We start from the raw sequence: 55,876 nt of genomic DNA, 5'->3' as shown, positions 1-55,876 counted from the left end.
ATCAGGGCGTTCAGGATGGCGAACTGCACGGGCGTCGCGTCAAATCCGGCTGTTTCCTCCATGAAAATCGCGACCGCGAGTTGTTGCGCCCGACGGATCAGGTGCCCGGGAGCCTCGCTGAAGTTAAAGCTTTTTGCCATTTATCGAGTTTACCGTTCAGGCTTGCGCTCAGGGTATGTACTAGCAACAAATATAGTAAGCATACTTATTATTGTGAATGAACTGATTCAAGCTCGCAAATATGGCACACACATCCCCCCTCCTTATTTCGGGCGGCGGCATCGGCGGGCTGGCCGCAGCCCTGGTGCTCGCGCAGGACGGGCATCCCGTGACGCTCATGGAGCAGGCATCCAGTTTTGGCGAAATTGGCGCCGGCATCCAGCTCGGCCCCAACATTTTCCGCATGTTTGACTACCTGGGCCTGACCGAAGCCGTCAACCGCGTGGCCTTCTTTCCTGCCGGTCTTGGCATGAACGATGTGCGCACGGGTGAGAAGATCGTCCGCGTTCCATTGGGCGACGTGGCGCGGGCCACCTACGGTTTTCCTTATGGCGTGATTTACCGCGCCGACCTGCACCAGGTGTTCCTCAACGCCTGCCGCGCGCAGCCCAATATCACCCTGCGCACCGGGAGCAAGGTGGAGTCGTTTGAGCAATCGGCGAGCGGCGTGACCGTGCAACTCGAAGGCGGCGCAACCGTGGAGGGCAGCGCGCTGATAGGCGCCGACGGCATGTGGAGCCGCATCCGCGAGGCGGTCGTGGGCGACGGAAAGCCCCGCGTGTCCGGCCATATCGCTTACCGGGCGGTGCTCAAACGCGAGGAAGTTCCCACCCACCTGTGGAGCGACGACGTCACTCTTTGGGGCGGTGAAAAAACCCATCTGGTGCACTACCCGCTGCGCCGCGGCGAGCTGTTCAACCTGGTGGCTGTTTTCCACAGCAACAAATACGACGAAGGCTGGAACACCTTTGGTGACACGGCTGAACTGACCGAGCGCTTCGCCGACGCCTGCCCGCAAGTCAAAGAGCTGCTGGGCAAGATCGAGACCTGGAAGATGTGGGTGCTGTGTGACCGCGAACCCGTGAAGAACTGGACCGACAGGCGCGTCACCCTGCTGGGTGACGCTGCCCACCCGATGCTGCAATACCTCGCCCAGGGCGCGGGCCAGGCGATCGAAGACGCCGTCGTGCTGCGCGAAGCACTGCGCTTTACCCGCGGTGACGTGCCAAAGGCGTTCCAGAAATACCAGCAAAAGCGCTACCTGCGCACCGGCCGCGTACAACTGACCGCACGTTTTTACGGTGATATTTACCACGCAGCCGGCGTTCAGCGCGAACTGCGCAACCAGATGTTCCAGAGCGGCACAGAGAGCGCGGGTTTCGCTGGCCTGAAGTGGATGTATGACGGAATTGAGCCGTCAAAACTGTTCCAATGACGGTTTTAAAGCTTCCGGAGCTCTCATGAAATTTTCGTCCTTTTTACGATTCACTGCTACATTTTTGATAGCATCATACGCTTGCAACACCTGGGCTGAAGGCCCAAGTAACTGGCCCACCAAGCCTGTGCGCATTATGGTGGGCTTCCCCGGCGGATCCACGCCCGACATGGCCGCACGCACACTGGCCGAACCGCTGAGCCGCGCACTGGGCCAGCCGGTGATCATCGAGAACAAGCCTGGTGCCTCCGGCAATATCGCGGCCGACCAGGTTGCCAAGGCCACCGACGACCACACGCTGGGCGTCGTCATCAACGGCAACCTCACATCCGCCAAGCTGCTCTACCCCAAGCTGCCCTACGACCCGGCCAAAGACTTTGCATTGATCTCACTGTTGACCACCGCACCGCTGGTGTTGGTTGCACCCGCCAATGAACCGGGCGGCGCCGACTTCTTCGCCGCCGCGCGCCAGGGCGCCAGCCAGTGGAACTACGGCTCCGTCGGCAATGGTTCGGTGGCCCACCTGGGCATGGAACTTCTCAAAAGCCGCGTGCCCGGCCTCACGCCTGTGCACGTGCCTTTTGCAGGCAACCCGCAGGTGGTCACCGCCATGCTGGGCGGCCAGATCCAGATGGCGCTGATCCCTCCCGGCGTGGCCATGCCGCAGGTTCGCTCGGGCAAGCTCAAGGCGATTGGCCTGGCGGGCGGGCGCTCACCGCTCGTGCCCGAGGTGCCGCCGCTGGCCGATGCCGGGGTGACCAACGTCAACCTCGAAGTATGGACGGCGCTGATCGGCCCAGCGGGCCTTTCCAAAGCCGCCCAGGCGCGGCTGGCGCAAGAGGTACCTCGCATCATCCGCGACGCGGACACGCGGCAAAAGCTGTTCAACCAAGGCTGGCAGGCTGTGGGCACCTCACCTGACGGACTGAAGAGCCGCGTCAAAGACGAAGCCGCGATCCTTGGCGGCATCATCCAGTCGCGCGGCATCAAAATTGAATAAATGATGCCCCCACAGTCGTTCACTGCGTGTAACTCCCGAGGCCTTGCAGGCCGCGGCTCGCGAGACGCTTCGCCTCTGTCGCCCGTCCAAGCCTGCGCAGGCAGACTCGGAGCCGCGGGCTCCAGCCCCTCGGGGGCCGCCCGCCTGCGGCCCGGCAAAGCCGGTTCCGCGGCTCATGCTGGGCTGAAGAGTTCAGTGGACGGGGGTTAACTTGATTACAGAACCCGCACGCACCCTGCCTGTCTATGGCGAGTTTGACGTCGTCGTGGTCGGCGGCGGGCCCGCGGGCTTGGCCGCCAGCGTCAGCGCCGCGAGGCATGGCGCACGTACCTTGCTGGTAGAGCGCTACGGTTTCCTCGGCGGCATGGGAACGGCCGGCGGGGTCACCAATTTCGCAGGCCTTTACGGCCGCAAAAACGGCCAGATGCAGCAGGTGGTGCGCGGCGTGGCCGACGACCTGCTGCAGCGCATTGACGCGCTGGGCGGCCTGAATGCACCGCAAGACGGCATGCAGGGCCGCATCCGTGTGCGCTCTTATGACGTGTCGGCCTACAAATGCGCGGCTGACCAGTTGCTGGTGGCAGCGGGTGTGCAAATCCTCTTCCACGCGTGGGCTTCGGCCGTGGTGATGGACGGCGATCGCATCAGCGCGCTGGTAGTCGAAACCAAATCCGGCCGGCAGGCGATACGCGCTACCCGCTTTATAGACTGCTCGGGCGACGCCGATGTGGCGAACTTCGCGGGTGTGCCGTTTGAGCTGGGCGACGGGCACGGCAGCGCGCTGTTTCCCTCGACGATGTTTCGCGTCGGCCATGTGGATGCGCCGCGCGCACTCGCGGCCGTGGGCGAGTTCAAGGCGATCAACACGCTGATGGCCGAAAGCCAGGCACGCGAGCCGGGTCGCTACAAATTCCCACGCGAAGGCGCGATCTTGCGCCCCCAGAAGAACCCCACCGAATGGCGCGCCAACGTCACACAGATCCGCAACACGCAAGGCACGGCCATGGATGCCACCGATGCGCGACAGCTCAGCGAAGGCGAGCTCGAAGGTCGGCGCCAGATCACCGAATACTTCCGCTTCCTGAAGCGCGAAGTGCCGGGCTTTGAGAACTCCGCCATCGTTGACATTGCGCCACAGGTCGGCATCCGCGAGACGCGCCGCATCAAAGGGCGGTATGCGCTGAGCGGCGAAGACATTCTTTCCTCTGCCCGTTTCGATGACACCATCGGTATCAACGCCTGGCCGATGGAGCTGCACGCCGATGGCCGCATCGACTGGCAGTTTCCGCGCAATGTGGATGCAGCTGAAGGCCGCGCCTACAACGACCTGCCCTGGCGCATGCTGGTGCCGCAAGGTGCCTGCAACCTGCTGGTGGCCGGCCGCTGCGCTTCGATGACGCATGAAGGCCAGTCGGCCGCGCGCGCCAGCGGCGGCTGCTTTGTCATGGGCCAGGCGGCAGGTACGGCCGCGGCTATGGCGGGCGCTGGACAGCCTTTTACCAGTACCGATGTGAAGCAGCTGCAACAGTTGCTCACGCAGGACGGCGTGTATTTCGATTGCGGCCTTTAAGCAGCGATCTTTTAATCCCAGAGACTGGACACCCATCATGGACATGACGCCCCCACCCACCTCTGGGCAACCCACAGTGCCCAACGGCGTTGCGCGCAAGGCGTTTTACGATGCCATCTCCGCCCACAGCATGACGCCGCTCTGGGAAGTGCTGCACGCATTGGTGCCGCAGTCGCCCAGCACCCCTTGCCAGCCGGCGCTGTGGAAGTACGCCGACGTGCATCCTTTCCTGATGAAGTCAGGCGAGCTGATCACTGCCGAAGAGGCCGTTCGCCGCGTGCTGATCCTGGAAAACCCCGGCCTGCGCGGGCACTCATGCATCACGCAGTCGCTGTACGCGGGCCTGCAGGTCATCATGCCGGGCGAAATTGCGCCCAGCCATCGCCATACACAAAGCGCGCTACGCTTCGTGGTGGAAGGCCGCGGCGCCTTCACCGCGGTGGACGGTGAACGTACCCAAATGAAGCCCGGCGACTTCATCATCACCCCGAGCTGGACCTGGCACGACCACGGCCATGAAGGCCGCGTGGAATCCGATACGCCGGTGGTCTGGCTGGACGGCCTGGACATCCCCATGCTGCGCTTTTTCGATGCCGGTTTCGCCGAAAACGGCACGGCGAAACAGCAGGAGATCACCAAGCCCCAAGGCATCAGCACCCACCGCTACGGCGCCAACATGCTGCCGATGCATTACGACGCGCCGTTCGGCCAGACCTCACCCATCTTCAGCTATCCCTACGACCGCACACGCGAGACCCTGCACCAACTGGAGATGCATGCCGACGTCGACGCCTGGGACGGTGTCAAGCTGCGTTATGTAAATCCGGCCACCGGCGGCTCACCCATGCCCACCATGGCCACCTTCATGCAACGCCTTCCGGCGGGCTTTGCGGGCAAGCCCTGGCGCCAGACCGACGGGGCCGTGTTCAGCGTGGTCGAGGGCACGGGCTCCGTTGACATCGAACGCAACGGCGAAACCCGGACGTTCGAGTTCGGCCCGCGCGACCATTTTGTGATTCCATCGTGGCACACTGCGCAATTGCGATCAGCGCAAGGCTGTGTGCTGTTCAGTTTTTCAGACCGCCCGGTGCATCAGGCGCTGGGCATACACAGAGAAGAAAGGTTGTCATGAGTTTTGTCATCACCCCACCGGCCGCAGTGTCCGTCCCCGTCGTCGGCACCAAAGACCGCTTTCCGGTCAACCGCATTTACTGCGTAGGCCGCAACTATGAAGAGCACGCCAAAGAGATGGGCTTCACCGGCCGCGAGCCGCCCTTCTTCTTTCTCAAACCCGCGAATGCCGCCGTGGTGGTGGAAGCCGGCACCACGGGCACCATTCCCTACCCCAGCCTCACAAAAAACCTGCACCATGAAATCGAGCTGGTTGTGGCCATCGGTACAGGCGGCAAAAACATCAAGGCAGCCGACGTGCAAAAGCACATTTATGGTTATGCCGTGGGCCTGGACATGACGCGCCGCGACCTGCAGGGGGAGATGAAGAAGCAGGGCCGCCCCTGGTGCATCGGAAAGGCTTATGACCATTCCGCGCCCATCGGTCCGATCACGCCCGCAGCCCAGGCCGGTGATGTAGCCAACGCCGAGCTCTACATTCAGGTAAACGGCAAGGACCGCCAGCGCAGCAATGTTTCCAAGCTGATCTGGAACATCGCCGAGACCATTGAGCACTTGTCAACCGCCTGGGAGCTGCAGCCCGGTGACCTGATTTACACCGGAACTCCTGAAGGCGTGAACGCCGTGGTGTCGGGCGACACCATGGTGGGTGGTGTGGCGGGGCTGGAAACGCTGACCGTCAAGGTGGCATAAGCACTTTTGTAGTGCACAGCCATGCAGACGCATGTCATGAGCCAAACGGCCGCCATGCGCGGTCGTTTTTCATGGGCCGGCAGATTGCGCGATGAACGCACACTGGTTTTAATCACCGCGCAATTACCCAGACCGCCCCGGGGTAACCCACCTGCCGCTTGTGAGTGGGTTTCTTCATAATTTGCCTGGCTACGGGATTGACAGGGCTTCACAAAGCCGGCCTTCCGGATGCCTTGTTCCACTCCTGTACCAAACCACCGGAGACGCGTTTGAAGATTCTTGAAAAACTCGCCAAGCTGTGCGCCATCCTGGCTGGCGTGCTGCTAACCTGTATCACGCTGATGACCTGCGCCAGCCTGATAGGCCGCAACACCACGGGCGACTCCATCGTTGGCGCCTTTGAGCTGACGGGTGTCGCCGCCGGTGCCGCGATTGCGCTGTTCATGCCGCTGTGCCAGCTGCGCCGCGGCAACATCATTGTGGATTTCTTCACCGCACGCATGAGCGATGCGGTCAATGACAAGCTGGACCGTTTCGGCACCCTGCTGCTGGTGGTGATCTTCGGTCTGCTGGCCTGGCGCACCACCTTGGGCGGGATCAATGTCTGGTCTGCCAATTCCGAAACCCAGATCATGGGCTTTCCGGAGTGGATTGTTTACGCGACGATGGTGCCCGCCTTTGTATTGACGGGCCTGATCGCACTGCACCAGACCGTCTTCGGTTTTGGCAAAACCGAAGCCGTGGAGGCCCCGATATGAGTTCCCTCAGTTTGACGCTGCTGATCTTCGGCAGCATGCTGGCCCTGATGGCCGTTCGCGTGCCGATCGCCGTCAGCATGTTTGCGGCAGGCTCCATCGGCTATGTCACGCAGACCGGCTGGCCGCCTTTTGCCAGTTTCCTCAACACCCAGGCTTTTGCGCGCTTTGCCGGCTATGACCTGTCGGTTATCCCCCTCTTCATCCTGATGGGCCACTTCGCCACCAAGGGCGGCATCAGCAAATCGCTGTTTGAATTTGCGGCGGGTGTCATGGGCCGCTTCAGGGGCGGGCTGGCCATGGCCTCATTGCTGGCCTGCGCGGCTTTCGGCGCCATCAGCGGCTCTTCAGTCGCCACCGCTGCCACCATCACCGGCGTGGCCTTGCCGGAGATGCAGCGCCACGGTTATTCCGGGCGCCTGGCCACGGGCACGCTGGCAGCCGGCGGCACGCTGGGCATCCAGCTGCCGCCATCCATCGTGCTGGTGATCTACGCGATCCTGACCGAGCAGAACATCAGCAAGCTGTTCGCGGCCGCCATCATCCCCGGCATCATCGCCATGTGCGGCTACATGATTGCCGTGGCGATTTACGTGCGCGTCGTGCCCGGGCACGCACCTGAAGTCGACTCCGATCATCCCGGCCTCACCTTGCACTCTTTTATCGGTGTGGCGCCCATCGTGGTGATCTTCCTGCTGGTCTTCGGTGGCATCTACGGCGGCTTCTTCACGCCGACGGAAGGCGCGGCTGTGGGCGCGGCCTCGACATTCCTCACCGCGCTGCTCAAGGGCGAGATGTCCTTGCAAAAATTGAAGGAATGCTTCTACGGCACGGCCGTGAGCGCGGCGATGATCTTCCTGATTTTTATCGGGGCCGACCTGATGAACTCCGCACTGGCGCTGACGCAGGTGCCCAACCAGCTGGCGGCACTTGTCGGCGGCTGGGGCCTGTCGCCGCTGGTGGTAGTGGTAGCCATCCTGCTGTTCTACGTGCTGCTGGGCGCGGTGATGGACGAGCTGTCGATGCTGCTGCTGACGATCCCGATCTTCTTTCCCATGGTGATGGGACTGGACTTCGGCATGAGCAAGGAATACACAGCGATCTGGTTCGGCATCATGGTGCTGATGACGGTCGGTTTCGGGCTGATCGCGCCGCCTGTGGGTCTGAACGTCTATATCGTCAACGGGCTGGCCAAGAATGTGCCCATGGGCGAAACCTACCGCGGTGTGATGCCCTTCCTCATCAGCGACGTCATCCGCACCACCGTGTTCCTGTTCTTTCCCATCATTCCGCTGTGGCTGGTGGGGTTCATCAAGTAACCCGTTTTTTCATTGGCAGGACTGGGGTAAGCCCCAGACGCCACCGGCCGCTTTTAACGTTACCTTCAGACCTCCAGGAGACCCATCATGATTCAACGTCGCACCCTTTTGAAATCCAGCGCCGCCGTCGCACTGGGCACACCGGCCCTGAGCGGCCTGGCGCAACAAGCCGTCACGCTCAAGTTCCACACCTTCATGTCGCCGCAATCCAACGTGTGGCTGGCCATGCACAAGCCCTGGATGGAAAAAGTCGAAAAGGAATCCGGCGGCCGCATCAAGTTCGAGGGCTACCCGGCCATGCAATTGGGCGGTACGCCCGTGCAGTTATATGACCAGGTCAAGGACGGCGTGGTCGACGTGGTGTGGACGCTGCCCGGCAACACGGCCGGCCGCTTCCCACGCATCGAGGTATTTGAATTGCCCTTCATGATGTCTAACGCTGAAGCGACCTCCAAGGCATTTTGGGAATACGTGCAAACCGTTGCGCCCGATGAGTTCAAGGACACCCAGGTGCTGGCGCTGCAGGTGCACGGCCCCGGCGTGATCCACACGGTCGACAAGCCCGTCAAGTCGATTGCCGACATGCGTGGTCTCAAGCTGCGCGCGCCGACGCGCCAGGTGACCAAGCTGATGGGCGTGCTGGGCGCCACGCCGGTGGGCATGCCGCTGCCGCAGATCCCTGACGCGCTGAGCAAGGGCACCATCACCGGCTGCGTGATTCCGTGGGAAGTCGTGCCTTCGGTCAAGGTCAATGAGCTCACGAAATTCCATGCCGAGTTCGATCCCGCCGGCGGCAGCCTCTACACCACCACCTTTGTGATGGCCATGAACAAGGCCAAGTACAACTCGCTCGCACCCGACCTCAAAAAGGTCATCGACAACAACTCCGGCATGGCCACCTCGGCCTGGCTGGGCAAGGTGCAGCAGGGCAATGACGTTCCCGGCCGCAAGACCGCCAGCGACCGCGGCAACACGATCTACACCGTGAGCGCCGCCGAAGCCCAGGAATTCCGCCGCAAATCACGCACGGTGGAAGTCGAATGGGTGGAAGACATGAACAAGAAGGGCTTTGACGGCAAGAAGCTGCTGGACACGGCACGCAGCCTGATCGAAAAGCACACCAAGACGACGAAGGCCTGATCAAGAGGCCCAATAGTCCGCACCAGGTGCGCATTCACGAAACCGGGCTCAGGCCCGGTTTTTTTATGTCAAAGCGACCTCTAGCCCAATAGTCTTATAGGAAACTCGCTATCAACTTCATAGCAATGCATCTGCCGGAAAACCTGTACCGCGAGCCGGGTTACTGCCGCTGCGCCGTCATCCATGGCCCACCTGCATAAGAATCCACCCCGCGCCACCCCATCAATTCATTCAGTCAACCCAAGGGAGTCATTTCATGTCACGCTCTTTGAAAAACCTGGCCGCCGCCATCGCCGTCTCAAGCCTGGCCGCTTCTTTCACCCTTGCCACCCTGCCGGTTTTTGCCGCCGGTCCCATGGTCAAGACCCAAGCGCCCGGCTACTACCGCCTGGCGCTGGGAGATTTTGAAGTCACCGCTCTGTCGGACGGCACCGTCAAGCTGCCCGTGAAAGACCTGCTCACCAACACGACGCCGGCCAAGGTCAGCGCAGCATTGAAGCGCGCCTTCCTGCCTGACGCAGTCGAAACCTCAGTCAATGCCTACCTCATCAACACCGGCAGCAAGCTGGTGCTGGTCGACACCGGTGCCTCGGGCCTGTTCGGCCCGACGCTGGGCAGCCTTCAGGCCAACCTCAAAGCCGCCGGCTACCAGCCCGAGCAGGTTGACGAAATCTACATCACCCACATGCACCCCGACCATGTGGGCGGCCTGGTAGTGAACGGCGCCATGGCCTTCCCCAATGCCGTGGTGCGGGTCGATAAGGCGGATGCTGACTTCTGGCTCGATGAAACGAAGATGAACGCGGCGCCCAAGGAGTCGCAAGGCTTCTTCCAGGGCGCCATGGCGTCGATCAAGCCCTATGCCGCGGCCGGCAAGCTCAAAACCTTTGAGGGTGCCACCGAACTCGTGCCTGGCGTCAAGGCACAGCCCACCCATGGCCACACGGCCGGCCACAGCGTTTATGTGGTGGAAAGCAAAGGGGAGAAGCTCGTGCTGTGGGGCGACCTGATGCATGTGGCGGCTGTCCAGTTCGACAACCCGGAAGTCACCATCAAGTTTGACTCCGAGGCTCCTCCGGCCGCCAAAGAGCGCACCAAGGCCTACGCCGATGCTGCCAAAAACGGCTACCTGGTCGGCGCGGCGCATATCGCTTTCCCCGGCTTGGGCCATGTGCGCAAGAGCGCGGGCAAGGCTTACACCTGGGTACCGTTGAATTACTCATCACTCAAATAGGACGGTTATCAAAATAGGCTCCAAGCCCAATAAACACGGGCGCAAGCAGCTACGATTTTTATAGCGAATCAGGGAGCCTGCCGTGCGCCCCCGGCAGGGCTCGGCTGGCGCAAAGCCGCTACACTCATCCGATGCTTCGCCTGCCCCTGAACCACTGCCGCGTCTGTGGCACCGCCGTGGCTTACCGCTTGCCGGATGACGGCGACACCAAGGAGCGGGCCGTTTGCCCGGCCTGCAACACGGTCCACTACGAAAACCCGCTCAATGTCGTCGGCACGGTGCCCAGCTGGGGCGAAGACGGCGCGCAGGTGCTGCTGTGCAAACGCAATATCGAGCCGCGCCGGGGCAAGTGGACGCTGCCTGCTGGCTTCATGGAGCTCGGCGAAACCACGTCCCAAGGCGCAGCCCGCGAAACCGACGAGGAAGCCGGCGCCCAGTACGAAATGCTGGGGCTTTTCACAGTCATGAATGTGGTGCGTGTCGGGCAGGTACACATGTATTACCGGGCGCGACTTTTGAGCGCTGAATTCAATCCAGGCTATGAGACCATGGAGGCCAGGCTGTTCACCGAGGCTGAAATCCCCTGGGACGAAATTGCCTTCAAAACCGTGAAACAAACACTGGAACAGTACTTCGAAGACCGCCGCAAGGGTGCTTACGGCATCCACACGTTTGATATTGAATGAAGGCCTTTGAGTCAACGCCGGCTGTTACGTCCAGCAATAAAAGCAATAAAGGCACCCGGTAGAATTTCCTTGCGCGCCCGGCCTGTTTCGCGGCGGCTCGCCCGTTACCTTCACCGCACCCCTGGGCCTCAGCCAGCTTCTTTTCTCCCAACCCACTCCCCGGATTTCATGTTCAACACCGCAATCTTTTTCCGCATTGCCGACGATTTTGTGCTTCCTCCGCTGGACGCGCTTGAAGAAATTTTCCAGTCCCACCGCTTTGTCCCCTGCGGCGCCACAGAGCCTGAATCCAGCGGCTGGGTGCCTCCGCGTGGCAACAAAAGCACCGTCCTGCTCGAAAGCGTGGGCCGCCAGTTGATCGCGCGCCTCTGCACCGAGCGCCGGCCTGTGCCTTCGTCCGCCATCAAGGCCGCCGTAGAGGAACGTATCGAAAAATACAAGGAAGAAACGGGTCGTGAACGCGTGGGCGCCAAGATCAAGAAGGAGTTCAAGCAAGAGGTCATGCTGGATCTGCTGCCACGTGCCTTCACCAAGCGGTCGACCACCACGCTCTGGATCGACGTAGCCAACAAATTCCTGGTGGTTGACTCCGGCAATCTGACGGGTGCCGACAAGATCGTGAGCTATCTCGTAGAGGCGCTGAGCGAGGTGCCAGGCGCCCTGCCCGGCCTGAAGGCCAGCCCAATCCAGACGCAGATGTCGGCGGCCGCCGCGATGTCGCACTGGCTGTCGACCCGCGAAGCGCCGTACAACTTCACGGTAGACCGCGACTGCGAGCTCAAGACGCCCGACGACCAGAAATCGACGGTGCGCTATTCGCGCCACACACTGGAGATCGATGAGGTGGCCCAACACATCGCCGCCGGGAAAATGCCCACGCAACTGGCGATGACGTGGAACGAGCGTGTGTCCTTTGTGCTGACGGAAACCGCGCAGCTGAAAAAACTCAAGCTACTTGATGTGGTGCTGGACGGCGTGCAGGAAAGCGGCAAGGACGACGACGGCTTTGACAGCGATGCAGCCATCATCACCGGGGAACTGTCCTCGTTGATTCCGGACATGCTGGAGGCGCTGGGCGGGGAACTCGCCGAGGGAGAAGTCACGCCACACCCGGCAAGCTCGCATGCTGCTGATCCGGTACCTGAACCCGCGTAGCGACCATGACGGAGCGGGAATCCCGGCAACTGCAGGCCCGCGCCGTAGCTGCAGCGCTGCAGAACTTGAAAATTTCCGCTGGCGGCGCTATCTAAAAACAATAGCGGTTGATGATTTACGCAACCCGATCGCATGGATTCATCCACTACGGAGGCAGCTCATGTCCCAACACATCGGTATCGTCGGCTGCTCTGCCGAAGGCGCTGCGCTTTGTTATCAGACCATCTGCGTGGAAGGCGCCAAGGCCCTGGGGCCTCATGCCCACCCTGAGGTGTCGATGCATACGCCCTCGCTTTCCGACTACATGGCATGCATTTACCGCAATAACTGGGACGGTGTCGGCGACATCATGCTCGCCTCTGCGCACAAGCTTGCAAAGGCCGGAGCCGACTTCCTGGTCTGTCCGGACAACACCATCCACCAGGCGTTTGCTTACGTGCAGGAGCGGTCCCCCTTACCCTGGCTTCATATCGCAGAAGTCGTTGCCGAAGAGGCAGCCAGACGGGGGTACCGACGCATCGGCATCACCGGTACCCGCTGGCTCGTCGACAGCGATGTCTACCCCGACAAGCTGACCGCGCGAGGACTGGAGTACTTGCGCCCCGACAACACGGAGCTGGGCGAGATCAATCGCATCATCATGGACGAGCTGGTGTACGGTGTCTTCAAGCTCGAGGCGATCACCTATTTCCAGACCGTCATCGAACGGATGAAGGGCCGCGGCTGCGATGCAGTCGTCCTGGGCTGCACGGAAATCCCGCTCATCATGAGCGATTCAAACTCACCCCTCCCTACACTGGACTCCACACGCCTGCTGGCGCGAGCGGCGCTTGCCAAGGCGACGCGAGGCCACGCTGCGGTGCACTGATTACACCCACGGATTCGGTGCGGGCTCTATACACCGAGGTAGGCCCGGCGCACCTCTTCATTGATGGCCAGGTCCGCCATGGATCCTTCAAACCGGATTTGCCCTTTTTCAAGGACGTAGGCACGGTCGGATACCAGTTCGGCGAAATGCATGTTCTGTTCGGACAGCAAAATGCTGACGCCGTGTCCCTTCAGCTCCAGGATCATGTTGGCCATTTGTTCCACAATGACGGGCGCCACGCCCTCGGAAGGTTCATCCAGCAGTACCAGAAAAGGATTGCCCATCAAGGTCCTCGCCACTGCCAGCATTTGCTGCTCGCCGCCACTCATGCGGCCGCCGGGACGCGTAGGCATCTCCCCCAGGTTGGGAAACAAGCCGAAAAGGCGTTCCGGTGTCCACAACGGCGCATCACTGCCGTCAGGCCAGCGGCGCGGTGCCTGCCGGCCTACCTCAAGGTTTTCGGTCACGCTCAGGTCAGTGAAGATCCGCCGGTCTTCAGGCACAAAGCCCAGGCCCATGCGAGCCGCATGGTGAGGCTCACGGGTTGAAATATCCTCGCCGAGGAAGGTTACGCTGCCACGCCGCTTGTCGAGCATCCCGATCAATGTTTTCAGCGTGGTCGATTTGCCAGCGCCGTTGCGCCCCAACAAGGAGACGACCTCTCCCCGCCCGACAACGAGGTTGACGCCGAACAGTATCTGCGCCGCGCCGTACCAGGCCGACAAGCTTTTCGCCTCCAGCAGGATTTCCTTGCCGTTGCCCATCACGCGTTTTCCTTTGCAATGGCTTTTTTTTCGAAGGTCTTGCCACTGCCGAAGTAGACTTCCTGGACTCTCGGGTGGTCGCGGATTTCCAGCGGCTTGCCCTCCGCAATCAACCGGCCGCGCGCCAGCACGATCACGCGGTCGGCATAGGCAAACACCACATCCATGCTGTGCTCTGTAAACAGCACCGCCATGCCCCGGTCAATGACCAGTTGTTTGGTCAGCGCCATCAGGTCGTTACGCTCCCCGGGAGCCATACCGGCTGTTGGCTCATCCATGAGCAGCAATTTGGGGTTGTTGGCCATGGCAATGGCCAGTTCCACGCGTTTGACGTCTCCGTACGCCAGCACGTTGCAAGGGCGGTCGGCCTGCGCTTTCATATTGACCTGCTCGAGCAGTGCCATGGCTTCGTCGCGCTTGTAATCTGCGGCGCGGCGCCACATGGAAAACAACTTCCTGTCCGCAGACAGCAAGGTCATCTGGACGTTTTCCACGACCGTCAGAGAAGAGAAAGTTTCGGCAATCTGGAATGTCCGGCTGACACCGCGGCGCCAGATTTCCCGGGGTGCCAGCCCGATCAGCTCCCGTGACTCCAGCTGGATGGAGCCGGCATCTGCACGCAACTGCCCATTGACCATATTGAACATGGTTGATTTACCGGCGCCATTGGGCCCAATCAAGGCCAACAACTCGCCTGCCGCCAGCTCGAAGTTCACGCTATCGACAGCCCTGACACCACCAAACGATTTACCCAGCCCTGACACTTTCAGCAAGCTCATGACGTCTCTCCCCCGCTGCTGCGCCTGGCGAGCAGTTGTTTGGCAAAGCCGGCAATTCCCTGGGGAAACAGCAACACCAGAATCAGGATGATGGCCCCGAGCATGGCGCGCCAGTAGTCGTTGTTCCGCGCGACGGTGTCGTGCAGCCATGTGAAAGTGGCCGCACCCACCACAGGTCCCAAAAGCGTCTGGATGCCTCCCAGCAAAACCATGACCAGCCCATCGATCGATTTGCTCACGTGCAGGCTTTCGGGGGATATGCTGCCTTTGGAAAAGGCATAAAGCGCACCGGCCAGCCCCGCAAATGAACCCGCAATCACAAAAGCGGCCCATTGCATGCGTTTGACATTCATGCCGATGGCGTCGGAGCGCAGCACCGAGTCGCGTGCCGCACGCATGCCGTAGCCGAACGGTGAATACAGCATGCGATGCATCAGCAAGACGCCTCCAGCCACCAACACCAGGGCCAGGTAGTAATAGATGCGCTTATCCGACAGCCATTCGGAAGGCCACACGCCGGTCAATCCATTACTGCCACCGGTGAAGACGTCCCACTGATAACAAATCGCCCAGGTAATTTGTGCAAAGGCCAGTGTCAGCATCGCGAGATAAACACCGGACAACCTGACGCAAAACCAACCGTAGACAACGGCTCCCGCCGCCGCAACAAGGGGCGCTACGACCAGCGCCAGCTCCATGGGCATGTTCAGGCTGCGTACCAGCAGGGCCGCACCATAGGCGCCAAGGCCGAAGTAGGCGGCATGCCCGAACGAGTGCACCCCCGCGGGTCCCATGATGAAATGCAGACTGCAGGCGAACAGGACGGCCACCAGCAGATCAATCAGCAGCACTGTCACGTAGGGTGACTGCGCCGCCAGCACCGGCATCAAAGCCAGCACCGCCAGCAGGCCCGCACAACCCCAGGCGTACAACCGGTGCGGTCGGCGCAGCGGTTCTTCGGCCATACCTGCATGCCGGCTGGGCGCCTGGGGCTTGCCAAATAATCCCCAGGGCCGGGCTACAAGGACAACAGCCATCACAACAAATTCCACCACGAGGGTCAGCTTGGAGAATGAAATGCTGATGCCCGCTATTTCAACCAGCCCCAGCCAGATGCAAATGGCCTTGAGTTCCGCAATTAGCAGTGCCGCCACGTACGCACCTGGGATAGAGCCCATGCCTCCTACCACCACCACGACAAATGCAGCACCGATGATGTTGAGGTCCATTTCCAGGTTAGCCGGCTCGCGCGGCAACTGAAGCGCGCCGCCAAGGCCCGCCAGAAGCGCACCCAATGCAAAAACTGCCGTGAACAGCCATGCCTGGTTCACACCCAGCGCGCTGACCATTTCGCGATCCTGAGTGGCCGCCCGGACCAGCGTACCCCAGCGGGTTTTGGTAAGCAAAAGCCAAAGCATGCCGAGGACGGCTGGTCCCGCAACGATCAGGAAAAGATCGTACGAAGGAAATTGGCGCCCAAGAATAGACACGGAGCCCGTCAAGCCTGGCGCCCGGGGTCCCAGCAACTCCTCGGCCCCCCAGAACCACAGCACGCCATCCTTGATCACCAGGCCCAGCGCAAACGTTGCCAACAGCTGGAATAGTTCTGGCGCACGGTATATACGGCGAAGCAGCAAAATTTCGACCAGACCGCCGAGAACGCCAACAGCCAAAGCAGCGATCAGCAATGCAGGCCAGAAACCCAGGGTGTTGCCAAGCGTTGCGACCAAGGAATAGGCAACATAGATGCCGACCATGAAAAAGGATCCATGGGCAAAATTGACAATGCGCGTGACCCCGAAAATCAGAGACAAGCCAGCAGCCACAAGAAACAGCGACGATGCACCGGCCAGGCCGTTAAGCAACTGCACGATAAAGCCTGAAAAGCTCATGGACAACCTTTTTTCTGCGGGATGGCAGGGCCTGCAGGTGATGCACAACAAGCACATCGCTGGCACAGCGGCGGCATCGGCAATGGCATAGAGACGCCTCCATGGACACGTGCAAGATGCGGCATTTGCCGCCCGTCAGCAATCGCCAGGCCTAGTCGGCAGCACGCATTTTTTTCACTTCGGCGTTGCTCGGCTGGACTTTTGAACCGTCGATATACCGGTAGTCCACCATCACGCCCTTGCCACCTTCATTTTTTGTGCGTCCCACATAAGCACCCATGGTGGACTGATGGTCTTCCGGGCGGAAAACCACAGGGCCGAAGGGTGTCGTCACGTTCAGGCCGCGGAAAGCGGCAATCAATTTTTCGGTGTCGGTTGACTTAGCCTTCTTCATGCCTTCAGCAAGGGACTTGATGGCGCTGTAGCCAACCACAGAACCCAGGCGCGGATAGTCTTTGTACTTACCGTGATAAGCGAGGAAGAAGGCCTTGTGTTCGGGCGTCTGGATGCCGTACCACGGATAACCGGTAACCACCCAGCCGTTGGGTGTTTCTTCCTTGAGCGGGTCGAGGTACTCGGGCTCACCCGTCAGCAGGCTGACGACCTCACGCCCTTGAAAAAGGCCGCGCGTATTGCCTTCACGCACAAACTTCGAAAGATCAGCGCCAAAGAGGACATTGAAGATGGCATCCGGCTTGGCGTCCGCCATGGCCTGCACCACGCTGCCCGAATCAACCTTGCCCAGCGGAGGCGCCTGCTCGGCTACGAACTCCACGCCGGGTTGCGCAGCCTTCAGAAGCGTCTTGAATGTCGCGGCTGCAGACTGTCCGTACTCGTAATTGGGATACACCACCGCCCAGCGCTTTTTCTTCATCGCAGCAGCTTCCGGAACCAGCATGGCAACCTGCATATAGGTGGAGGTTCGCAAGCGAAACGTGTAACGGTTGCCGTTCTGCCAAACAATTTTGTCCGTCAAGGGCTCGGCCGCAAGAAAGAAAAACTTCTTCTGCTTGGCGAAATCGGTTAATGCCAGGCCGATATTAGAAAGGAAGGAGCCTGTCAGTACATCGACTTTCTCGCGCGAGACAAGTTCTTCGGCGGCACGGACCGCGTCGCCAGGGTTTGCGTTGTCGTCACGGATAAACAACTGGACTTTCTTGCCGTTGATACCACCACTGGCATTGATTTCCTCAACGGCCAGCTCCATCCCTTTCTTGTACGGCTCCAGAAAGGCCGGCTGAGCCTTGTAGCTGTTTATTTCCCCTATCTTGATGACGCCCTGCGCATGCGCGTCCACGAATGAGGTCGTCAGCCCAAGGATAGCGACGGCGCTCAGCATTTTTCGGTACAGCTTCATAAGTAGTCCTGGATATCGTGGGTCAGATGGGCGGTGATGATAGTGGCATTGTCGACTGGCGGCAGGGGTGCAGCACGGCTACCTTAACCCATCTGCAGCCTTGGTTTCATGGGCATGAAGCCCAACCGCGTGCAGCAGGAGGCGGCCGCTGTCGGTGACGAAAAGTGCGAGGGGGTGGATCCGGAACAGCCCTGCCATGGACCTTCTCGACGAAGGCAGACAAGCGCATCAGCGCATGCGATCGAACATCAGTCATTCTCCGGCTCAATGAAAAAGGGCGTCCAGTCATTAAACTGGACGCCCTTGGACATTCATATGGTCGGTGTGAAAGGATTCGAACCTTCGACCCCTTGCACCCCATGCAAGTGCGCTACCAGGCTGCGCCACACACCGACAAGCCTTTTATTATAGCGTGCGGATAAGGTCTCTCAGTGACCAGCGTTCAGCAGATCCCGAATTTCAAACAACTCTCGCCGTACCAGTTGCAACCGCTGTTGGGCAGCGCTGCCGGTGGGTAAGTCAGCGCCCTCCGCCTCACTATCTTCAAAGTCCGAGTGATCACTCGAATCCTCAAAATCTTCCAACAGGGATTCACCGCCTTCCAGCACCTCAACGCCGTCAAGCATGACTTCGCCATTACGGCGCTTGTCACGTTCGGTCTGCACAATCTCCTGAAGCTTGTTGCGCGCCCCGCTGATAGTGAAGCCCTGGTCATAGAGCAAATCACGGATCCGGCGGATCATCAGCACTTCATGATGCTGGTAGTAGCGGCGGTTGCCGCGCCTTTTCATCGGGCGCAGCTGCGTGAACTCTTGCTCCCAATAACGGAGCACGTGAGGTTTGACACCGCACAAATCACTCACTTCACCGATGGTGAAATAGCGTTTCGCGGGAATGGGTGGGAGCGTTTTCTCCAATTAAATCAATGCGCTAAGGAGGAAACCTCTAAATCTACTCTAAGTCGAAACTTAGAGCAAAGAGTTGCGGTGGTTTTTTGGCATCTGTTGTTCCGTCACACAAGTGACATCTAGTTACAAATACCTACTTGAACACAAAAACCAGCGATTGCGGCCTTGTGTTTTAGTACTTATTCGGCAACAGTTTCGCCCTGAATCTGATCTTTGAGCTTGTGGCTGGCGTGAAATGTCACCACTCTTCGCGCTTCGATGGGGATAGCCTCCCCGGTTCGGGGATTGCGGCCGGGACGGGGGGCCTTGGTACGAATCTGGAAATTTCCAAATCCGGAAATTTTCACGTCATTTCCATCCACCAGGCTATCTGAGATCAGATCGAAAAACGCGTCGATCATGTCCTTCGATTCGCGTTTATTGAGTCCTATTTGCTCAAACAGCAACTCGGCCAGGTGCGCCTTTGTCAGCGCAGGGGTTTCCAGGCTTTCAACAGAAAATTCCATATGGCGCAACTCCTGCAATTTTTATTTTAGAGGCTTGTCTGAAAGCTCAGGCACGCAAACGTGCCCCCAACTGGCCCTGCAGATTTGCGAGAATCGCCTGAACGGCCGCCTCAATTCCCTCGTCGGTCAGTGTAGCGGTGTCACTCGAAAGTACCAAGCGCACGGCCAGGCTTTTTTCACCCACCTGCATGCTGGCGCTGGTTTGTTGAGGGCGATAGACATCAAACAGCGCCGCTCCCTTGAGCAAGCCCTGCGTATTGGCACCGTGGATGGCCGACATCAGCGCGGCATGGCTGACACTCTCTGCCACGATGACGGCGATATCGCGCTCTACCGGCTGAAGCTTGCTGACCGGCTTGAACTCCGGCACAGGCCGCTGCAGAACGGCGTCCAGTTCCAGCTCAAACAAGAGCGGTGCGAGGGCGAGGTCGTAGTCTTGGCGCCATTGCGGATGCAGTTCTCCCACAAAGCCGACCGGCCTTCCATTCACAGACACACTCGCGCAACGGCCGGGGTGCATGGCGGGGTGCGTAGCCGGCGCGAAGACAGCCTGAAGCGGTGCAAGCAAAGCCTCCACGTCGCCCTTGACGTCAAAGAAGTCCACGGCCTTGTCAGACTGGCTCCAGTTCAGCGCAGCCCGGGGGCCATACGCCAAGCCGGCCATACGCATGGGCTGGTTGAAGCCTGCAACGGTTGTGTCGGTGTTCTGGACATCGGCATCACGCAAGAAAACGCGGCCCAGCTCAAACACATTCACACGGGGCGCTTTGCGGTCCAGATTGAACTTGAGCACCTGGAGCAGCGAACCCAGCAGCGAGCTACGCATGACGCTCATCTGGCTGGCGATCGGATTCAGCAGCTTGATTGGGTTGGGGTTGCCGGCGAGCTCGTGCTCCCAGCGCTCTTCCACAAAACTGAAGTTGATGGTTTCCTGGTAACCCAGTGATGCCAGGGCACGGCGCACAGCAAAGGGGCTGCGCTCCACCTCAAGACGGAGCCTTGCCGTGATGGGTGCCAACGGCGGTGTTTCGGGGAGCTGGTTATAGCCCACCATGCGCACCACTTCCTCAATCAGGTCTTCCTCGATCTGCAGGTCAAAGCGGTAGCTGGGCGGTGTCACGGTCAGCGTGCCCTCACCTTGCACCACCGGCAAACCGAGGCGCTGGAGGGCGTCCAGGCATTGCGCCTGCGTGAGCGGCATGCCGATAATCTTGGCCGCGCGCGCCACGCGCAGGGTAACGGGCGCCGCCTTGGGCACATTGACCTGCTGGTCATCCATGGGGCCGCACACGGTTTCCGGTGTGCCGCAGATGTCGATGATCAACTGCGTGATGCGCTCGATGTGTTCGACAGTCAGCCCAGGATCGACGCCGCGCTCGAAACGATGACCCGCGTCGGTCGAGAAGTTGTAGCGGCGTGAGCGGCCGGCAATGGCTTTAGGCCACCAGAAGGCGGCTTCAACGTAGACGTGTTTTGTATCGTCAGAGACAGAAGTTGCATCGCCACCCATGATGCCGGCCAGTGATTCGACTTGTGCGTCGTCGGCGATGACACCGACCTTTTCATCAACCGTCACGGTGTTGCCGTTCAGCAGCTTGAGTGTCTCGCCGGGCTTGCCCCAGCGGACGTCCAGGCCGCCATGAATTTTGTCGAGATCAAAAATGTGCGAGGGCCGGCCCAGTTCGAACATCACGTAGTTGGAGATGTCCACGAGCGCGGTCACGCTGCGCTGGCCGCAGCGGGCCAGGCGGTCCACCATCCATTGCGGCGTAGAGGCCTTCGTGTTGACGTTGCGCACCACGCGGCCGGAAAAGCGGCCGCACAGGTCGGGAGCGCTGATCTTGACCGGTACCTTAGTCGCATCGGCGGTGGGCACTGCAGGAAAAGACGGCGTGCTCAGCGGAGCACCCGTGAGTGCGGCGACTTCGCGTGCGACGCCGTAGACGCTCAGGCAATGCGCGAGGTTGGGCGTGAGCTTGAGCGTGAACAAGGTGTCGTCGAGCCGCAAGTGCTCGCGGATATCCTGGCCCAGCGGCGCATCGGCCGCCAGCTCAAGCAGGCCGCCGTGGTCTTCAGAGAGCTTGAGTTCGCGCGCGGAACACAGCATGCCCTGGCTTTCAACCCCGCGCAGCTTGCCGACTTTAATCAGGAAAGGCTTGCCGTCCTCGCCGGGAGGTAGTTCGGCGCCTACCAGGGCGCAAGGCACCTTGATGCCGACGCGGGCGTTGGGCGCGCCGCAGACGATGTTGAGCAGGCTGCCCTGCCCCACGTCGACCTGGCAGACACGCAAGCGATCGGCGTCCGGATGCTGGACGGCCTCCTTGATTTCGCCGACGACGATCTTGGTGAACGGTGGCGCCACCGGCTTGAGTTCTTCCACCTCCAGGCCGGCCATGGTCAGGATGTCGGCGAGTTGTTGGGTATCGAGCGGCGGGTTGCAGAATTCGCGCAACCAGGATTCTGGGAATTGCATGGTCTAACCTTGTTTTTCTTGTTCTTGTATTTCAGGACTGGAATTGAGACAGGAAACGGATGTCGCCGTCAAAGAACAGGCGCAGGTCGTTCACGCCATAGCGCAACATGGTCAGGCGATCCGGACCCATGCCGAAGGCAAAGCCGATGTACTTCTCAGGGTCCAGGCCCATGTTGCGCACCACGTTCGGGTGCACCTGGCCGGAACCAGCCACTTCCAGCCAGCGGCCAGCGAGCGGACCGGTCTGGAACTGAATATCGATTTCGGCGCTGGGCTCGGTGAAAGGGAAAAAGCTGGGTCGAAAACGCAGCACCAGGTCATCGCTTTCGAAAAAGGTGCGGCAGAAGTCGGTGAAGACGAATTTGAGATCCTTGAAGCTCACGTTCTCGCCTATCCATAGCCCTTCGCACTGGTGGAACATGGGCGAGTGGGTGGCATCGCTGTCGACACGGTAGGTACGGCCCGGCGCGATGACGCGAATCTCGGGCATGCGGCCACCGGCATCGATAAGCGCGCGGTGCTTTTTGACATGCTGGACCGCGTAGCGAATCTGCATGGGGCTGGTGTGGGTACGCAGCAAATTGGGCGCGGCCTCGGTGCCACCTTCCACATAGAAGGTATCGTGCATCGAACGTGCCGGATGATCCTCAGGCGTGTTGAGCGCGGTGAAATTGAACCAGTCCGTCTCGATCTCGGGGCCCTGGGCCACGTCGAAACCCATGGAGCCGAAAATGCCTTCGATGCGCTCGAGCGTAAGTGAAACCGGATGCAAACCGCCCTGCGTGCGCTGACGGCCAGGCAGGCTCACGTCGAGTGCTTCGGCCTTGAGTTGCTTTTGGAGTTCTGCATCCGCCAGAGCCTGGCGGCGTTCGGTCAGCGCGGCTTCGATGGCCTGCTTGGCCAGGTTGATCGCGGCACCCCGGGATTTTTTCTCTTCCACGCTGAGTGCGGCCATGCCCTTCATCAGCTCAGTCACGCGGCCGGTTTTCCCCAGGAACTGCGCCTTGGCATTTTCCAGGTCGGCGGGCGTATTCGCCTGCGCAAAACTGGCTTGGGCGCTGCTGACCAGTTCTTGGAGGGCATCAGGTTGAGTCATACGTTCTCTTGTTCGAAATGCAAAACAGCGAAGGCGCTTTCGGCAACACTCTCATTCCGTCGGAAGTCGCGAGCGCTGCGGAAAAGACCATGAAAAAGGGCCAGAGCCTTTTCAAGCTCCAGCCCTTTATTTTCCCGGATAGGCAGCTATTGATTTGATAGCATCAATACTGCCTTGCCTGAAAATCAGGCGGCCAGCTTGGCTTTAACCTGCTCAACGATGGCGCCGAAAGCAGCGCTGTCATTGATGGCCATGTCGGACAGAACCTTGCGGTCGATCTCGATGCCGGCTTTCTTCAGGCCATTGGCAAACTGGCTGTAGGTCATGCCGAATGAACGGCTTGCAGCGTTGATACGGGCGATCCACAACTGGCGGAACACGCGTTTCTTGGTACGGCGGTCACGGTAGGCATATTGCCCAGCCTTCATTACCGCTTCTTTGGCGATACGGAAGACATTGCCGCGGCGGCCGCGGAAACCTTTTGCAAGGGCTAAAACTTTTTTGTGGCGGGCGCGAGCCGTTACACCACGTTTGACGCGAGGCATGTGTGTACTCCTTGTTCGTCGTTAATTAAATGCCCTGGCCTGGGAGCATCTGTGCCATGTGACCCATATTGGTCTCATGGACAGTCACCGCACCACGCAGATGGCGTTTGTTTTTGGTGGTCTTCTTGGTCAGGATGTGACGTTTGAAGGCTTGGCCGCGCTTGACGGTACCACCCGGACGAACGCGGAAACGCTTTTTAGCGCCGCTCTTGGTCTTCATTTTGGGCATGTAAATGCTCCTTTTCATTTGTGCTCGTGAGGCGCTGCGAACCTTCCGCAGACTTGATGGCCCCGAGACACTTGTTAAGCAAAAAGCCCTTCGGCTCTTCACCTGGCGCAAAAGATTTAACTCTTCTGCTTTTGGAACGCCGGCTTGCGCCTGCCTTCACCGGAACGCCTCAAGGCGCCCCTTATCTTTTACTCAGCTACTCAGCCGCTCAGGCGGCCGACGGCGCTGGAGTTGTTTCCGCTGCCGGCTTGGCAGCTCCACCCGGTTTTTTACGGCCCGGCGCGATCATCATGACCATCTGCCGGCCTTCAAGCTTGGGAAACTGCTCCACCACAATCAAATCCGCCAACTCGTCGCGAATACGCGCCAGCAGGGCCAAGCCCAACTCTTGATGCGTAATTTCACGGCCGCGAAAGCGCAAGGTGATCTTGCACTTGTCGCCCTCTTCCAAAAAGCGCTTGATATTGCGCAGTTTGATGTTGTAGTCCCCATCGTCAGTGCCGGGCCGGAATTTGATTTCCTTGATCTCGATCACTTTTTGCTTGGACTTCGCTTCCGCCGCCTTTTTCTGCTCGGCATACTTGAACTTGCCGTAATCCATCAACCGGCACACCGGAGGAACCGCTGTGGGGGAGATTTCGACCAAGTCAACATCGGCTTCACCGGCAAGGCGCAACGCCTCGGTGATGCTGACAATACCCAGCGGCTCATTGTCCGGCCCACTCAGGCGTACCTCAGGGGCCATGATTTCACGGTTCAAGCGATGCTTGCGTTCTTCACGGTGACGGCGGTCACGAAATTCAGTAGCGATGGTTCTATCCTTTAACTCTTGCTATAAAAGCTATAGCGGCTTGCGCCCGTCCTGTAAGGACGACAGGCCAAATTCATCAACAATTTTGTTAAAAATCAGGCTTTTTGTGCGATGTCAGAAGCAATTTGCTGGGCAAACGCATCGAGAGGCATCACTCCAAGGTCTTTGTTACCCCGGGCGCGCACTGCAACGGCACCTGCCGCTTTCTCCTTGTCTCCTACGACAAGGATGTACGGCAGCTTTTTCATCGAGTGCTCTCGTATTTTATACGTAATTTTCTCATTGCGCAGGTCCAGGTTGACCCTAAGCCCTTGATTTTGCAGCGTTTTGGCAACTTCCCGGGCATATTCGGCCTGGGAATCGGTGATATTGAGGACTGAAACCTGTTCCGGAGCCAGCCAGGTCGGCAGCGCGCCGGCATGCTCCTCGATCAAAATCCCGATAAAGCGCTCCAGGCTGCCCACAATCGCGCGGTGTAGCATCACGGGACGGTGACGGTTGCCGTCCTCCCCGACATATTCGGCGTCCAGGCGCTCCGGCATCGAAAAATCAACCTGCATGGTGCCGCACTGCCATTGCCGGCCAATCGCGTCTTTCAGGGTGTATTCAATCTTGGGACCGTAAAACGCGCCGTCGCCAGGGGCGATTTCAAACTCGCAGCCAGAAGCCCGCAGGCTTTCCATCAAAGCGTGCTCGGCCTTGTCCCAGCTTTCGTCGGAGCCAATGCGCGCCTCAGGACGCGTGGCGACCTTGTAGATGATGTTCTTGAAGCCGAAATCGGTGTACACCTTCTGCAGCAAGGTCGTGTAATCCACGCACTCCTTGAGGATCTGGTCTTCGGTGCAGAAAATATGGCCATCGTCCTGCGTGAAGCCACGCACGCGCATGATGCCGTGCAGCCCACCCGAAGGCTCGTTGCGGTGGCACTGGCCGAATTCACCGTAACGCAGCGGCAGATCACGGTAGCTCTTGATTCCCTGCTTGAAGATCAGGATGTGGCCGGGGCAGTTCATCGGCTTGAGCGCGTATTCGCGCTTTTCGCTCTCGGTCGTGAACATGTTGTCGCGGTATTTATCCCAGTGGCCGGTTTTTTCCCACAAGGTCTTGTCGATGATCTGCGGGCCTTTGACCTCCTGGTAGCCGTTGTCCTGGTAGACCTTGCGCATGTATTGCTCCACACCCTGCCAGACTGTCCAGCCTTTGGGGTGCCAGAACACCAGGCCGGGCGCATGGTCGTCAATGTGGAAAAGGTCCAGCTCCTTACCGAGCTTGCGGTGGTCGCGCTTTTCCGCCTCTTCCAGCATCGTCAGGTACTGCTGGAGCTCGTCCTTGGTCGCCCAGGCCGTGCCGTAGACCCGCTGCAGCATTTCATTGCGGTGGTCGCCGCGCCAGTACGCACCGGCCACCTTCATGAGCTTGAAGAACTTCAGTTTGCCCGTGCTGGGCACGTGGGGGCCCCGGCACAGGTCTTCAAAGGCGCCTTCGCGGTATAGCGAGACGTCCTCATTGGCGGGAATGCTCGCAATGATTTCAGCCTTGTAATGCTCCCCTATGCTCTTGAAATGCGCCACCGCTTCATCGCGCGGCAGCACCCGGCGCGTCACTGGCTCATCCTTGGCCGCAAGTTCCGTCATGCGCTTTTCGATCGCCACCAGGTCTTCCGGCGTGAACGGGCGCTTGTAGGAGAAATCGTAGAAAAAACCGTTTTCAATTACCGGGCCTATGGTGACCTGCGCATCCGGGAACAGTTCCTTGACGGCGTAGGCCAGTAAGTGGGCCGTGGAATGCCGGATCATGTCCAGGCCATCGGCGTCCTTGGCTGTGATGATGGAAACCGAGCTGTCCTTATCAATCAGATGGCTGGTGTCGACCACCTTGCCGTCAACTTTGCCGCCCAGGGCCGCTTTGGCCAGGCCGGTACCGATTGATGCAGCGACTTCGGCCACCGTGACGGCCCGGGGGTATTCGCGCTTGGAAGCATCGGGGAGCGTGATTTGAATCATGGGAATAACTTTTATAAACAGGCTGGAATCAGGAAAAACAAAAAAGCGCGGAACCTGCCGCGCTTTGATGGGGGGATATGGATTTAAGCTATGAAATCAGTAGCTAACAATCACCAAGGGGTGCGGACTAGCGCCCTGGATGACTCCAGAAAACGGACGAGGGTGTAGTTCGCGGTGTCATAACCCGAACGATCCTTCCTGTTTCCAGCTTGATTGATTGCATGCGGCTATTTTACGGCAGCTTGCAAAACTCGTTGACAGGCCTGTTTGCTGCGCGCCACAAGCCTCTCCCCCACAAGTTCTATTGCGGCGAAGCCGGCGGTAAAAAGCCTAGCCCCAGGCAACGCGGACACTCAGTGATCACCGTCTGTTTTTCGACCTCAAAATGCTCATTGATATTTTCACTTTCAATGCGCAATTCGCCGGTGCCGTTGCAATCGGGACAGGGGACGCGTTTAAAACCCACGGTTAATTCCGACACGGCAACTTCCTCCGGTTAATGTGCACATTGTGTTTTGTGTAACAAACTGCACTCTACGCTAAAACTGGGCCACAAAAAAGCCCGGGCAGGCCCTAAGTTCCTGTCCGGGCTAAAGCTGTACCTGTGAAGGCACAAGCGTCTGGGTAATTTATCGGGTTGAAGTCAATTCAGTGGAACTGCTCTTCTTCGGTCGAGCCAGTCAGCGCGGTTACGCTGGACTTGCCGCCCTGAATTGCGGTGGTCACTTCGTCGAAGTAACCAGTGCCGACTTCCTGCTGGTGCGACACAAAGGTGTAGCCGCGATCACGTGCTGCGAATTCGGGCTCTTGCACCTTCTCAATGTACGCTGTCATGCCGCGCTTGACGTAGTCTTGCGACAGGTCGTACATGTTGTACCACATGGAGTGAATGCCGGCGAGCGTGATGAACTGGTACTTGTATCCCATGGCGCCGAGCTCGCGCTGGAATTTGGCGATGGTCGCGTCGTCGAGGTTTTTCTTCCAGTTGAAAGACGGCGAGCAGTTGTAGGCCAGCATCTTCCCTGGGTGAACCTTGTGCACGGCGTCGGCAAACTTCTTGGCAAAGTCGAGGTCGGGCGTGCCGGTTTCGCACCACACCAGATCGGCATAGTGGGCATAGGCGTTGGCACGGGCCACGGCTTGGTCCAGACCTTTGCGGGTCTTGTAAAAACCTTCGGCCGTGCGCTCGCCGGTCAGGAAAGGTTTGTCGATTTCGTCGTAGTCGGAGGTCAGCAGGTCGGCCGCTTCCGCATCGGTACGGGCAATCACCAGCGTAGGCACGCCGCAAACATCCGCCGCCATACGGGCAGCGATCAGCTTCTGGCACGACTCGCGGGTTGGCAGCAGCACCTTGCCGCCCATGTGGCCGCATTTCTTGACAGAGGCCAACTGGTCTTCCCAGTGCACACCACCGGCGCCGGACTTGATCATGGCCTTCATCAGTTCGAAGGCATTCAGGACCCCGCCAAAACCTGCCTCGGCATCCGCCACGATAGGGGCGAAGTAGTCGATGTATTCTTTGTCGCCTGCGTCGATTCCCTTGGAGTGCTGGATCTCATCGGCACGACGGAAGGTGTTGTTGATAGTTTCAACGACCTTGGGCACGGAATCGACCGGATACAGCGATTGGTCGGGGTACATGGCGGAATAGCTGTTGTTGTCGGCAGCAACCTGCCAGCCGGACAGGTAGATGGCTTTAACGCCAGCTTTCACCTGTTGCATGGCCTGGCCGCCGGTCAGCGCACCAAGGCAATTCACATAGGGCTCGTTGTGCAGCAGGTCCCACAGCTTTTCAGCGCCGCGACGGGCCAGCGTGTGCTCGATAGGGAAGGAGCCGCGCAGGCGCACCACGTCGGCGGCGCTGTAACCGCGCTTGATGCCTTTCCAGCGCGGGTTGGTGGCCCAGTCTTTTTCCAGAGCGGAAATTTGCTGGTCGCGGCTTAATTGTTCAGTCAAGGTTTGCGGCATGGTGGCTCCGTAGGTTGAAATAAAGAAGTGGTGAATTCGATGGATTAACTTTAAGTCTTCTACAAGACCTTGTGAAGCTCTTATGTCTTATATAAGACAAAAATTAAATTCAATAAAATCAATGTCGTTTGAGCAACTTATCGCAATACGAAATTCTATCTCTCATATTGAGAAATAATTTTGCACTGCAGCATTTATTGATTCCACATTACGGAATCGATTTATTGAATTATGAAATGGCAACATGCAGCTTGCCATTGGCATCGAAGGCTCGGGACGCCGGTAGCTGTCCTCCCTTGGCCGCACGCTCTCTGCTTATGACTCTGCTACACCCGTACCACCCGTGCGGTGCAATACCCAGTCGCCTAAAGTAATCACGGGTTTGCCGTGAATCCGTTCCGGCGCGATTTCGTAGAGGAAGCACACCAGCTCACGCAAGCGCGGCGGCTCGCCTGCCTCGGATGCTGATTCCAGTTGCACCGCCACCTCACGCTTGGTGTATTCACCGGTTTGCTGTGGCCAGACCTCCTCGATCTCGTCCAGCACCCGTTCCAGCTCAGGAGCCACGGCATACACCTCTCCCTGCACGGTACCCGGACCGGTCAGGGTCAAGCCAGGGTAAGAGCCCAGGTGATGCATCACGCCCGCCACGCTGGCGCGCCCTATCCAGCGGGGCGGGGGCTGCAGGCGATTGATATCGCGCTGTTCACCCTTGCGCAGGGTGCCGTAAACAAAAACATAACGGACTAGAGGTTGAGACATTGAAGAAGGTATGTCAGTGTTGTCGCCGAATGTCATTGCATTGATGGCTGTCAGAGTTCCATGTAAGCCGGGATACTCATTATGAAATTAAGGCATGATTTCAACCTCTGCCTGACCGCTTCCGGCCAGCACAACCGCAGGGCCCCGCGCTGGCTCCGCACCACAGGAGCTTCCAGTTTAATGAACCGAATCGTGGCCTATGCCTGTCTGGCGCTCAGCATGTCCCTCGTTGGCAGCTATGTGGCGCTTTCCAAACCCCTCGTTATTGCCTTCCCCGTTTTTTTGCTGGCCTGGCTGCGTTTTGGCATTGGCGGCACCGCCATGCTGCACTGGCTGAAAAAACCGGCAGGTGAAGTCCCCATGAGCCGGCAAACCGGGCGTCTGCTCTTCCTCGAATCCTTCCTGGGCAATTTTCTGTTCTCCATTTGCATGTTGTTCGGGGTGAGCATGACGAGCGCAGTTGCGGCGGGGGTGATCATGGCGTCCATCCCGGCTGCCGTCGCACTGATGAGCTGGTTCTTCCTGCGGGAGCGAATCGGTGCGCGCGTGTGGGGTGCCGTCGCCTGCGCGGTGATCGGCATTGGTCTGGTTTCGCTATCAAAAAATGAGCTGTCTGGGCACGCCGTTCCTCGGGTGGAGGCTGATTTGGCATCTCAAAACGCCTGGTTGGGCAATTTATTGCTGGTGGGTGCGGTTTTATGCGAAGCTGCCTACGCCGTGATCGGCAAGAAACTGACCGGTACGCTCAGCCCCAAGCGCATCACCGCTTTGATCAACCTCTGGGGTTTTGCCCTCGTCACCCCTTTCGGTCTCTGGATGGCCTGGGGATTTGACTTCGGCAAGGTGGCTCCATCCGCCTGGCTGCTGCTGCTGTTTTATTCGCTGGCAGCCAGTGTATGGACCGTCTGGCTCTGGATGACCGGGCTCAGGAACGTTCCGGCGAATCAGGCAGGCGTATTCACCGTCCTGCTGCCTGTGAGCGCCGCAGCCATCGGTGTGATCGTGCTGGGAGAAAAGCTCAATGGTCCCCAGATCGGCGCCTTTGCCATCGCACTGACCGGGGTCGTGCTGGCTACTTTGCCCGGACGGGGTCCGGGAAAGCCTGTTCCGGTCGAGCCGCCGCACTGATTTCGCGATCCAGCCGCTTTTGCCGGCGCAAGACAGAGATGCTGTAGGCGATGATGCCCAGCGACACCACCGTGATCAAAATCGTGGCGGCCGCATAAATCGACGGGTTCACGCCACGGCGTGCATAGCTGAAGATCACCTGCGGCAAGGTCGTTACGCCAGGACCTGACAGGAATTCGGAAATCACCACATCGTCAAACGAGAGCGTGAATGTCAGCAGCCAGGCCGACACCAGCGCCGGCGCAATGCTGGGCAAGGTCACCAGAAAGAAGACCTGGATGGGCCGGCAACCCAAGTCCATGGCGGCCTCTTCCAGCGTGCGGTCCATTTCACTAAGCCGCGACTGGATGACTACCGTGGCATAGGCCATGCCCAGCAGGGTGTGGCCCGTTACGATGGTGATGAAACCGCGGTCCGGCCAGCCCAGGGTGCGCTGCACCGCAACCATCAACAGCAGGAGCGCCAGGCCGATAATGACCTCAGGCATGACCAGCGGCGCATTGACCAGTCCGTAGAACAACGTGCGGCCGGTAAAACGCAAATAGCGCACCAGCACAAAGGCGGCAAAGCTGCCGAGTACCACGGACAAGGTGCCCGTAATCAGCGCTACCTTCAGCGACAGGAAAAAACCTTCTACCAACCGTGAATCGGACAGAAGCGCCTCATACCAGCGCAAAGAGAAGCCGGTGAAGACGCCGTCTTGCCGGGTGCTGTTGAAAGAAAAGACGATGAGAAAAATCAGCGGGATGTACAGGAACAGGTAAACCAGCCCCATCCAGATCCGGCCCACGTTGTTTTCAAGAAAACGCAGAAAAGTTCTCAGCAGGTTTTTCATGTCAATGCCTTCCCTGCGCATCGCGGTCGCTGCTGGACCGGTAATAAAACGCCAGCGGCACCAGAATCAGCAAAATCATCACGACCGCCAGCGCCGACGCACGCGGCCAGTTGTTGCTGCTGAACATCTCGTCCCACACCACACGGCCAATCATGATGTTCTCTGCACCGCCGAGCAAAGAAGGAATGACGAACTCCCCAACGCTGGGGATGAACACCAGCATCGAGCCGGCAATGATCCCGGATTTGCTGAGCGGCACGGTGATCAGCCAGAAGGCCTTCCATGCGCTAGCGCCCAGGTCGTGGGCAGCCTCCAGCAGGCGGAAATCCATCTTCACCAGGTTGGCGTAGAGCGGCAAGATCATGAACGGGCAATACACATAGGTCATGCCCACCAGCATCGACACATCGGTGTAGAGCATCACCATAGGCTCCTGGATGATGCCCAGAGCTATCAGCAGGTTGTTGAGCACGCCCTGGTCGGCCAGGAGGCCCTTCCAGGCATACACGCGCAGCAGGAAGGATGTCCAGAACGGCAACATCACCAGCATCAGCAAAGCCGGGCGAATCGCCGGCCGCGAGCGGGCGATGAAGTACGCAAACGGATAGCCGATCACCAGGCACGATAGCGTGGTCAACAACGCATATTTCAGCGAGGTCTTGTAGGCCTCCATGTAGATGGTGTTGCCAAACCCGCCGACAGCATCGGCCGCGCTGTCGATAAAAATGGACGCGTAGTTGTTGTAGCGCAGCATGACATGCCACGAGCCCTCGACCGTCTCGATCAGCGGCGCAAAAGGGTCCACGCCATTGCCCATGTCTGTCACGCTGATGCGCAGAAGGATCAGGAATGGCAGCACAAAGAAAAGCAGCAGCCATGCATAGGGCACGCCGATTACAAAGCGCCGCCCAAGGTTGAGTTGAAGCCAGGAAGGGATTTTCATCGCCGTATCAGGTCGGTTGTCGTTACGGCAACTTATTGGGTCAGCACCACAGGCGCCGAATCATCCCACCAGAGGAACACCGCGTCCTCCCAGGTGATCAAGGAACTTTCGTGGCGCGTGGTATTGGTTTCGGTGATCTTCACCCTGCGCCCACCCGGCATTTCGACAATGAAAGTGTTGTAGCTGCCGAAATAGGCGATCTCCCTCACCTTGCCGGTGAAGAGATTCACATTCACATCCGGCCGGGTTTTAGCGATGTGGATCTTTTCGGGCCGCACCGCGATGGCCACCGACATGCCCAGTGTGCCGCTGATGCCGTGGCCCACATTCACCACACCCTGCTCCGTCGTCACTTCGCAGCGGTCGGCTTCGTCCAGCGTGAGCTCGCCTTCAAACATGTTGACGTTGCCGATAAAGTCGGCCACAAACCGGCAATTGGGGTGCTCGTAGATTTCCTTGGGCGTGCCAACCTGCAGCACGCGGCCGTGGCTCATGACAGCGATGCGGGAAGCCATGGCCATGGCCTCTTCCTGATCGTGCGTCACCATCACACACGTCACGCCCACGGATTCCAGGATATTGACCAGCTCGAACTGTGTACGCTCGCGCAGCTTTTTGTCCAGCGCACCCAATGGCTCATCCAGCAACAGCAACTGCGGCCGTTTGGCCAGGCTGCGCGCCAGCGCCACGCGCTGCTGCTGGCCGCCCGAAAGCTGGTGCGGCTTGCGTTTGGCAAAAGTTTCGAGCTGGACCAGTTTGAGCATTTCCTGCACGCGCGCCTCGATCTCACCCTTGGGCATGCCTTCGCGCTTGAGCCCGAAAGCGACGTTGTCCCATACCGTCAGGTGGGGAAACAGCGCGTAGGACTGGAACATCATGTTGATGGGCCGCTCGTAAGGCGGAAAGGAGGCGATGTCCACGCCGTCCAGGATCACAGAACCCTCTGTGGGTTTTTCAAAACCTGCCAGCATGCGCAGCAAGGTCGACTTTCCGCAGCCGGAACTGCCTAGCAGCGCGAAGATTTCACCCTTGTGGATGGACAGGGACACATCGTCGACCGCAGCCACGCCATCAAAGCGCTTGACCAGCTGGTCTGTCCGCAAAAATCCGTCGCCGGCCGAGAGGGGTAGATTCATGAACAGGGTTTCCTGTCGCCTAAGGCCTGCCAGCAGGCCCTAGCAAGATGAAAAAAAGCTGCGCACACAACGCATTGCATGCACAGCCGGGTTCACACTGAAATCAGCGCTTGCCAGAGATCAGTAAAACGTCACTTGCCTTTTTTAAAGGCAGTGAACACATTGCTCATGGACTCACGCGCCTCGTTGCTGAAACTGGCCGGAGACACCATTTTCTTCAGGTTGTCCGCATCGGGGAAGACGGCCTTGTCCTTGGCAATTTCGGGCTTGACGTTGGCCAGGCTGGCCTTGTTGGCGGTGGCGTAACCCAGCTCGTTGGTCAGAGACGCAGATACCTCGGGACGCAGCGAGTAGTTGATGAACGCCAGCGCGTTGTTCGGGTGCTTGGCATCCTTCGGAATGGCCAGCGTATCAAAGAAGATCAGGCCGCCGGTGCTGGGCAACAGGGCCTCGACGTCGTTGCCGCTCTTGTTTTCGATAGCGCGGGCGCGGGCGATATTGATGTCGCCAGCCCAGGCCAGAGCCACGCAGGCCTTGCCGCCGGCCAGGTCGTCAATCATGGTGCTGGAGAACATGCGGATGTGCGGGCGCACCTTGGCGAGCATTTCAGCTGCAGCCTTGTGATCGGCCGGGTCATTGGAATAGGCATTCTTGCCCACATAGTGCATGGCAGGCGGCAGCACTTCGGTTGGCGAGTCAAGGTAGGCAATGCCGCAGGACTTGAGCTTGGCGGTGTAGACCGGGTTGAACACCAGGTCCCATGCGTTTTCAGGCATGGGGGTGGAGCCCAGCGCCTTGGTCACTTTGGCCTTGTTGATGCCGACGGTGGTAAAGCTCCAGGCCCACGGGACGAGGTAGGCATTGCCCGGATCGATGGTGCCCAGTTTTTCCATGATGGCCGGGTCAAGGTTGCCATAGTTGGCGACCTTGGACTTGTCGAGCTTGGCGAGAAGGCCGCCGTCGATTTGAGGCTTGGCGAAGACGGCGCCCGGCACCACGATGTCGTAACCGGTGTTGCCTGCGACCAGCTTGGCATGCAGGGCCTCGTTGTTTTCAAAGGTCTGGTAGTTGACCTTGATGCCGGTTTCTTTTTCGAAGTTGGCAATCATGTCCTTGGCGACATAGTCAGGCCAGTTATAGACATTGAGCACCTTCTCTTCGGCGGGAGCAGCGGCCGGTGCACTTGCAGCAGGGACCGGAGTGGCAGCGACGGGTGCCTCTTCTTTTTTACCGCAGCCGGCCAGCACTGCCAACAGGATGCCGGAAAACGCCAAATACCCAAGATGCTTTTTCATAATGTCCGTAACTCCTCTTAAAACTTGGAAGTAAAAACCGGGAAAATACAAGCAAAAATCAGACCGGAGCAATTGTATAAGAGGGCCGAAGCTACGGGGACTTTTTCACCCCCAGGTTTGGGGCTCCTTCCAGGTCCGGCAACGAGGCAAATCCCGTCTCCAGCCCCGATAGACCGCGAGGCGCCTCATGCAGGGGTTTTGCCGCGTACGCAAAAGCTAGCCATTTATCCCCCCAAGCGGAGCCCCGGCCTTGAGCCCAACCAGCGGCGGGACCGATGGCCGCGCCCGATTGGCGTCAGAGACAGCTAAGGACCCCGGTAGCGCTCAACCACGGCACGCACAAGCAAGTCCATGGCAGATGTCGGCAGGGCGCAAGCCAGTCTGGATGGGCGCTGACCGTTGTCCGCCCGGGCTGACCGGGCGGTCCAGGTGAGGGCTTCGCCCTTAAGCTGCAGCCCGGATAAACAGATCCTTGTACTGGTCACGCAGCAAATTCTTCTGCACCTTGCCCATGGTGTTGCGCGGAAGCTCGTTGACGACAAAGCACTGCTTCGGGATCTTGAAGTTGGCCAGCTTTGATTTCAGCTCGCCCACGATCTGCCCACCCTCAAGTGCCGCGCCCGGCTTGGCAATCACCACGGCCACGCCGACTTCGCCAAAGTCCGGATGCGGCACACCGACCAGGGCGCTTTCCGCCACGCCGGGCATGTCGTTGATGTAGCCCTCGATCTCCGCCGGATAGACGTTATAACCACCGCTGATGATGAGGTCCTTGCTACGGCCCACGATGACGATGTAGCCGCGCTCGTCGATCTTGCCGACGTCGCCGGTCTTGAAGTAACCGTCTGCCGTGAACTCTTCTTTGGTCTTCTCCGGCATGCGCCAGTAGCCCTTGAAGATATTCGGGCCGCTGACCTGGATGCCGCCGATCTCACCGGCCGGCAAAGACTTGCCGCCCTCATCCTGCACACGCAGGCTGACACCCGGCAAGGCAAAGCCTACCGTGCCGCCGCGCCGCTCCGCCCCCTGATAGGGATTGGACGTGAGCATGACGGTTTCAGACATGCCGTAACGCTCCAGAATGGTGTGACCGGTGCGCTCCTTCCACTCGTTGAAGGTTTCGATCAGCAAAGGTGCAGAGCCCGCCACGAAAAGCCGCATGTTCCGGCAGGCGTCGCGGGTCAGGCCCGGCTCGGCCAGCAGGCGCACATACAGCGTGGGAACGCCCATGAACACCGTGGCTTCTGGCAGTTTTTTCACGACGAGTTTGGGATCAAATTTCGCCAGCCAGATCATCTTGCTGCCGTTGATCAGTGCGCCGTGAATGGCGACAAAAAGGCCATGCACATGGAAGATCGGCAAGGCGTGAATCAATACATCGCCCTTTTTCCAGCCCCAGGCGTCTTTGAGTACCAGGGCATTGCTCAACATATTGCCGTGCGAAAGCATGGCGCCCTTGCTGCGTCCCGTGGTACCACTGGTGTAGAGGATGGCGGCCAGGTCGTCCGCCTGGCGCGCCACCACCTCGTGCTGATCACTGCAATGCGCCGCGCGATCCAGCAGTGAACCTGTGCGGTCATCGTCCAGGGTGAATACGCTCTGCGTCCCGGCCTTGAATGCGATCTTGCTGACCCAGCCGAAGTTCTTGCTGCTGCAGACCATCACGGACGGCTCTGCATTGCCGATGAAATATTCAATCTCCGCGCTCTGGTAGGCGGTATTGAGCGGCAAAAACACGTAGCCCGCGCGCAGGGTGGCCAGGTAGAGCATCATGGCTTCCACCGACTTTTCAACCTGCACAGCCACCCGGGCCCCTTCAGGCAAGCCCAGCGAGGCCAGCAGGTTGGCCATCATCGCCGTGCCGCGTTCAAGGTCACGCCAGGAGTAATTCAGGCCGGTGTCGGTTTCGACGGCAACTTCGTCAAGGGAAGAGGGAAAGGCGGCCCGTAGCGCGGCGAACAGGTTATGGTTTTTCATAGTCAAACTGTCGGTAGTAAAAAGGTCAGCAGAAGTTAGCCTTGCGGGGGCACAAACCGGGGCGGGCGTTTTTCATTGAAAGCTGTTACGCCTTCCAGGTGCTCGGGCGATGCAGCGTATTGGTAGGAATTTGCTATCAAATCAGTAGCTGATTTCCCATAATTCACCTGGGCTAGAGCCCTAAATGCCTGTTTATTCAAACGTGCCGCGCCCGGCGCCAGCGTTACGCACCGGTCGGCATAAACCATGGCCGCAGGGCCTGCATCCCCGGCCGGCACTGTCTGGTTAAGGAAGCCCCGCTGCTTCATCTCCGCGGCGCCCAGCACAGCAGCCGACAGCAGCATCTCACGCGCTGTCAGCTCGCCAGCTACACGCATCACCAGCGCGGCCTCGCGCGGCGCCATCGGAAAGCCGAGTTTGGCGATGGGCGCGCCGAACTTCGCTGTGTCGGCCGCAACGCGGATGTCGCAGCAACTGGCGATTTCGATGCCGGCGCCCATGCAGTTGCCTTCGATCTGCGCGACGATGGGCACGTCGCAGTCCAGCATAGCCTTCAGGCCACCCCAGACATCGCCCTCATGAAACTCGCGCAGGCCGGTCTCTTCAAACCGGAAGCCGGCGTATTCGGAAATGTCGCCGCCCGCGCAAAAGTGCCCGCCCTCCCCCCGCACCAGCACGCAGCGCAAGGCTGCGTTTTGCTGGATGCTTTCAAACACTGCACGCAACTCGCGCCACATGACGCGGGACATGGCATTGAGCTTGCCGGGATGAGACAGGGTCACGAAGGCAAGGGGGCCCTTCACTTCCAGTAAAACGGCACCGGTCATCCGGAAATCAGTCGAGTTTGGCGCCGGAAGCTTTCACCACAGCCGACCAGCGTTTGACCTCGCTACTCACAAACGCGCCGAATTGCTGAGGCGTGAGGGTGCCGAAGTCCGCGCCGTTGCTGGCCCAGATGGCCTTGAGCTCATCCGAGGCACCGGCCTTGCGCAGCTCCTCGGCAATGCGTACCTGCACGTCGGTGGGTGTGCCCTTGGGCGCCCACATGCCGTACCAGGTGGTGACTGTGTAATCCGGCAATCCGACCTCCGCAGCGCAAGGAACATCCGGGAACGCCGGGTTGCGCTTGGTGCCAGACACCATCAGGGCCTTGATGCGGCCGGCCTTGATATGCGCGGCTGATGAACCCAGGCCGTCAAACATCATGTCGACCTGGCCGCCCACAAGGTCCCGCAACGAAGGGCCGGCGCCGGTATAAGGGATGTGGGTGATAAAGGTCTTGGTCTGCTGCTTGAACAGTTCTCCCGCCAGATGGTGTGAAGTGCCGGCTCCTGCAGAGCCATAGTTGTACTTGCCGGGTGCCTTGCGCACGGCCTCGATAAAGCCCTTGAAGTCGGCAAAGGGCATATTCTTCGGATTGACCACCAGCACCTGCGGCACATTGGCGAGCAATGCCAGCGGTACAAAATCCTTCTGGATGTCATAGTCCAGCCGGGGGTACATGGCCGGTGCAATCGAATGGTGCACAGCACCCATGAACAGCGTATAGCCGTCGGGTGCGGCCTTGGCCGCGATGCTCGCGCCCAACGTGCCACCGGCGCCACCGCGGTTGTCAATGATGAGTGTCTTGCCCGTCATTTTGGAAAACTGTGCCGACAGGGGCCGTGCAAAGGCATCGGTACCACCTCCCGCCGGGAATGGCACGACCACCGTCACCGGTTTGGTGGGCCATGCGGCCTGCGCATGGCTGCCAAGGGAAATTGTGGCGGCCCCAGCTGCTACCACACGCAAGATGTCGCGGCGGGATGCTTGCGCGTGAAAGTTATATGTCATGTGTGTCTCCTGTCGTTGTTGAAATCAGAAGGGTAAAACCCAGAGAAAGCCATAGAAGGCCAGATAAATTCAGATGAACCAGCCAACATCACTGCCTGGATACGATGCTAAGTACACGTTCAAATGTACAAATCTTCGATGCTGCCTGATACGGGGATTTTCCCCTGTGCAAGCAGTGCGCGATGCCTGTCCAGGCGCTTGAGGTCATAGAGGTAATTCACCATCAGCCCGTACGATTGCTTGAGCCCCTTTGGTGTCGGGTCCCCTGCCCAGTTGATGCGCTCTATGCGCGCGCCGTTGCCCAGGTGGAAACGCGCCACCGGATCCAGCGGCTTTCCCTCCTCCAGCTCCTGCCCCAGGTAATGAGCTGCACAGTGCAGCAGCATTTTTCGTACCGGCGACTTTTCAGCAAGCGCCAGTGGATTTTCGGCCGCCGTCAGCAGATGCCCTGCGGTGGGCGGTTCAAACCCCACTGCCCGGCCCAGAGCGGAGAGCTCCTTCTCGCCCAGCTTTTCAAGCATGGCGCCGGCATTCTTGCCCAGCCAGTTGCGAAACCCCGGAATCGGTGAAAGTGTGGCAAAGGTCTTGAGCTTGGGAAATTCCTCTTTCAGGCTCTCCACCACGCGCTTGATCAATGAATCACCGAAACTCACACCGCGCAGGCCGGTTTGGGTATTGCTGATGGAGTAAAAAATCGCAGTAGTCGCGCGGCTCAAGTCCGACGGCGCAGCCAGCTCATCGAGCAAGGGCATGATGTCGCCGGCAATCGTCTCGACCATGGCGACCTCGACAAATATCAACGGCACATCCGGAAGGCGCGGATGGAAAAAACCATAGCAGCGGCGATCGCTGTCAAGCCGATTTTTAACGTCAGCCCATCCCTTGATGTCATGGACCGCTTCGTACTTGATCAGCTTTTCAATGAGCGACGCCGGCGAGTCCCAGGTGATGCGCCGCAGGTCGAGAAAACCGACGTCGAACCATGTCGAAAACATGTATTCCATTTCGACATCCAGAGCCAGCAGGCGCTTGTCGGCTTTGAGGCTGGACTGCATGTCAGCACGCATTTCGACCAGGAACTGGATGCCACCGGGGTAAACACTGAAGCGTTGCAACAGACGCCGACGCGGCGAAACGGTGGCGCGGCGGTAACGCACCTCCGCCACCGCTTCCTCAGGTGTTCCCACTGCGGCGGCGAATTGCGCCTGCGCGGCCTTGACCTTTTGCGGGTTAGCAACGAACTGCTCGCTCATCAACATCCAAAGGTCGCGGCGACGAGCCGGGGTGGCGCCCTGATACCAGGCTGCGATGGCCATGGCACGCCGGCCGCCTTCCACCTCGCTCACGCGCGGATCAATGATTGCTTGCAGCTCCTGCAGGGTACGGCGAAGCACGCGCGGTGACAGCGCTTCATCCTTGTGGCTGAGGGTCGCCTGGAGCCGTTCGTGTGTACTCCGCACAGGCAAGCCGGCACTTGTAGCTACCTTTTTTACAGCGGCTTGCGAAGGTTCCGTATGCCCGGCAGCTGTTTTTTCTGTCAGGCCCTTCTCGCCCGCCGTGAGCCGCGAAACACTGCGGGTGAGCCAGTCTGCGGCGCTCATGAGGCCACCCTGGAACGTTGGCTGCGGGCCAGGTCACGCAGCGCTTCCCGCTGACGTGTCAGGTGGGTGCGCATGGCGGCCTCGGCGCCTTCGCTGTCGCGGCTTTTCAGGGCCGCAAACACCGTCATGTGTTCCGAGAGGCTTTGTGCCAGCCGGCCTGGCGCATGCAGTTGCTGCAGCCGGGCAAGCTTCAATATCTTGCGCAGGTCGGCGATAGCCTGGGCCAGCCAGCGGTTGTCGGCCAGCATGATGATGGCCTCGTGAATGGCGAAGTTGGTGGCGTAGTAGTCGTTGATCCGCCCGGCGCTGGCGTGGCTGTTCAGGCGCTCATGCAGATTGGTAAGCGCCGCCAGATCGGCGTCGGTGGCGTTGCGGGCGGCCTCGTATGCGCAGCGCCCTTCCAGCAACGCAATGACCGGGAAAATATCGTCGAGGTCTTTCTCGGTCACTTCGTTGACGAAGCATCCGCGCCGGGGTTCGTGGCGCAGCAGGCCTTCCGAGGTCAATACCTTGAGCGCCTCTCTCAGGGGCGTGCGGGAGATTTCCAGGCGCTCGCACAACGCGACCTCATCGAGAAAGCTGCCTGGCGCCAGCTGGCCCGTGAAGATTTGCTCTCGCAGTGTGTCGGCAACTTCCTGATGCAATGAACTCTGGACAAGACGCATGGCAAGACCTTTTGATGGACCTATAGGCCGTTAGAGCGGCCGCTCCTTGCTGAAACCCACCTGCTACCTGCTGAAACTGGATCACCCGACAAGTTTGTGTTGATCGTGCGCATAATTTCAAGTAATTACGTGTAATTATGAAAAAACAAGGCAATTCGATCAAGGGGCTTTGCTGTAAATATGCGTTAAAACGACAGGGAGAAACCCGTAGCGGATCAGCCCCGCCCACGCTGCCCGCTACGTCGCCGGCAGTCGCGGTTCCGCGCCACCAGACCAGGTCCTTCAGCCAAGGCCGGCACACCGGACCCTGTGATAAATATCGACGCTATCAAATAGATAGCTACACTCCAAATAAACGCCTGGGCTAGGGGCGTTTTGAGGCCCAAGTCCAGAGCCAGGCACCGCCCACAATCATCGGCACACACAGCCACTGACCCATGCTCATGCCCAGGGCCAGGATTCCGAGGAACTCGTCCGGCTCGCGGAAAAACTCCGCAATAAAGCGGAACACGCCATAGCCCAGCAAGAATGCGCCGGAGACCTGACCTGTCTTGCGCGGCTTGCGCGCATACAGCCAGAGCAGCACAAACAGTAGCAGGCCCTCCATCAGGAACTGGTAGACCTGCGAGGGGTGGCGCGGCTGCATGGAGCCGCTGTGCGGAAATACCATTCCCCACGGTAATGCCGGGTCGCTGAAACGGCCCCAGAGCTCACCATTGATGAAATTGCCGACACGCCCCGCCGCCAGCCCCGTCGGCACACAGGGCGCCACAAAATCCATCACCTGCAGCCAGGGCCGCTGGCGCGAGCGCGCAAACCACCACTGCGAGGCCAGCACGCCCAACATGCCGCCGTGAAAGCTCATCCCGCCCTGCCATACAAAAAAGATCTCCAGCGGATGCGACAGGTAGTACCCAGGTTTATAGAAGAGGCAGTAGCCAAGCCGCCCACCGATGACCACCCCCATGACACCCAAAAACAGGATGTCTTCAATGTCCCTGCGCGACCAGGCGCCCGGGCCGGTGATAGACGCGTAAGGCTCGTGGCGAAGGCGCCGCGTAGCCAGGAAAAAGAACAGGCCGAAAGCCGCCAGGTAGGTCAGGCCGTACCAGTGAATGCCGAGGGGGCCGAGCTGGAGTGCAACGGGATTGATTTGGGGATGGATGAGCATGGGCGGTATTTTGCACGCAGCCTCGCGGCGAAGCCGTAGGAACGGGCTTACGCCAGTCACGCTGAATTAGACTTCGCTCACCGCTGCAAATAAACACACCATGCGCAACCCTTCCCGCCTTGCCCTCGTCGCCAGTTTATTGAACCTGCTTTTTATGCAACAGGCTGCGGCGCAGGTCTACCAGTGTCTGGATGCGGGCGGCAAAAAAGTGTTCTCACAATTGCCCTGCGCTACCCAAGGCGGTAACGGCGAACAACTCATCATGCGAGCCCCTGGCGGTACCCCTGCACCGGCAGCTCCTGCCGCGGGCATGCCGTTGAAGGGTGAGCCGGGCGTGCTCTACGGTAACGGTAGCGCTGCCCCAGCGCCAAAAGACTGGGCTGCAGAAAATGCAGCGGCCAATGCCCGGGCAGCGGCCGCCGACGCCTCCGCTGGCCGCTCTGGTCAGGCCGCACCTTCGGCCTTGGGCGGCCTGCGGAAACCAACGCCAACGTCTGCCGGCGCCACTGACAAGCAGATCATTGCCCATTGCGAAGCCAATCACGGTGCGCGCTGCAGCAGCGCAGGCGAAATCGCGCAACGCCGAATGGAGCAACGTGTCCTCTCGCCATCTGAACGCGAACAGCAGCAACGCGCGGTTTCGGACCGCAGGCAGCGTGAGCGCGAGGAAGCCTTTAACCGGATCATTCGTCGATAAAAGCCATAAAGCGCGCCAGCGCCGGATTCGCGCTTGCGGCGGGCCAGACAAGGCTGGTTTCGCAGCCCGGCACGGCAGCAGCGCCGCGCAACGGCGCTTTGCCCACAGACACGCCGCGATACACCACACCCGGCCGCTGAAACTGCCGCACGCTTTCCGGCACCCAGGCCACACCCAACCCGGCCGACACCAGGTTGACGATGGTCTGCATCTGGATTGCCTCCTGCGCGACACGCGGCAGCTTGCCCGCGGCGTGGTACATCGCAAAGATCGCGTCGTAAAGCGAAGGCAGGATGCGCCGCGGAAAGATCACCAGAGGTTGCTCAAGCAGATCCTTCAGGGCAAGCAGCGTCTGGCCGGCGAGTTCGCTCTGCTCCGGTATCGCCACCACCAGCGGGTCCTGGCTGATGCGGCGGCATGCCAGGCCGGGCGGCGCGAACCCGGGTGAATGCAGAATGAATCCCGCATCGATTTCGCCGCGCTCAAAAGCCTGTAGCTGCACGTCGCCGGTCGCTTCGATCAATTCGAGCTGTACTTTGGGGTATTGCTCGCGGAACGCCCGCACCCAGCGCGGCAGCAAATCAAAACCGGCGGTCGAAACAAACGCCAGCCGCAGGCGCCCAGCTTCGCCGTCGGCGCTGGCGCGCGCATAGGCCGGCAGCGCCTGCGCGCGGGCCAGCAGGTCGCGCGCCTCGGGCACGAGGGCCGCGCCTGCCGCCGTGAGCTGCACGCTGCGCTTGGTGCGGTCAAATAGCCGAAGCCCCAACAGCACTTCCAGTTGCGCGATGGCCTGCGTCAGCGGCGGCTGGGTCATGTTCAGGCGCTGGGCTGCACGGCCGAAATGAAGTTCTTCGGCTACGGCCAAAAACTGGCGCCACAGCCGGAGCTCGATCAGGGGCGCTTTACGGGGATCCATGGCATCACTCATATGCCAAGCATATTAATACACCATAAATAATGGATTGGAAAGAATCAGTCAAAGCACGCATACTCTGCTTTTCTCTGCTTTTCCTACAACAGCCCAAGGCCGCATGCCCGGGCATGCAATTCATCCACGAGACACCCCCAATGAACACCAAAACCGTCAACATCGTTGCCAACCCCCGCAGCAAAAACATCACCGAAGGCAAATCGCGCGCGCCCAACCGCTCCATGTACTACGCCATGGGCTACGAGGCTGACGATTTCAAGAAGCCGATGATCGGCGTGGCGAACGGCCACAGCACTATCACGCCCTGCAACAGCGGCCTGCAAAAACTGGCGGACGCAGCGATTGCAGGCATTGAAGAGGCCGGTGGCAACGCGCAGGTGTTCGGCACACCCACCATCTCTGACGGCATGGCCATGGGGACAGAGGGCATGAAGTATTCCCTCGTCAGCCGCGAAGTGATCTCGGACTGCATCGAAACCTGCGTGCAGGGCCAGTGGATGGACGGGGTGCTGGTGGTCGGCGGCTGCGACAAAAACATGCCTGGCGGCCTGATGGGCATGCTGCGCGCCAACGTGCCGGCGATCTATGTTTACGGCGGCACCATCCTGCCGGGCACTTACAAAGGCAAAGACCTCAACATCGTCAGCGTGTTTGAAGCCGTGGGTGAAAATGCCGCCGGCCGCATGAGCGACGAAGACCTGCTGCAGATCGAGCGCCGCGCCATTCCAGGTACCGGCAGCTGCGGCGGCATGTATACGGCCAACACCATGTCCAGCGCTTTTGAAGCGCTCGGCATTTCGCTGCCCTATTCCAGCACCATGGCCAACCCGCATGACGAGAAAATGAACTCGGCCAAGGAGTCGGCCAAGGTGCTGATCGAAGCCGTCAAGAAGGACATCAAGCCGCGCGACATCGTCACCAAGAAGGCGATTGAAAACGCCGTAGCGGTGATCATGGCCACTGGTGGCTCGACCAATGCCGTGCTGCACTTCCTGGCCATCGCCCACACCGCCGGCGTGGAATGGTCGATTGATGATTTCGAGCGCGTGCGCCAGCGCACACCGGTGCTGTGCGACCTGAAGCCGTCCGGCAAATACCTCGCCGTTGATCTTCACCGCGCAGGCGGCATTCCCCAGGTGATGAAAACGCTGCTGGCCGCAGGCCTTCTGCACGGCGATTGCCTGACGATCTCCGGCCAGACCATCGCCGAGACGCTCAAGGACGTGCCGGAGGTGCCTCGCGCCGATCAGGACGTCATCCGTCCTATCAACAACCCCATGTATGCCCAAGGCCACCTGGCCATCCTGAAAGGCAACCTCTCGCCCGAAGGCTGCGTGGCCAAAATCACCGGCCTGAAGAACCCCGTCATGACCGGCCCGGCCCGGGTGTTTGACGATGAGCAATCTGCGCTGGCCGCCATTCTGGCCGGCAAGATCAAGGCCGGCGACGTGATGGTGCTGCGTTACCTCGGCCCCAAAGGCGGCCCCGGTATGCCTGAAATGCTGGCCCCGACCGGCGCTCTGATTGGCGCGGGCTTGGGCGAGAGCGTCGGCCTGATCACCGACGGACGCTTCTCGGGCGGCACCTGGGGCATGGTGGTCGGCCACGTCGCCCCAGAGGCCGCAGCCGGCGGAAACATCGCCTTCATCCACGAAGGGGACTCCATCACCATTGATTCGAAACAACTGCTGCTGCAGCTCAACATCAGCGATGCCGAGCTGGCAAAGCGCAAAGTGGGCTGGAAAGCACCGGCACCACGTTACATCCGCGGCGTGCAGGCCAAATTCGCGTTCAACGCGTCAAGCGCCAGCAAGGGTGCAGTGCTGGACGACTATTGAGACGGTCGATTTCGATCACCTGAAGAACAAAGAGCCCGTGAAGTTACAGACTTCACGGGCTCTTTGCACTACGGCTACGTCCCCGCAAAAAAGAGCGGTTAAATTGGTAGCTAGAGAGGAATTTGTGCAGGAGACTTACGCAAACTGAAATGAAAAGTCCCAGGATCCAAGAAGTGGTCTGGTTTCAGACTATTTCTTTTTCTTCTTGGTTGAAAGCATGCCCATGGCATCACGCTGCTTGTCGATGCGGTCTTGCCTTCGCTTGTCCATTTTTTCAACTTCCTTGCGCTTGGTGTAGCCCGTCGCATCAGCGTACCACCACCATACCGCAGCCAATGCAAACGGCGACAGCACGATGAACCAGCTCCATGTTGCGACGGGTCCGATCTCCAGGTACTTCAGCGTCAACGCCACAATGCCAATCAATAAAAAAAACATGCTTTTCTCCCGAAAATATCGACCAGGCCAACGGGTATCCCCCTTGAAATAGGGGTCAACCGGCACTACTACAATCACGTTAATTGACTGTAACCGAATCCACAACTCCCCCACGAGGACTCTTCATGAAACGCATTCTTCTGGTACTCGCTTCCATGGCTGCAGGTCTTGCAGTGTCGACCCCTGCCCTGGCCGACCTGCAACTGGCGACGGCCAAGAACTGCATGGCCTGCCATGCAGTCGACAAAAAACTGGTGGGCCCTTCTTACAAAGACGTCGCCACCAAATACGCCGGCCAAAAAGACGCCGCTGACAAGCTGGCCGCCAAGATCATCAAGGGTGGCTCAGGTGTCTGGGGCCCTGTGCCCATGCCTGCCAATGCGCAGGTCAACCCTGACGAAGCCAAGAAGCTGGCGGCTTGGGTCCTGGCAACCAAATAAGCGGTTTACACCCCCCGCAAAAAAGCCCGTCTTTGACGGGCTTTTTTATGCCTGATTCAGCTCACATCACTGCTTTTCAGACAGCTGATCCAGGATGGCGCGGTTTTGTGACCACACCACATCGCTTCGCGATATGAGTGGCCCCCAAACCCTGCCCCAGCTTCGCTGACGCGGCTTTGCCGCGCTCTCGATCACTGCTTTTCAGACAGCTGATCGAGAATGGCAGGGTTTTCCAATGTCGACGTGTCCTGCGTGATGGCCTCACCTTTGGCGATGCCGCGCAGCAGGCGGCGCATGATCTTGCCGCTGCGCGTCTTGGGCAGGTTGTCGCCGAAGCGGATGTCCTTGGGTTTAGCGATGGGGCCGATTTCTTTGCCAACCCAGTCGCGCAACTCTTTGGCAATCGCTTTGGCCTCGTCACCCGTGGGGCGTGAGCGCTTGAGCACCACAAAAGCCACGATGGCCTCACCGGTCAGATCATCAGGCCGGCCCACTACGGCGGCTTCAGCCACAAGCGCAGAATGCGCGACCAGCGCCGATTCGATTTCCATAGTGCCCATGCGGTGGCCCGAGACGTTCAGCACGTCGTCAATGCGGCCGGTGATGCGGAAGTAGCCGTTCTCGGCATTGCGCACCGCGCCGTCGCCGGCCAGGTAGATCGTGCCGCCCATCTCTTCCGGAAAATAGCTTTTCTTGAAACGGTCTGGATCATTCCAGATCGTGCGGATCATGGAGGGCCACGGCCGCTTGACGACCAGCATGCCCCCCGAGCCGTTGGGCAAATCCTTGCCCGTCTCATCCACGATGGCGGTCATGATGCCAGGCAAAGGCAGCGTGCAGCTTCCAGGCACCAATGGCGTGGCGCCTGGCAGCGGCGTGATCATGTGGCCGCCAGTCTCGGTTTGCCAGAAGGTATCCACGATGGGGCAGCGCTCACCTCCCACATTTTTGTAGTACCACATCCAGGCTTCAGGGTTGATGGGCTCACCGACCGAGCCCAGGATGCGCAGGCTGCTGAGGTCTGAGCGCGCCGGATGCACCTTTTCGTCACCTTCGGCGGCCTTGATCAGCGAGCGGATCGCTGTGGGCGCCGTGTAGAAAATCGTGACCTTGTGCTTTTCGATCATCTGCCAGAAGCGGCCCGCGTTCGGAAAGGTGGGGATGCCTTCAAAGATGATCTGCGTCGCGCCGGCCGCCAACGGGCCGTAGGCCACATAGGTGTGGCCGGTGATCCAGCCGATGTCGGCTGTGCACCAGAACACGTCCGCGGGCTGGATGTCGAAGGTCCAGTCCATGGTGAGCTTGGCCCAGAGCAGGTAACCGCCCGTGCTGTGCTGCACGCCCTTGGGTTTGCCGGTCGAGCCCGAGGTGTAGAGAATGAAGAGCGGGTGCTCAGCGCCGACGAACTCGGGCTCGCACACCGGCGCTGCCTTGGCTGTGATCTCGTGCATCAGGCTGTCGCGCCCGGCCACCATATTGCAGGCCGTGGCGGTGCGCTGATAGACGATTACGTTTTTGATCGATTCGCAACCACCCATCGCGATGCCTTCATCCACGATGGCCTTGAGCGGTAACTCTTTGCCGCCGCGCAACTGGTAGTTGGCCGTGATGACCGCCACCGCGCCTGCGTCCTGGATACGCTCCTGCAGACTCTTGGCCGAGAAGCCGCCGAACACCACCGAGTGCGTGGCGCCTATGCGCGCGCAGGCCTGCATGGCCACCACGCCTTCAACCGTCATCGGCATGTAGATGATGACGCGGTCGCCCTTCTTGATGCCCGCGCCCTTGAGCGCACTGGCGAACTGGCTCACCCTGGCGTGCAGTTCCTTATAGGTGACGTTGGTGACCTTGCCGTCATCGCTTTCGAAAATGATGGCTTTCTTGTTTTCGACCGGCGTGCCGAGGTGGCGGTCCAGGCAGTTGTAGGAGGCGTTGAGCTCGCCGTCGGCAAACCATTTGTAGAACGGGGCTTTGGACTCGTCCAACGTCTGGGTAAACGGTTTTTTCCAGCTGAGATTTTCGCGTGCCAGTCGGGCCCAGAAACCTTCAAAATCCTTTTCAGCTTCGGCGCACAGGGCCTGGTAGGCCGGCATGCCGGAAACGCGCGCGGCCTTCACCGTGGCGGGAGCAGGCGGAAAAATGCGATTTTCAACCAGGGTCGATTCGATTGCGGATTGGGGGGCGCTCATTGTTGTGTCTCCTGTTTGTCACTGAATGCGTGGTACTGTCTTCTGTCGCACTTACAAGCCACTGACTGGCTTGAACCTTACAAAAAGGCATCGAATCGGGGGTGGCCGCCGCCCCTCTTACAATGCCGCAACCCTACCAGCTTACGCCATCATGACTGAACCCACCCAGACCCCAAGCACCGGCAAAATCTCCCCGCTCCGGCCCCTGCCCAACCTGATTTTCGCCAGCCGCTGGCTGCAGCTGCCGCTCTATCTGGGGCTGATCGCCGCACAGGCGGTATACGTGGTCCATTTTCTGGTCGAACTGTGGCACCTGATCGAAGCGGCCTTTGGCAGCCAGACCGCCCTGCAGTCGCTGATCACCAGCATCGGCTACAAGACCGCGACGCCCATCGTGACGCTCAACGAGACGGTCATCATGCTCGTGGTGCTGGCCCTGATCGACGTGGTGATGATTTCCAACCTGTTGATCATGGTCATCGTCGGCGGTTATGAAACCTTTGTGAGCCGCATGAACCTCGAGGGCCACCGTGACCAGCCAGAATGGCTGAGCCACGTGAACGCCTCGGTGCTCAAAGTGAAGCTGGCCACGGCCATCATCGGCATCAGCTCCATCCACCTGCTCAAGACTTTTATCAACGCCGACAATTACACCGACAAGGTCCTGATCGCGCAGACGGTGATTCACATCGCCTTCCTGTTCTCGGCACTGGCAATCGCGTACACCGACAAGATCATGTCGGGCATCGCCGCGCAAAAGCACTGAGCCTTATTCGGACGCCATGGCCGGCCCCCTGGGGCTACCGCGCAGCAGCAACAGCGTGCCCGCCACGCCGGAGAGCAGCGAGCCGCAAAGCACGCCCAGCTTGAGCTGCGTCTCGTAACCGGCGTCCTGCCCGGCGAAGGCCAGCGTACCGATGAAAAGGCTCATGGTGAAGCCCACACCGCAGAGCAGGCAGACACCCATAAATTGGCGCCAGCTGGAGTCAGCCGGCAACCGTGCGCCGGCAAAGCGGATCAGCAGCCACGAAGCGCCAAACACCCCCACCGCCTTGCCCACAAGCAGGCCGGCCGTGATCCCCAGAGGGATGCTCTGAAGCAGCGTTCCCATCGTCACGCCTTGCAGCGAGACCCCCGCGTTGGCAAACGCGAACATGGGCAGCACCGCAAAAGCCACCCAGGGATGCAGCGCGTGCTCAGCCGCCTTCAGCGGCGAGCCGCCCTTTCCATCCGACAGGGGAATCGCCAGCGCGGTGAGCACGCCCGCCAGCGTGGCATGAATCCCCGACTTGTAAACAAACAGCCAGATCACCAACCCCACCGCCACATAAGGCCCTATCGCCATGACCTTCGCCCGGTTAAAGGCCAGCAAAATCAGCGCGCCCAGGCCCGCAGCCAGCAGTGCAGTCACTGATAAACCGTCGGTGTAGAAAAATGCAATGATCAGAATGGCTCCCAGGTCGTCAATGATGGCGACAGCCGTCAAAAACACCTTGAGCGACGCCGGCACCCGGCTGCCCAACAGGACCAGGATGCCCAGCGCGAAGGCAATGTCCGTGGCCGCCGGAATCGCCCAGCCGCGCATGGCGATCGGATCGCCGGCGTTGATGCCCATGTAGATCAGCGCCGGCGCCACCATGCCGCCCAGCGCGGCGCCCGCGGGTAGCAGGGCCTGGCTACGCGAAGCCAGTTCGCCATCCAGCAATTCCCGCTTGATCTCCAGCCCCACCAGAAAGAAAAACACCGCCATCCACAGGTCGTTGACCCAGTGCAGCAGCGACTTGGAAAGCACCAGCAGGTCGCCGCCCACGCGTACCTCCCCCGGCAGTTGCACAAAGCGGGTGTAGGCCTCGCCCCATGGCGAATTGCTGACAAGCAGCGCCAGCACAGCCGCCAGCGCCAGAACTACGCCAGAAAGCGACTGCGAATGGATGAACTGGTTGAGGGTGCGGTGAACGAGTTTCAGCATGGCCCATTGTCCCAGACACACAGGCGACCGACACGCCCGGTCCTCTCATGCCAGCAGGCGCTGCGGAGCTGGCTTCGCCAGTCCGCAGGCACGCCCCCTGCAAGGGGGAACAGGCTACACCGAGTGAGGCTGGACGGGGGTGTGCCTACTTTACCGGCCGACCATGTCCCCTGGTATTACCCACTGATCGAATTGCTCACCCGTGACATAGCCCGAGGCCAGCGCTGCGTCGCGCAGGCTGCTGCCTTCCTTGTGCGCCTTCTTGGCAATGAAGGCCGCCTTGTCGTAGCCGATGTGAGTATTGAGTGCCGTCACCAGCATCAGCGAGCGATCCACCAGCTCGGCGATGCGTTCCCGGTTGGGTTCTATGCCCACAGCGCATTGGTCGTTGAAACTCACCATGCCGTCAGCAAGCAGGCGCACGCTCTGCAAAAAGTTGTGAGCCACCATGGGCCGGAACACATTGAGCTCGAAGTTCCCTGAGGCGCCGCCGAAGTTGATCGCCACATCGTTGCCGAACACCTGGGCCGCCAGCATGGTGACGGCCTCGCTTTGCGTCGGGTTGACCTTGCCCGGCATGATGGACGAGCCGGGCTCGTTCTCGGGAATGCTGAGTTCGCCGATGCCGCTGCGAGGCCCGCTGGCCAGCCATCGCACGTCGTTGGCGATTTTCATCATGCTGGCCGCCAGGGTCTTGAGGGCACCGTGCGCATGCACCAGGCCATCCACCGAGGCCATCGCTTCAAATTTGTTGGGCGACGTGACAAAAGGCAGGCCGGTGAGCGCGGCCAGCTCGGCCGCTACCTGTTCGGCATATCCCTTTGGCGCATTCAGCCCCGTGCCGACGGCGGTGCCGCCCAGTGCCAGTTCATACAGGTGCGGCAAGGCCGCGCGCACGTGCTTTTCGCCGTGGTCCAGCTGCGCGACGTAGCCCGAGAATTCCTGGCCCAGGGTGAGCGGAGTCGCATCCTGCAGATGGGTGCGGCCTATCTTGACGATGCCGTCGAAGTCTTTGGCTTTCTGCGCCAGCGTGGCCCGCAACTTCGCAATCGCCGGCAACAGTTTGTGCGTCATCGCTTCCACCGCCGCCACATGCATGGCCGTGGGAAACACGTCGTTGGACGACTGGCTGCGGTTGACATCGTCATTAGGATGTACCAGCCGGCCTTCGCCGCGCTCGCCGCCCAGGATTTCGCTGGCGCGGTTGGCCAGCACCTCGTTGACGTTCATATTGGTCTGCGTGCCCGAGCCGGTCTGCCACACCACCAGCGGGAACTCGTCTGCATGCTTGCCCGCGATCACTTCGTCGGCGGCGGCCACGATGGCTTTTGTTTTCTTCTCGTCCTGCAGGCCCAGCGCATGGTTGACCCTGGCCGACGAGCGCTTGACCTGGGCCAGCGCCTTGATGATCTCGCGCGGCTGCTGCTCGCCCGAGATATCGAAGTTCTGCAGCGAGCGCTGCGTTTGCGCGCCCCAGAGTTTGCCGGCGGGTACCTCAATCGGCCCGAAGGTGTCGCGCTCGGTGCGCGTGGTGCTGCTTGTCGTCATGGAGTGTCCTGCGCTGTCAAAAACAATGGATTGAACGCTCAGTATGACGGCAGACGAGAAAGATTCTCATCTGAGGGGTTTTGCCCCCTCCATCCCGTTCTGTGCGTACCGCTGGCCCGAGGACGGATAATTACAGGGTTTGGCCTCAATTCCCCGAAACGATCCTCATAACGACCACCCCCACCATGACCACGATCAAGCAAGCCGACCTCATTGAATCCGTAGCCGCCGCATTGCAGTACATCAGCTACTACCATCCCGCCGACTACATCGCCCATTTGGCGCGCGCCTATGAGCGCGAGCAGAGCCCCGCGGCCAAGGACGCGATTGCGCAGATCCTCACCAACAGCAAGATGAGCGCCACCGGCCAGCGCCCCATCTGCCAGGACACCGGCATCGTCAACGTGTTCCTCAAAGTTGGCATGGACGTGCGCTGGGAAGGGTTCACCGGCAGCCTGGACGACGCCATCAACGAAGGCGTGCGGCGCGGCTACAACCACCCCGACAACACCCTGCGCGCCTCAGTGGTGGCCGACCCGCAGTTCGACCGCAAGAACACCAAGGACAACACACCGGCCGTGATCTTCACCGAGCTGGTGCCCGGCAACAAGATTGACGTCACCGTGGCCGCGAAAGGCGGCGGCAGTGAAAACAAAAGCAAGCTGGTGATGCTCAACCCCGGCGACTCGGTGGTCGACTGGGTGCTGAAAACCGTACCCACCATGGGCGCCGGCTGGTGCCCGCCCGGCATGCTGGGCATTGGCATTGGCGGCACCGCCGAAAAAGCCGTGCTGATGGCCAAGGAAAGCCTGATGGACGACCTCGACATGTACGAGCTGCAGGCCAAATCGTCCTCGGGCGCTAAACTGAGCAAAACCGAAGAACTGCGCCTTGAGCTGTTTGAGAAGGTCAACGCGCTGGGCATAGGCGCGCAGGGCCTTGGCGGCCTCACCACCGTGCTCGACATCAAGATCAAGATGTACCCGACGCACGCTGCCAGCAAGCCGGTCGCGATGATCCCCAACTGCGCCGCCACGCGCCACGCACACTTCGTGATGGACGGCAGCGGCCCCGTCTACCTTGACCCGCCCTCACTGGACCTCTGGCCCAACGTGAACTGGGAACCCGACTACAAGAAGAGCCAGAAAGTCGACCTCAACACGCTCACCAAGGAAGAAGTCGCCAGCTGGAAACCCGGCCAGACCCTGCTGCTCAACGGCAAGATGCTGACCGGCCGCGACGCCGCGCACAAGCGCATCGCCGACATGCTGCTCAAGGGCGAAAAACTGCCGGTTGATTTCACCAACCGCGTGATCTATTACGTCGGCCCGGTCGATCCGGTCAAAGGCGAAGCGGTTGGCCCCGCCGGCCCTACTACCGCCACGCGCATGGACGGGTTTACCGAGATGATGCTGGCGCAGACCGGCCTGATTTCCATGGTCGGCAAGGCTGAACGCGGCCCGGTCGCGATTGAAGCCATCAAGAAGCACCAGAGCGCCTACCTCATGGCAGTCGGCGGAGCGGCCTACCTCGTCTCCAAGGCCATCAAGCATGCAGAAGTGGTGGGATTTGCCGACCTGGGCATGGAAGCGATTTATGAGTTCGACGTGGTCGACATGCCGGTCACCGTCGCGGTCGATGCGGGCGGCACCAGCGCCCACATCACCGGCCCGGCAGAGTGGCAGAAGAAGATTGCTACCGGCGAGTTCAAAAACATCCCCGTCGCGGCGGCGTGACCGAAAGCCATGCCGGAGCTGCCCGGCCGGTCGGTGTGTTCGACAGCGGTGTAGGCGGCCTCAGCATCTTGAGGTCCTTGCGGGCGCAGCTCCCCGCCGAATCCTTTGTTTACCTGGCTGATGCGGGCTTCGCGCCTTATGGCGAGCGTGGCGACGCCTTCGTGATCGAGCGCACACGCGCCGTCGTGCGCCAATTGCGCGACGTGCATGAGATCAAGGCGCTGGTGATCGCGTGCAACACCGCCACGGCAGCCGCCGTCCACCTAGTGCGCACGGAGCACCCGGACCTGCCGCTGGTTGGCGTGGAGCCGGCACTCAAGCCGGCCGTTGCACTGAGCAGGACCCGCCGCATCGGCGTGATGGCAACGCGCGGCACGGTAAACAGCGGCAAACTGCGCGCATTGCATGACTCGCTGAAAGACCAGGCGGAGTTCATCCTGCAGCCGTGCGACGGCCTGGCCGATGCGATCCAGAACCACGATACGGCAAAGATCAACGCCTTGTGTGAGCAGTACACAGAGGCGATGGCGCCTTGGGGCGGCCTGCCCGGGCAGGTCGATACCCTGGTGCTGGGTTGCACGCACTACGCCTTCGCATGGAACACGCTGCAAGCGCTGGTGGGCCCCGATGTCCGCCTGATTGAGACCGGCGAGCCGGTCGCGCGGCAGACCCGCCGCTTGCTGGAGGCCGCCGGGCAGGCGCAGGCGGATGACGCACCCGGCCGCGTTACCCTGCTGACGACAGGCTCGCAAGCGCCGCTGGAAGCTGCCGCGCACCGCTGGCTGGGCCTGTAGCACAAGCCTGAACGCCGGGGCGGCAGGCCCAACCAACCTGGAAAACTTTGAAAAGCGCCCCTGGAGGCTCAATCCCACGCAGGTAACGCGGATTAGCTACAGTTTTGATAGCAGCCTGCGCCGATTTTAAAAGGGCTACAGCCCTAAAACGCTTAAAAACGTTAAACCAGCAGGCAGGCTGCTTCCGTCTGATCGTCCAGGCGGCGAAGTTCCGGTACCTCCTCCGCGCAGCGTGCGATGGCCTGCGGGCAACGCGTGCGGAACACACATCCCGAGGGCGGAGACATGGGCGACGGCAAATCGCCTTGCAGCAGCTGGATCACCTTCTTGCGTTCCAGCGCCGGGTCAGGGATCGGAATGGCCGACAGCAGTGCCTGCGTATAAGGGTGGCGCGGCGACGCGTAAAGCGCCTTCTTTTTTGCCACCTCCATTTCGTGCCCGAGGTACATCACCAGGATGCGGTCGCTGATGTGTTTGACCACGGCCAGGTCATGCGCGATGAAGATCAGCGCCAGGCCCATCGATTTTTGCAGCTCCTTCAGCAAGTTGATGATCTGGGCCTGGATCGAGACATCCAGCGCCGACACCGGCTCGTCGCAGATGATGAGCTTGGGCTCCAGGATCAGCGCCCGCGCGATGCCGATGCGCTGGCACTGGCCGCCTGAAAATTCATGCGGGTAGCGGTTGATCTGCTGCGCCATCAGCCCGACGCGGCCCATCATTTCCTTGACGCGCTGCATCACCTCGGCCTCCGCCATGCCCGGCCGGTGCGTGCGCAGTGGCTCGGCAATGATTTGCGCGATGGTCATGCGCGGATCCAGCGAAGCCAGCGGATCCTGGAAGATCATCTGGATGTCGGCCCTGACGCCCAGCCAGGCCTGGCTCGAAGCACCTGTCATCTCCTTGCCCATCCAGACAATGCTGCCGGCAGTGGCCGGGATCAGGTTCAGGACGGCGCGCGCCAGGGTCGACTTGCCGCAACCCGACTCACCCACGACGCCCAGTGTTTCACCCGCATGAATGTCGAAGGAAATACCATCCACGGCTTTCAGGGTGCGGGCCGGTGACCAGGGCCAGGCACCGCTTTTGATCCTGAAATGCACCTTCAGGTCGCGCACCGACAAAATGGGCTGGGTCTCATGCATGGGCTGCCCCCTTCACCACCAGTTCGGCCACGGCTTCGCTTGAACGATGGCAAGCCCTCAGCACAGCCGGATTGTGCGTGGCAGGCAGCAACGCGGGCATCACATCCGGACACTGGTCGCTGGCCAGCGTGCAGCGCTCGCTGAACGGACAGCCCTTGGGGAGTCGCGCCATATTGGGCGGCGCACCAGGAATGGCAACCAGCGCCTCATCGTCGGCGTCCAGGCGCGGTATGGCGCCCAGCAGCCCCACGGTATAGGGATGCGAGGCACCGTAAAAAATGCTGTCGGCACTGCCCTGCTCCATCACGCGCCCGCCATAGAGCACCATGACCTCATCGCACAAACCGGCCACCACGCCCAGGTCATGCGTAATCATGACGATGGCGGTGCCGAAGTCGCGTTGCAAATCGCGCAGCAAGGCGATGATCTGCGCCTGCACTGTCACATCCAGCGCGGTCGTGGGCTCATCGGCAATCAGCACTTCAGGC

At 60.1% G+C, this 55,876-nt stretch carries 53 protein-coding genes and 1 tRNA gene (2 of these 54 running past the window's edge); 20 read left to right on the top strand and 34 right to left on the bottom strand.

All coding sequences use genetic code 11. The annotated features are described in order from the left end of the window. Nucleotides 1-140: the beginning of a MarR family winged helix-turn-helix transcriptional regulator gene (locus tag ACQ4MS_RS17135; RefSeq protein ID WP_431095830.1), read on the bottom strand. 304 nt of this gene lie to the left of the window's left edge; the window shows 140 of its 444 coding nt (coding positions 1-140); its start codon is at nucleotides 138-140; its stop codon lies beyond the left edge, outside the window. A gap of 101 nt (nucleotides 141-241) precedes the next feature. On the opposite strand from ACQ4MS_RS17135, the gene ACQ4MS_RS17130 reads away from it, so the two are divergent. The 12 genes from ACQ4MS_RS17130 to ACQ4MS_RS17075 all read left to right on the top strand — a co-directional run bounded on the left by ACQ4MS_RS17130 (nucleotide 242) and on the right by ACQ4MS_RS17075 (nucleotide 12,986). Then, a complete protein-coding gene (locus ACQ4MS_RS17130; protein WP_431095829.1) occupies nucleotides 242-1,435 on the top strand; it encodes a 3-hydroxybenzoate 6-monooxygenase in 1,194 nt (397 codons plus the stop codon). 25 nt (nucleotides 1,436-1,460) lie between these two features. Continuing rightward, nucleotides 1,461-2,435 (top strand): Bug family tripartite tricarboxylate transporter substrate binding protein, encoded by a 975-nt coding sequence (locus ACQ4MS_RS17125; protein ID WP_431095828.1) that lies wholly within the window; start codon nucleotides 1,461-1,463, stop codon nucleotides 2,433-2,435. 211 nt (nucleotides 2,436-2,646) lie between these two features. Then, the gene (locus tag ACQ4MS_RS17120; RefSeq protein ID WP_431095827.1) at nucleotides 2,647-4,005 is read left to right on the top strand and encodes an FAD-dependent oxidoreductase; all 1,359 of its coding nucleotides are present in this window, start codon (nucleotides 2,647-2,649) and stop codon (nucleotides 4,003-4,005) included. Between the two features lie 37 nt (nucleotides 4,006-4,042). Next, nucleotides 4,043-5,137, top strand: coding sequence for a gentisate 1,2-dioxygenase (gtdA, locus tag ACQ4MS_RS17115; protein WP_431095826.1), 1,095 nt, complete (start codon nucleotides 4,043-4,045; stop codon nucleotides 5,135-5,137). Beyond that, entirely contained in the window at nucleotides 5,134-5,829 is a 696-nt protein-coding gene (locus ACQ4MS_RS17110) for a fumarylacetoacetate hydrolase family protein (RefSeq protein WP_431095825.1), read from the top strand. The genes gtdA and ACQ4MS_RS17110 overlap by 4 nt, the downstream gene beginning before the upstream one ends. Nucleotides 5,830-6,098: 269 nt before the next feature. After that, nucleotides 6,099-6,587, top strand: coding sequence for a TRAP transporter small permease (locus ACQ4MS_RS17105; protein ID WP_431095824.1), 489 nt, complete (start codon nucleotides 6,099-6,101; stop codon nucleotides 6,585-6,587). Continuing rightward, on the top strand, nucleotides 6,584-7,903 hold the full coding sequence (locus tag ACQ4MS_RS17100; protein WP_431095823.1) for a TRAP transporter large permease: 1,320 nt from the start codon (nucleotides 6,584-6,586) through the stop codon (nucleotides 7,901-7,903). The genes ACQ4MS_RS17105 and ACQ4MS_RS17100 overlap by 4 nt, the downstream gene beginning before the upstream one ends. A gap of 87 nt (nucleotides 7,904-7,990) precedes the next feature. Beyond that, nucleotides 7,991-9,043, top strand: coding sequence for a TRAP transporter substrate-binding protein (locus tag ACQ4MS_RS17095; protein ID WP_431095822.1), 1,053 nt, complete (start codon nucleotides 7,991-7,993; stop codon nucleotides 9,041-9,043). A 256-nt stretch (nucleotides 9,044-9,299) separates the two neighbouring features. Further along, on the top strand, nucleotides 9,300-10,277 hold the full coding sequence (locus ACQ4MS_RS17090; protein WP_431095821.1) for an MBL fold metallo-hydrolase: 978 nt from the start codon (nucleotides 9,300-9,302) through the stop codon (nucleotides 10,275-10,277). A gap of 131 nt (nucleotides 10,278-10,408) precedes the next feature. Continuing rightward, nucleotides 10,409-10,963 (top strand): NUDIX hydrolase, encoded by a 555-nt coding sequence (locus ACQ4MS_RS17085; protein ID WP_431095820.1) that lies wholly within the window; start codon nucleotides 10,409-10,411, stop codon nucleotides 10,961-10,963. Between the two features lie 168 nt (nucleotides 10,964-11,131). After that, complete coding sequence (locus ACQ4MS_RS17080; RefSeq protein ID WP_431095819.1) at nucleotides 11,132-12,118, top strand: recombination-associated protein RdgC; 987 nt, start codon at nucleotides 11,132-11,134, stop codon at nucleotides 12,116-12,118. Nucleotides 12,119-12,278: 160 nt separating this feature from the next. Beyond that, nucleotides 12,279-12,986, top strand: a complete 708-nt coding sequence (locus ACQ4MS_RS17075) for an aspartate/glutamate racemase family protein (RefSeq protein ID WP_431095818.1) — start codon at nucleotides 12,279-12,281, stop codon at nucleotides 12,984-12,986. A gap of 26 nt (nucleotides 12,987-13,012) precedes the next feature. Here the strand turns inward: ACQ4MS_RS17075 and ACQ4MS_RS17070 are convergent, their stop codons facing one another. From ACQ4MS_RS17070 to pheS, 9 genes are all read right to left on the bottom strand, one after another. Next, complete coding sequence (locus tag ACQ4MS_RS17070) at nucleotides 13,013-13,750, bottom strand: ABC transporter ATP-binding protein (protein WP_431095817.1); 738 nt, start codon at nucleotides 13,748-13,750, stop codon at nucleotides 13,013-13,015. After that, nucleotides 13,750-14,529, bottom strand: a complete 780-nt coding sequence (locus ACQ4MS_RS17065) for an ABC transporter ATP-binding protein (protein WP_431095816.1) — start codon at nucleotides 14,527-14,529, stop codon at nucleotides 13,750-13,752. Before ACQ4MS_RS17065 ends, ACQ4MS_RS17070 begins: the two co-directional genes overlap by 1 nt. Further along, on the bottom strand, nucleotides 14,526-16,421 hold the full coding sequence (locus ACQ4MS_RS17060; protein ID WP_431095815.1) for an ABC transporter permease: 1,896 nt from the start codon (nucleotides 16,419-16,421) through the stop codon (nucleotides 14,526-14,528). The genes ACQ4MS_RS17065 and ACQ4MS_RS17060 overlap by 4 nt, the downstream gene beginning before the upstream one ends. 151 nt (nucleotides 16,422-16,572) lie before the next feature. Continuing rightward, complete coding sequence (locus tag ACQ4MS_RS17055; RefSeq protein WP_431099609.1) at nucleotides 16,573-17,760, bottom strand: ABC transporter substrate-binding protein; 1,188 nt, start codon at nucleotides 17,758-17,760, stop codon at nucleotides 16,573-16,575. Nucleotides 17,761-18,094: 334 nt separating this feature from the next. Further along, nucleotides 18,095-18,171, bottom strand: a tRNA-Pro gene (locus tag ACQ4MS_RS17050). A 35-nt stretch (nucleotides 18,172-18,206) separates the two neighbouring features. Then, nucleotides 18,207-18,695, bottom strand: a complete 489-nt coding sequence (locus tag ACQ4MS_RS17045; protein WP_431095814.1) for a MerR family transcriptional regulator — start codon at nucleotides 18,693-18,695, stop codon at nucleotides 18,207-18,209. 170 nt (nucleotides 18,696-18,865) lie between these two features. Then, nucleotides 18,866-19,192 (bottom strand): integration host factor subunit alpha, encoded by a 327-nt coding sequence (locus tag ACQ4MS_RS17040; protein WP_431095813.1) that lies wholly within the window; start codon nucleotides 19,190-19,192, stop codon nucleotides 18,866-18,868. A 46-nt stretch (nucleotides 19,193-19,238) separates the two neighbouring features. Continuing rightward, nucleotides 19,239-21,665: a phenylalanine--tRNA ligase subunit beta gene (gene pheT, locus ACQ4MS_RS17035; protein ID WP_431095812.1), complete on the bottom strand. Its 2,427-nt coding sequence runs from the start codon at nucleotides 21,663-21,665 to the stop codon at nucleotides 19,239-19,241. Between the two features lie 31 nt (nucleotides 21,666-21,696). Next, the gene (gene pheS, locus ACQ4MS_RS17030) at nucleotides 21,697-22,761 is read right to left on the bottom strand and encodes a phenylalanine--tRNA ligase subunit alpha (RefSeq protein WP_431095811.1); all 1,065 of its coding nucleotides are present in this window, start codon (nucleotides 22,759-22,761) and stop codon (nucleotides 21,697-21,699) included. 17 nt (nucleotides 22,762-22,778) lie between these two features. Between pheS and ACQ4MS_RS17025 the strand changes: the two genes are divergently transcribed. After that, nucleotides 22,779-22,919: a hypothetical protein gene (locus tag ACQ4MS_RS17025; RefSeq protein WP_431095810.1), complete on the top strand. Its 141-nt coding sequence runs from the start codon at nucleotides 22,779-22,781 to the stop codon at nucleotides 22,917-22,919. Between the two features lie 27 nt (nucleotides 22,920-22,946). Here the strand turns inward: ACQ4MS_RS17025 and rplT are convergent, their stop codons facing one another. The 7 genes from rplT to ACQ4MS_RS16990 all read right to left on the bottom strand — a co-directional run bounded on the left by rplT (nucleotide 22,947) and on the right by ACQ4MS_RS16990 (nucleotide 29,079). Then, complete coding sequence (gene rplT, locus ACQ4MS_RS17020) at nucleotides 22,947-23,306, bottom strand: 50S ribosomal protein L20 (protein ID WP_341903159.1); 360 nt, start codon at nucleotides 23,304-23,306, stop codon at nucleotides 22,947-22,949. 25 nt (nucleotides 23,307-23,331) lie between these two features. Then, nucleotides 23,332-23,535 carry a 50S ribosomal protein L35 gene (gene rpmI / locus ACQ4MS_RS17015; RefSeq protein WP_007870723.1) on the bottom strand — a complete coding sequence of 68 codons (204 nt, stop codon included), beginning with the start codon at nucleotides 23,533-23,535 and terminating at the stop codon, nucleotides 23,332-23,334. Nucleotides 23,536-23,743: 208 nt separating this feature from the next. Then, complete coding sequence (infC, locus tag ACQ4MS_RS17010) at nucleotides 23,744-24,346, bottom strand: translation initiation factor IF-3 (RefSeq protein WP_431099608.1); 603 nt, start codon at nucleotides 24,344-24,346, stop codon at nucleotides 23,744-23,746. 95 nt (nucleotides 24,347-24,441) lie between these two features. Continuing rightward, nucleotides 24,442-26,349 (bottom strand): threonine--tRNA ligase, encoded by a 1,908-nt coding sequence (gene thrS / locus ACQ4MS_RS17005; protein WP_431095809.1) that lies wholly within the window; start codon nucleotides 26,347-26,349, stop codon nucleotides 24,442-24,444. 301 nt (nucleotides 26,350-26,650) lie between these two features. Continuing rightward, nucleotides 26,651-26,830 (bottom strand): hypothetical protein, encoded by a 180-nt coding sequence (locus tag ACQ4MS_RS17000; RefSeq protein ID WP_431095808.1) that lies wholly within the window; start codon nucleotides 26,828-26,830, stop codon nucleotides 26,651-26,653. A gap of 167 nt (nucleotides 26,831-26,997) precedes the next feature. After that, nucleotides 26,998-28,317, bottom strand: coding sequence for an isocitrate lyase (aceA, locus tag ACQ4MS_RS16995; RefSeq protein ID WP_431095807.1), 1,320 nt, complete (start codon nucleotides 28,315-28,317; stop codon nucleotides 26,998-27,000). Nucleotides 28,318-28,632: 315 nt separating this feature from the next. Next, nucleotides 28,633-29,079 carry a gamma-glutamylcyclotransferase family protein gene (locus ACQ4MS_RS16990; protein WP_431095806.1) on the bottom strand — a complete coding sequence of 149 codons (447 nt, stop codon included), beginning with the start codon at nucleotides 29,077-29,079 and terminating at the stop codon, nucleotides 28,633-28,635. Nucleotides 29,080-29,259: 180 nt separating this feature from the next. On the opposite strand from ACQ4MS_RS16990, the gene ACQ4MS_RS16985 reads away from it, so the two are divergent. After that, entirely contained in the window at nucleotides 29,260-30,207 is a 948-nt protein-coding gene (locus ACQ4MS_RS16985) for a DMT family transporter (protein ID WP_431095805.1), read from the top strand. Here the strand turns inward: ACQ4MS_RS16985 and ACQ4MS_RS16980 are convergent. From ACQ4MS_RS16980 to lgt, 10 genes are all read right to left on the bottom strand, one after another. Further along, the gene (locus ACQ4MS_RS16980) at nucleotides 30,152-31,042 is read right to left on the bottom strand and encodes an ABC transporter permease (protein ID WP_431095804.1); all 891 of its coding nucleotides are present in this window, start codon (nucleotides 31,040-31,042) and stop codon (nucleotides 30,152-30,154) included. The genes ACQ4MS_RS16985 and ACQ4MS_RS16980 overlap by 56 nt on opposite strands. A gap of 1 nt (nucleotide 31,043) precedes the next feature. Further along, nucleotides 31,044-31,985 carry an ABC transporter permease gene (locus ACQ4MS_RS16975; protein ID WP_431095803.1) on the bottom strand — a complete coding sequence of 314 codons (942 nt, stop codon included), beginning with the start codon at nucleotides 31,983-31,985 and terminating at the stop codon, nucleotides 31,044-31,046. Nucleotides 31,986-32,017: 32 nt separating this feature from the next. Then, nucleotides 32,018-33,121 carry an ABC transporter ATP-binding protein gene (locus ACQ4MS_RS16970; protein ID WP_431095802.1) on the bottom strand — a complete coding sequence of 368 codons (1,104 nt, stop codon included), beginning with the start codon at nucleotides 33,119-33,121 and terminating at the stop codon, nucleotides 32,018-32,020. Nucleotides 33,122-33,252: 131 nt separating this feature from the next. Beyond that, nucleotides 33,253-34,416, bottom strand: coding sequence for an extracellular solute-binding protein (locus ACQ4MS_RS16965; protein WP_431095801.1), 1,164 nt, complete (start codon nucleotides 34,414-34,416; stop codon nucleotides 33,253-33,255). A 444-nt stretch (nucleotides 34,417-34,860) separates the two neighbouring features. Then, the gene (locus ACQ4MS_RS16960) at nucleotides 34,861-36,393 is read right to left on the bottom strand and encodes a malonate--CoA ligase (protein WP_431095800.1); all 1,533 of its coding nucleotides are present in this window, start codon (nucleotides 36,391-36,393) and stop codon (nucleotides 34,861-34,863) included. A 35-nt stretch (nucleotides 36,394-36,428) separates the two neighbouring features. After that, nucleotides 36,429-37,220 carry an enoyl-CoA hydratase/isomerase family protein gene (locus ACQ4MS_RS16955; RefSeq protein ID WP_431095799.1) on the bottom strand — a complete coding sequence of 264 codons (792 nt, stop codon included), beginning with the start codon at nucleotides 37,218-37,220 and terminating at the stop codon, nucleotides 36,429-36,431. 7 nt (nucleotides 37,221-37,227) lie between these two features. Then, nucleotides 37,228-38,226, bottom strand: a complete 999-nt coding sequence (locus tag ACQ4MS_RS16950; RefSeq protein WP_431095798.1) for a Bug family tripartite tricarboxylate transporter substrate binding protein — start codon at nucleotides 38,224-38,226, stop codon at nucleotides 37,228-37,230. 119 nt (nucleotides 38,227-38,345) lie between these two features. Continuing rightward, on the bottom strand, nucleotides 38,346-39,827 hold the full coding sequence (locus ACQ4MS_RS16945; RefSeq protein WP_431095797.1) for a malonyl-CoA decarboxylase domain-containing protein: 1,482 nt from the start codon (nucleotides 39,825-39,827) through the stop codon (nucleotides 38,346-38,348). Beyond that, nucleotides 39,824-40,492, bottom strand: a complete 669-nt coding sequence (locus ACQ4MS_RS16940) for a GntR family transcriptional regulator (RefSeq protein WP_431095796.1) — start codon at nucleotides 40,490-40,492, stop codon at nucleotides 39,824-39,826. The genes ACQ4MS_RS16945 and ACQ4MS_RS16940 overlap by 4 nt, the downstream gene beginning before the upstream one ends. A 364-nt stretch (nucleotides 40,493-40,856) precedes the next feature. Beyond that, entirely contained in the window at nucleotides 40,857-41,663 is an 807-nt protein-coding gene (gene lgt / locus ACQ4MS_RS16935) for a prolipoprotein diacylglyceryl transferase (protein ID WP_431095795.1), read from the bottom strand. A gap of 100 nt (nucleotides 41,664-41,763) precedes the next feature. On the opposite strand from lgt, the gene ACQ4MS_RS16930 reads away from it, so the two are divergent. Further along, complete coding sequence (locus ACQ4MS_RS16930) at nucleotides 41,764-42,360, top strand: DUF4124 domain-containing protein (RefSeq protein ID WP_431095794.1); 597 nt, start codon at nucleotides 41,764-41,766, stop codon at nucleotides 42,358-42,360. Here the strand turns inward: ACQ4MS_RS16930 and ACQ4MS_RS16925 are convergent. After that, nucleotides 42,347-43,276, bottom strand: a complete 930-nt coding sequence (locus tag ACQ4MS_RS16925; protein WP_431095793.1) for a LysR family transcriptional regulator — start codon at nucleotides 43,274-43,276, stop codon at nucleotides 42,347-42,349. The genes ACQ4MS_RS16930 and ACQ4MS_RS16925 overlap by 14 nt on opposite strands. A gap of 152 nt (nucleotides 43,277-43,428) precedes the next feature. Between ACQ4MS_RS16925 and ilvD the strand changes: the two genes are divergently transcribed. Next, nucleotides 43,429-45,129, top strand: a complete 1,701-nt coding sequence (gene ilvD, locus ACQ4MS_RS16920) for a dihydroxy-acid dehydratase (RefSeq protein WP_431095792.1) — start codon at nucleotides 43,429-43,431, stop codon at nucleotides 45,127-45,129. A 189-nt stretch (nucleotides 45,130-45,318) separates the two neighbouring features. On the opposite strand, the gene ACQ4MS_RS16915 is transcribed toward ilvD, so the two are convergent. Then, complete coding sequence (locus tag ACQ4MS_RS16915) at nucleotides 45,319-45,567, bottom strand: TIGR04438 family Trp-rich protein (RefSeq protein WP_431095791.1); 249 nt, start codon at nucleotides 45,565-45,567, stop codon at nucleotides 45,319-45,321. A gap of 125 nt (nucleotides 45,568-45,692) precedes the next feature. Between ACQ4MS_RS16915 and ACQ4MS_RS16910 the strand changes: the two genes are divergently transcribed. Continuing rightward, nucleotides 45,693-46,007, top strand: coding sequence for a c-type cytochrome (locus ACQ4MS_RS16910; RefSeq protein ID WP_431095790.1), 315 nt, complete (start codon nucleotides 45,693-45,695; stop codon nucleotides 46,005-46,007). 191 nt (nucleotides 46,008-46,198) lie between these two features. On the opposite strand, the gene acs is transcribed toward ACQ4MS_RS16910, so the two are convergent. Then, on the bottom strand, nucleotides 46,199-48,196 hold the full coding sequence (gene acs / locus ACQ4MS_RS16905; protein WP_431095789.1) for an acetate--CoA ligase: 1,998 nt from the start codon (nucleotides 48,194-48,196) through the stop codon (nucleotides 46,199-46,201). A 151-nt stretch (nucleotides 48,197-48,347) separates the two neighbouring features. Between acs and ACQ4MS_RS16900 the strand changes: the two genes are divergently transcribed. Next, on the top strand, nucleotides 48,348-48,962 hold the full coding sequence (locus ACQ4MS_RS16900; protein ID WP_431095788.1) for a YqhA family protein: 615 nt from the start codon (nucleotides 48,348-48,350) through the stop codon (nucleotides 48,960-48,962). Nucleotides 48,963-48,965: 3 nt separating this feature from the next. Here ACQ4MS_RS16900 and nhaA read toward each other — a convergent pair whose 3' ends face one another. Next, nucleotides 48,966-50,165, bottom strand: a complete 1,200-nt coding sequence (gene nhaA, locus ACQ4MS_RS16895) for a Na+/H+ antiporter NhaA (RefSeq protein ID WP_431095787.1) — start codon at nucleotides 50,163-50,165, stop codon at nucleotides 48,966-48,968. Nucleotides 50,166-50,315: 150 nt separating this feature from the next. Beyond that, on the bottom strand, nucleotides 50,316-51,713 hold the full coding sequence (fumC, locus tag ACQ4MS_RS16890; RefSeq protein WP_431095786.1) for a class II fumarate hydratase: 1,398 nt from the start codon (nucleotides 51,711-51,713) through the stop codon (nucleotides 50,316-50,318). 185 nt (nucleotides 51,714-51,898) lie between these two features. Between fumC and ACQ4MS_RS16885 the strand changes: the two genes are divergently transcribed. Next, on the top strand, nucleotides 51,899-53,449 hold the full coding sequence (locus tag ACQ4MS_RS16885) for a fumarate hydratase (RefSeq protein WP_431095785.1): 1,551 nt from the start codon (nucleotides 51,899-51,901) through the stop codon (nucleotides 53,447-53,449). Then, complete coding sequence (gene murI / locus ACQ4MS_RS16880; protein WP_431095784.1) at nucleotides 53,446-54,243, top strand: glutamate racemase; 798 nt, start codon at nucleotides 53,446-53,448, stop codon at nucleotides 54,241-54,243. Before ACQ4MS_RS16885 ends, murI begins: the two co-directional genes overlap by 4 nt. A gap of 161 nt (nucleotides 54,244-54,404) precedes the next feature. Here murI and oppF read toward each other — a convergent pair whose 3' ends face one another. Further along, nucleotides 54,405-55,388, bottom strand: a complete 984-nt coding sequence (gene oppF, locus ACQ4MS_RS16875; protein WP_431095783.1) for a murein tripeptide/oligopeptide ABC transporter ATP binding protein OppF — start codon at nucleotides 55,386-55,388, stop codon at nucleotides 54,405-54,407. After that, nucleotides 55,381-55,876: the 3' end of an oligopeptide/dipeptide ABC transporter ATP-binding protein gene (locus ACQ4MS_RS16870; protein ID WP_431095782.1), read on the bottom strand. Its footprint extends 509 nt past the window's final position; 496 of the gene's 1,005 nt are visible here — the last part of the coding sequence; its start codon lies beyond the right edge, outside the window; its stop codon occupies nucleotides 55,381-55,383. Before ACQ4MS_RS16870 ends, oppF begins: the two co-directional genes overlap by 8 nt.

The sequence above is a fragment of the Polaromonas aquatica genome, from assembly GCF_050626995.1.
GTDB classification, from domain to species: domain Bacteria; phylum Pseudomonadota; class Gammaproteobacteria; order Burkholderiales; family Burkholderiaceae_C; genus Polaromonas; species Polaromonas aquatica_A.
This window is presented reverse-complemented; position numbering and strand designations above follow the sequence as displayed.

What these genes read in the sequence shown, in the direction of transcription:
- ACQ4MS_RS17130 (WP_431095829.1), top strand. Translation starts at nt 242, where the DNA reads ATGGCACACACATCCCCCCTCCTTATTTCGGGCGGCGGCATCGGCGGG.
- ACQ4MS_RS17125 (WP_431095828.1), top strand. Translation starts at nt 1,461, where the DNA reads ATGAAATTTTCGTCCTTTTTACGATTCACTGCTACATTTTTGATAGCA.
- gtdA (WP_431095826.1), top strand. Translation starts at nt 4,043, where the DNA reads ATGGACATGACGCCCCCACCCACCTCTGGGCAACCCACAGTGCCCAAC.
- ACQ4MS_RS17110 (WP_431095825.1), top strand. Translation starts at nt 5,134, where the DNA reads ATGAGTTTTGTCATCACCCCACCGGCCGCAGTGTCCGTCCCCGTCGTC.
- ACQ4MS_RS17100 (WP_431095823.1), top strand. Translation starts at nt 6,584, where the DNA reads ATGAGTTCCCTCAGTTTGACGCTGCTGATCTTCGGCAGCATGCTGGCC.
- ACQ4MS_RS17095 (WP_431095822.1), top strand. Translation starts at nt 7,991, where the DNA reads ATGATTCAACGTCGCACCCTTTTGAAATCCAGCGCCGCCGTCGCACTG.
- ACQ4MS_RS17090 (WP_431095821.1), top strand. Translation starts at nt 9,300, where the DNA reads ATGTCACGCTCTTTGAAAAACCTGGCCGCCGCCATCGCCGTCTCAAGC.
- ACQ4MS_RS17085 (WP_431095820.1), top strand. Translation starts at nt 10,409, where the DNA reads ATGCTTCGCCTGCCCCTGAACCACTGCCGCGTCTGTGGCACCGCCGTG.
- ACQ4MS_RS17080 (WP_431095819.1), top strand. Translation starts at nt 11,132, where the DNA reads ATGTTCAACACCGCAATCTTTTTCCGCATTGCCGACGATTTTGTGCTT.
- ACQ4MS_RS17075 (WP_431095818.1), top strand. Translation starts at nt 12,279, where the DNA reads ATGTCCCAACACATCGGTATCGTCGGCTGCTCTGCCGAAGGCGCTGCG.
- ACQ4MS_RS17070 (WP_431095817.1), bottom strand. Translation starts at nt 13,750, where the DNA reads ATGGGCAACGGCAAGGAAATCCTGCTGGAGGCGAAAAGCTTGTCGGCC.
- ACQ4MS_RS17065 (WP_431095816.1), bottom strand. Translation starts at nt 14,529, where the DNA reads ATGAGCTTGCTGAAAGTGTCAGGGCTGGGTAAATCGTTTGGTGGTGTC.
- ACQ4MS_RS17060 (WP_431095815.1), bottom strand. Translation starts at nt 16,421, where the DNA reads ATGAGCTTTTCAGGCTTTATCGTGCAGTTGCTTAACGGCCTGGCCGGT.
- ACQ4MS_RS17055 (WP_431099609.1), bottom strand. Translation starts at nt 17,760, where the DNA reads ATGCTGAGCGCCGTCGCTATCCTTGGGCTGACGACCTCATTCGTGGAC.
- ACQ4MS_RS17040 (WP_431095813.1), bottom strand. Translation starts at nt 19,192, where the DNA reads ATGGAATTTTCTGTTGAAAGCCTGGAAACCCCTGCGCTGACAAAGGCG.
- pheT (WP_431095812.1), bottom strand. Translation starts at nt 21,665, where the DNA reads ATGCAATTCCCAGAATCCTGGTTGCGCGAATTCTGCAACCCGCCGCTC.
- pheS (WP_431095811.1), bottom strand. Translation starts at nt 22,761, where the DNA reads ATGACTCAACCTGATGCCCTCCAAGAACTGGTCAGCAGCGCCCAAGCC.
- ACQ4MS_RS17025 (WP_431095810.1), top strand. Translation starts at nt 22,779, where the DNA reads ATGCAAAACAGCGAAGGCGCTTTCGGCAACACTCTCATTCCGTCGGAA.
- rplT (WP_341903159.1), bottom strand. Translation starts at nt 23,306, where the DNA reads ATGCCTCGCGTCAAACGTGGTGTAACGGCTCGCGCCCGCCACAAAAAA.
- rpmI (WP_007870723.1), bottom strand. Translation starts at nt 23,535, where the DNA reads ATGCCCAAAATGAAGACCAAGAGCGGCGCTAAAAAGCGTTTCCGCGTT.
- thrS (WP_431095809.1), bottom strand. Translation starts at nt 26,349, where the DNA reads ATGATTCAAATCACGCTCCCCGATGCTTCCAAGCGCGAATACCCCCGG.
- aceA (WP_431095807.1), bottom strand. Translation starts at nt 28,317, where the DNA reads ATGCCGCAAACCTTGACTGAACAATTAAGCCGCGACCAGCAAATTTCC.
- ACQ4MS_RS16990 (WP_431095806.1), bottom strand. Translation starts at nt 29,079, where the DNA reads ATGTCTCAACCTCTAGTCCGTTATGTTTTTGTTTACGGCACCCTGCGC.
- ACQ4MS_RS16985 (WP_431095805.1), top strand. Translation starts at nt 29,260, where the DNA reads ATGAACCGAATCGTGGCCTATGCCTGTCTGGCGCTCAGCATGTCCCTC.
- ACQ4MS_RS16980 (WP_431095804.1), bottom strand. Translation starts at nt 31,042, where the DNA reads ATGAAAAACCTGCTGAGAACTTTTCTGCGTTTTCTTGAAAACAACGTG.
- ACQ4MS_RS16975 (WP_431095803.1), bottom strand. Translation starts at nt 31,985, where the DNA reads ATGAAAATCCCTTCCTGGCTTCAACTCAACCTTGGGCGGCGCTTTGTA.
- ACQ4MS_RS16970 (WP_431095802.1), bottom strand. Translation starts at nt 33,121, where the DNA reads ATGAATCTACCCCTCTCGGCCGGCGACGGATTTTTGCGGACAGACCAG.
- ACQ4MS_RS16965 (WP_431095801.1), bottom strand. Translation starts at nt 34,416, where the DNA reads ATGAAAAAGCATCTTGGGTATTTGGCGTTTTCCGGCATCCTGTTGGCA.
- ACQ4MS_RS16960 (WP_431095800.1), bottom strand. Translation starts at nt 36,393, where the DNA reads ATGAAAAACCATAACCTGTTCGCCGCGCTACGGGCCGCCTTTCCCTCT.
- ACQ4MS_RS16955 (WP_431095799.1), bottom strand. Translation starts at nt 37,220, where the DNA reads ATGACCGGTGCCGTTTTACTGGAAGTGAAGGGCCCCCTTGCCTTCGTG.
- ACQ4MS_RS16950 (WP_431095798.1), bottom strand. Translation starts at nt 38,226, where the DNA reads ATGACATATAACTTTCACGCGCAAGCATCCCGCCGCGACATCTTGCGT.
- ACQ4MS_RS16945 (WP_431095797.1), bottom strand. Translation starts at nt 39,827, where the DNA reads ATGAGCGCCGCAGACTGGCTCACCCGCAGTGTTTCGCGGCTCACGGCG.
- ACQ4MS_RS16940 (WP_431095796.1), bottom strand. Translation starts at nt 40,492, where the DNA reads ATGCGTCTTGTCCAGAGTTCATTGCATCAGGAAGTTGCCGACACACTG.
- lgt (WP_431095795.1), bottom strand. Translation starts at nt 41,663, where the DNA reads ATGCTCATCCATCCCCAAATCAATCCCGTTGCACTCCAGCTCGGCCCC.
- ACQ4MS_RS16930 (WP_431095794.1), top strand. Translation starts at nt 41,764, where the DNA reads ATGCGCAACCCTTCCCGCCTTGCCCTCGTCGCCAGTTTATTGAACCTG.
- ACQ4MS_RS16925 (WP_431095793.1), bottom strand. Translation starts at nt 43,276, where the DNA reads ATGGATCCCCGTAAAGCGCCCCTGATCGAGCTCCGGCTGTGGCGCCAG.
- ilvD (WP_431095792.1), top strand. Translation starts at nt 43,429, where the DNA reads ATGAACACCAAAACCGTCAACATCGTTGCCAACCCCCGCAGCAAAAAC.
- ACQ4MS_RS16915 (WP_431095791.1), bottom strand. Translation starts at nt 45,567, where the DNA reads ATGTTTTTTTTATTGATTGGCATTGTGGCGTTGACGCTGAAGTACCTG.
- ACQ4MS_RS16910 (WP_431095790.1), top strand. Translation starts at nt 45,693, where the DNA reads ATGAAACGCATTCTTCTGGTACTCGCTTCCATGGCTGCAGGTCTTGCA.
- acs (WP_431095789.1), bottom strand. Translation starts at nt 48,196, where the DNA reads ATGAGCGCCCCCCAATCCGCAATCGAATCGACCCTGGTTGAAAATCGC.
- ACQ4MS_RS16900 (WP_431095788.1), top strand. Translation starts at nt 48,348, where the DNA reads ATGACTGAACCCACCCAGACCCCAAGCACCGGCAAAATCTCCCCGCTC.
- nhaA (WP_431095787.1), bottom strand. Translation starts at nt 50,165, where the DNA reads ATGCTGAAACTCGTTCACCGCACCCTCAACCAGTTCATCCATTCGCAG.
- fumC (WP_431095786.1), bottom strand. Translation starts at nt 51,713, where the DNA reads ATGACGACAAGCAGCACCACGCGCACCGAGCGCGACACCTTCGGGCCG.
- ACQ4MS_RS16885 (WP_431095785.1), top strand. Translation starts at nt 51,899, where the DNA reads ATGACCACGATCAAGCAAGCCGACCTCATTGAATCCGTAGCCGCCGCA.
- oppF (WP_431095783.1), bottom strand. Translation starts at nt 55,388, where the DNA reads ATGCATGAGACCCAGCCCATTTTGTCGGTGCGCGACCTGAAGGTGCAT.